The organism is Streptomyces sp. 7-21 (genome assembly GCF_016741785.1).
GTDB lineage: Bacteria > Actinomycetota > Actinomycetes > Streptomycetales > Streptomycetaceae > Streptomyces.
In genome coordinates this window covers 1-57,401 of the sequence record NZ_JAERRL010000003.1, presented here as the reverse complement: position 1 = coordinate 57,401, position 57,401 = coordinate 1, and the positions used below count along the sequence as shown (strand labels likewise).

General features: G+C 73.5%; 48 protein-coding genes, 2 tRNA genes, 1 CRISPR repeat array and 1 riboswitch (1 of these 52 running past the window's edge). Of the genes, 24 read left to right on the top strand and 26 right to left on the bottom strand.

Features of this window, described 5'->3' with window-relative positions:
• The 3 genes from JK356_RS04340 to JK356_RS04330 form a co-directional block, all read right to left on the bottom strand.
• Window positions 1-761, bottom strand: the start of a protein-coding gene (locus JK356_RS04340) for a tetratricopeptide repeat protein (RefSeq protein WP_201866181.1). 1,282 nt of this gene lie to the left of the window's left edge; the window shows 761 of its 2,043 coding nt (coding positions 1-761); its start codon is at window positions 759-761; its stop codon lies off the left edge, out of view.
• Complete coding sequence (locus JK356_RS04335; RefSeq protein ID WP_201866180.1) at window positions 736-1,116, bottom strand: hypothetical protein; 381 nt, start codon at window positions 1,114-1,116, stop codon at window positions 736-738. The genes JK356_RS04340 and JK356_RS04335 overlap by 26 nt, the downstream gene beginning before the upstream one ends.
• Before the next feature lie 69 nt (window positions 1,117-1,185).
• Window positions 1,186-1,698, bottom strand: coding sequence for a GNAT family N-acetyltransferase (locus JK356_RS04330; protein WP_201866179.1), 513 nt, complete (start codon window positions 1,696-1,698; stop codon window positions 1,186-1,188).
• 161 nt (window positions 1,699-1,859) lie between these two features.
• On the opposite strand from JK356_RS04330, the gene JK356_RS04325 reads away from it, so the two are divergent.
• A complete protein-coding gene (locus tag JK356_RS04325) occupies window positions 1,860-2,555 on the top strand; it encodes an NADPH-dependent F420 reductase (protein ID WP_201866178.1) in 696 nt (231 codons plus the stop codon).
• Between the two features lie 26 nt (window positions 2,556-2,581).
• On the opposite strand, the gene JK356_RS04320 is transcribed toward JK356_RS04325, so the two are convergent.
• The 6 genes from JK356_RS04320 to JK356_RS04295 form a co-directional block, all read right to left on the bottom strand.
• A complete protein-coding gene (locus JK356_RS04320; protein ID WP_201866177.1) occupies window positions 2,582-3,190 on the bottom strand; it encodes an alpha/beta hydrolase in 609 nt (202 codons plus the stop codon).
• 78 nt (window positions 3,191-3,268) lie between these two features.
• Window positions 3,269-5,548: an alpha-glucuronidase family glycosyl hydrolase gene (locus JK356_RS04315; protein ID WP_236670757.1), complete on the bottom strand. Its 2,280-nt coding sequence runs from the start codon at window positions 5,546-5,548 to the stop codon at window positions 3,269-3,271.
• Between the two features lie 457 nt (window positions 5,549-6,005).
• Window positions 6,006-6,593: a hypothetical protein gene (locus JK356_RS21650; RefSeq protein ID WP_236670756.1), complete on the bottom strand. Its 588-nt coding sequence runs from the start codon at window positions 6,591-6,593 to the stop codon at window positions 6,006-6,008.
• Window positions 6,594-6,689: 96 nt separating this feature from the next.
• Window positions 6,690-7,871 (bottom strand): helix-turn-helix domain-containing protein, encoded by a 1,182-nt coding sequence (locus JK356_RS04305; protein ID WP_201866175.1) that lies wholly within the window; start codon window positions 7,869-7,871, stop codon window positions 6,690-6,692.
• Window positions 7,872-7,944: 73 nt separating this feature from the next.
• Window positions 7,945-8,699: direct repeats of the CRISPR family, unit length 28 nt; unit sequence GGATCACCCCCGCGTGTGCGGGGACCAG.
• A gap of 370 nt (window positions 8,700-9,069) precedes the next feature.
• A tRNA-Glu gene (locus JK356_RS04300) sits at window positions 9,070-9,142 on the bottom strand.
• A 126-nt stretch (window positions 9,143-9,268) separates the two neighbouring features.
• The gene (locus JK356_RS04295) at window positions 9,269-9,619 is read right to left on the bottom strand and encodes a metallopeptidase family protein (RefSeq protein ID WP_201866174.1); all 351 of its coding nucleotides are present in this window, start codon (window positions 9,617-9,619) and stop codon (window positions 9,269-9,271) included.
• A gap of 118 nt (window positions 9,620-9,737) precedes the next feature.
• Between JK356_RS04295 and JK356_RS04290 the strand changes: the two genes are divergently transcribed.
• From JK356_RS04290 to JK356_RS04280, 3 genes are all read left to right on the top strand, one after another.
• Window positions 9,738-10,358: a hypothetical protein gene (locus tag JK356_RS04290; protein WP_201866173.1), complete on the top strand. Its 621-nt coding sequence runs from the start codon at window positions 9,738-9,740 to the stop codon at window positions 10,356-10,358.
• 245 nt (window positions 10,359-10,603) lie between these two features.
• Window positions 10,604-12,403, top strand: a complete 1,800-nt coding sequence (locus JK356_RS04285; RefSeq protein ID WP_201866172.1) for a DEAD/DEAH box helicase — start codon at window positions 10,604-10,606, stop codon at window positions 12,401-12,403.
• 105 nt (window positions 12,404-12,508) lie between these two features.
• Window positions 12,509-12,581 (top strand) — tRNA-Lys (locus JK356_RS04280).
• An 86-nt stretch (window positions 12,582-12,667) separates the two neighbouring features.
• Here JK356_RS04280 and JK356_RS04275 read toward each other — a convergent pair.
• Window positions 12,668-13,852, bottom strand: a complete 1,185-nt coding sequence (locus tag JK356_RS04275; RefSeq protein ID WP_201866171.1) for a helix-turn-helix domain-containing protein — start codon at window positions 13,850-13,852, stop codon at window positions 12,668-12,670.
• A gap of 1,352 nt (window positions 13,853-15,204) precedes the next feature.
• Between JK356_RS04275 and JK356_RS04270 the strand changes: the two genes are divergently transcribed.
• Entirely contained in the window at window positions 15,205-15,693 is a 489-nt protein-coding gene (locus JK356_RS04270; protein WP_201866170.1) for a universal stress protein, read from the top strand.
• Here the strand turns inward: JK356_RS04270 and JK356_RS04265 are convergent.
• Window positions 15,690-16,436 (bottom strand): hypothetical protein, encoded by a 747-nt coding sequence (locus JK356_RS04265; protein WP_201866431.1) that lies wholly within the window; start codon window positions 16,434-16,436, stop codon window positions 15,690-15,692. The genes JK356_RS04270 and JK356_RS04265 overlap by 4 nt on opposite strands.
• A 237-nt stretch (window positions 16,437-16,673) precedes the next feature.
• Between JK356_RS04265 and JK356_RS04260 the strand changes: the two genes are divergently transcribed.
• From JK356_RS04260 to JK356_RS04245, 4 genes are read left to right on the top strand one after another with little or no spacing between them, the layout of a single operon-like run.
• A complete protein-coding gene (locus JK356_RS04260) occupies window positions 16,674-17,741 on the top strand; it encodes an iron-siderophore ABC transporter substrate-binding protein (RefSeq protein ID WP_201866169.1) in 1,068 nt (355 codons plus the stop codon).
• A 17-nt stretch (window positions 17,742-17,758) separates the two neighbouring features.
• Window positions 17,759-18,802 carry an iron ABC transporter permease gene (locus JK356_RS04255; protein WP_201866168.1) on the top strand — a complete coding sequence of 348 codons (1,044 nt, stop codon included), beginning with the start codon at window positions 17,759-17,761 and terminating at the stop codon, window positions 18,800-18,802.
• Window positions 18,799-19,881 (top strand): iron chelate uptake ABC transporter family permease subunit, encoded by a 1,083-nt coding sequence (locus JK356_RS04250; protein ID WP_201866167.1) that lies wholly within the window; start codon window positions 18,799-18,801, stop codon window positions 19,879-19,881. Before JK356_RS04255 ends, JK356_RS04250 begins: the two co-directional genes overlap by 4 nt.
• Window positions 19,860-20,732, top strand: a complete 873-nt coding sequence (locus JK356_RS04245; protein WP_201866166.1) for an ABC transporter ATP-binding protein — start codon at window positions 19,860-19,862, stop codon at window positions 20,730-20,732. Before JK356_RS04250 ends, JK356_RS04245 begins: the two co-directional genes overlap by 22 nt.
• Window positions 20,733-20,757: 25 nt before the next feature.
• Here JK356_RS04245 and JK356_RS04240 read toward each other — a convergent pair whose 3' ends face one another.
• The 4 genes from JK356_RS04240 to JK356_RS04225 all read right to left on the bottom strand — a co-directional run bounded on the left by JK356_RS04240 (window position 20,758) and on the right by JK356_RS04225 (window position 25,310).
• Window positions 20,758-21,315, bottom strand: coding sequence for a glycoside hydrolase family 25 protein (locus JK356_RS04240; RefSeq protein ID WP_201866165.1), 558 nt, complete (start codon window positions 21,313-21,315; stop codon window positions 20,758-20,760).
• A 224-nt stretch (window positions 21,316-21,539) separates the two neighbouring features.
• Entirely contained in the window at window positions 21,540-22,352 is an 813-nt protein-coding gene (locus tag JK356_RS04235; protein ID WP_201866164.1) for an SAM-dependent methyltransferase, read from the bottom strand.
• A gap of 288 nt (window positions 22,353-22,640) precedes the next feature.
• A complete protein-coding gene (locus JK356_RS04230; protein ID WP_201866163.1) occupies window positions 22,641-23,744 on the bottom strand; it encodes an NADH:flavin oxidoreductase/NADH oxidase in 1,104 nt (367 codons plus the stop codon).
• A gap of 765 nt (window positions 23,745-24,509) precedes the next feature.
• On the bottom strand, window positions 24,510-25,310 hold the full coding sequence (locus tag JK356_RS04225) for an SAM-dependent methyltransferase (RefSeq protein WP_201866162.1): 801 nt from the start codon (window positions 25,308-25,310) through the stop codon (window positions 24,510-24,512).
• A 368-nt stretch (window positions 25,311-25,678) separates the two neighbouring features.
• Between JK356_RS04225 and JK356_RS04220 the strand changes: the two genes are divergently transcribed.
• The 9 genes from JK356_RS04220 to JK356_RS04180 all read left to right on the top strand — a co-directional run bounded on the left by JK356_RS04220 (window position 25,679) and on the right by JK356_RS04180 (window position 35,190).
• Window positions 25,679-26,080 carry a hypothetical protein gene (locus JK356_RS04220; RefSeq protein ID WP_201866161.1) on the top strand — a complete coding sequence of 134 codons (402 nt, stop codon included), beginning with the start codon at window positions 25,679-25,681 and terminating at the stop codon, window positions 26,078-26,080.
• Window positions 26,081-26,086: 6 nt separating this feature from the next.
• Window positions 26,087-28,684: a caspase family protein gene (locus JK356_RS04215; RefSeq protein WP_201866160.1), complete on the top strand. Its 2,598-nt coding sequence runs from the start codon at window positions 26,087-26,089 to the stop codon at window positions 28,682-28,684.
• Window positions 28,681-30,042: an extracellular solute-binding protein gene (locus tag JK356_RS04210; RefSeq protein ID WP_201866159.1), complete on the top strand. Its 1,362-nt coding sequence runs from the start codon at window positions 28,681-28,683 to the stop codon at window positions 30,040-30,042. Before JK356_RS04215 ends, JK356_RS04210 begins: the two co-directional genes overlap by 4 nt.
• A gap of 222 nt (window positions 30,043-30,264) precedes the next feature.
• A riboswitch (cyclic di-AMP (ydaO/yuaA leader) is annotated at window positions 30,265-30,441 on the top strand.
• Between the two features lie 7 nt (window positions 30,442-30,448).
• Window positions 30,449-31,609, top strand: coding sequence for a M23 family metallopeptidase (locus JK356_RS22300; RefSeq protein WP_201866158.1), 1,161 nt, complete (start codon window positions 30,449-30,451; stop codon window positions 31,607-31,609).
• A 157-nt stretch (window positions 31,610-31,766) separates the two neighbouring features.
• Complete coding sequence (locus tag JK356_RS04200) at window positions 31,767-32,729, top strand: aldo/keto reductase (RefSeq protein WP_201866157.1); 963 nt, start codon at window positions 31,767-31,769, stop codon at window positions 32,727-32,729.
• Between the two features lie 65 nt (window positions 32,730-32,794).
• Window positions 32,795-33,286 (top strand): MarR family winged helix-turn-helix transcriptional regulator, encoded by a 492-nt coding sequence (locus JK356_RS04195; RefSeq protein ID WP_201866156.1) that lies wholly within the window; start codon window positions 32,795-32,797, stop codon window positions 33,284-33,286.
• A gap of 114 nt (window positions 33,287-33,400) precedes the next feature.
• Window positions 33,401-33,862, top strand: coding sequence for a TIGR03618 family F420-dependent PPOX class oxidoreductase (locus JK356_RS04190; RefSeq protein ID WP_201866155.1), 462 nt, complete (start codon window positions 33,401-33,403; stop codon window positions 33,860-33,862).
• Between the two features lie 135 nt (window positions 33,863-33,997).
• Complete coding sequence (locus JK356_RS04185; RefSeq protein WP_201866154.1) at window positions 33,998-34,498, top strand: GNAT family N-acetyltransferase; 501 nt, start codon at window positions 33,998-34,000, stop codon at window positions 34,496-34,498.
• 206 nt (window positions 34,499-34,704) lie between these two features.
• Window positions 34,705-35,190: an NUDIX hydrolase gene (locus JK356_RS04180; RefSeq protein WP_236670754.1), complete on the top strand. Its 486-nt coding sequence runs from the start codon at window positions 34,705-34,707 to the stop codon at window positions 35,188-35,190.
• 33 nt (window positions 35,191-35,223) lie between these two features.
• On the opposite strand, the gene JK356_RS04175 is transcribed toward JK356_RS04180, so the two are convergent.
• Together JK356_RS04175 and JK356_RS04170 are read right to left on the bottom strand one after the other, a co-directional pair.
• Window positions 35,224-35,427 carry a DUF397 domain-containing protein gene (locus JK356_RS04175; RefSeq protein ID WP_201866152.1) on the bottom strand — a complete coding sequence of 68 codons (204 nt, stop codon included), beginning with the start codon at window positions 35,425-35,427 and terminating at the stop codon, window positions 35,224-35,226.
• 11 nt (window positions 35,428-35,438) lie between these two features.
• Entirely contained in the window at window positions 35,439-36,332 is an 894-nt protein-coding gene (locus JK356_RS04170) for a helix-turn-helix transcriptional regulator (RefSeq protein WP_201866151.1), read from the bottom strand.
• A 150-nt stretch (window positions 36,333-36,482) separates the two neighbouring features.
• Between JK356_RS04170 and JK356_RS04165 the strand changes: the two genes are divergently transcribed.
• On the top strand, window positions 36,483-37,010 hold the full coding sequence (locus JK356_RS04165; protein WP_374100604.1) for an ATP-binding protein: 528 nt from the start codon (window positions 36,483-36,485) through the stop codon (window positions 37,008-37,010).
• Between the two features lie 12 nt (window positions 37,011-37,022).
• The gene (locus JK356_RS04160; RefSeq protein ID WP_201866149.1) at window positions 37,023-38,150 is read left to right on the top strand and encodes an MrcB family domain-containing protein; all 1,128 of its coding nucleotides are present in this window, start codon (window positions 37,023-37,025) and stop codon (window positions 38,148-38,150) included.
• Between the two features lie 59 nt (window positions 38,151-38,209).
• Here JK356_RS04160 and JK356_RS04155 read toward each other — a convergent pair whose 3' ends face one another.
• The 5 genes from JK356_RS04155 to trmB all read right to left on the bottom strand — a co-directional run bounded on the left by JK356_RS04155 (window position 38,210) and on the right by trmB (window position 43,876).
• Complete coding sequence (locus tag JK356_RS04155; protein WP_201866148.1) at window positions 38,210-39,445, bottom strand: MFS transporter; 1,236 nt, start codon at window positions 39,443-39,445, stop codon at window positions 38,210-38,212.
• Between the two features lie 36 nt (window positions 39,446-39,481).
• Window positions 39,482-39,868: a MerR family transcriptional regulator gene (locus JK356_RS04150; RefSeq protein WP_201866147.1), complete on the bottom strand. Its 387-nt coding sequence runs from the start codon at window positions 39,866-39,868 to the stop codon at window positions 39,482-39,484.
• A 10-nt stretch (window positions 39,869-39,878) separates the two neighbouring features.
• Window positions 39,879-40,361 (bottom strand): hypothetical protein, encoded by a 483-nt coding sequence (locus JK356_RS04145; RefSeq protein ID WP_307815395.1) that lies wholly within the window; start codon window positions 40,359-40,361, stop codon window positions 39,879-39,881.
• 1,237 nt (window positions 40,362-41,598) lie between these two features.
• Window positions 41,599-43,062 (bottom strand): PrsW family intramembrane metalloprotease, encoded by a 1,464-nt coding sequence (locus JK356_RS22295; RefSeq protein ID WP_201866145.1) that lies wholly within the window; start codon window positions 43,060-43,062, stop codon window positions 41,599-41,601.
• 55 nt (window positions 43,063-43,117) lie between these two features.
• Window positions 43,118-43,876 (bottom strand): tRNA (guanosine(46)-N7)-methyltransferase TrmB, encoded by a 759-nt coding sequence (trmB, locus tag JK356_RS04135; protein WP_236670771.1) that lies wholly within the window; start codon window positions 43,874-43,876, stop codon window positions 43,118-43,120.
• 191 nt (window positions 43,877-44,067) lie between these two features.
• On the opposite strand from trmB, the gene JK356_RS04130 reads away from it, so the two are divergent.
• Entirely contained in the window at window positions 44,068-45,591 is a 1,524-nt protein-coding gene (locus tag JK356_RS04130) for a PQQ-binding-like beta-propeller repeat protein (protein WP_201866143.1), read from the top strand.
• 19 nt (window positions 45,592-45,610) lie between these two features.
• Here JK356_RS04130 and lhgO read toward each other — a convergent pair whose 3' ends face one another.
• Complete coding sequence (lhgO, locus tag JK356_RS04125; RefSeq protein WP_201866142.1) at window positions 45,611-46,909, bottom strand: L-2-hydroxyglutarate oxidase; 1,299 nt, start codon at window positions 46,907-46,909, stop codon at window positions 45,611-45,613.
• 8 nt (window positions 46,910-46,917) lie between these two features.
• Entirely contained in the window at window positions 46,918-48,327 is a 1,410-nt protein-coding gene (locus tag JK356_RS04120) for an MFS transporter (protein ID WP_201866141.1), read from the bottom strand.
• 656 nt (window positions 48,328-48,983) lie between these two features.
• Between JK356_RS04120 and JK356_RS04115 the strand changes: the two genes are divergently transcribed.
• Entirely contained in the window at window positions 48,984-51,047 is a 2,064-nt protein-coding gene (locus tag JK356_RS04115; RefSeq protein WP_201866140.1) for an asparagine synthase-related protein, read from the top strand.
• 21 nt (window positions 51,048-51,068) lie between these two features.
• Here JK356_RS04115 and JK356_RS04110 read toward each other — a convergent pair whose 3' ends face one another.
• Window positions 51,069-52,967 (bottom strand): sigma-70 family RNA polymerase sigma factor, encoded by a 1,899-nt coding sequence (locus JK356_RS04110; RefSeq protein WP_201866139.1) that lies wholly within the window; start codon window positions 52,965-52,967, stop codon window positions 51,069-51,071.
• Between the two features lie 153 nt (window positions 52,968-53,120).
• Window positions 53,121-53,747: a TetR/AcrR family transcriptional regulator gene (locus JK356_RS04105; protein ID WP_374100603.1), complete on the bottom strand. Its 627-nt coding sequence runs from the start codon at window positions 53,745-53,747 to the stop codon at window positions 53,121-53,123.
• A 382-nt stretch (window positions 53,748-54,129) separates the two neighbouring features.
• On the opposite strand from JK356_RS04105, the gene JK356_RS04100 reads away from it, so the two are divergent.
• Both JK356_RS04100 and JK356_RS04095 read left to right on the top strand, forming a co-directional pair.
• On the top strand, window positions 54,130-55,524 hold the full coding sequence (locus JK356_RS04100; RefSeq protein ID WP_307815394.1) for an NAD(P)/FAD-dependent oxidoreductase: 1,395 nt from the start codon (window positions 54,130-54,132) through the stop codon (window positions 55,522-55,524).
• A gap of 90 nt (window positions 55,525-55,614) precedes the next feature.
• Window positions 55,615-57,306, top strand: a complete 1,692-nt coding sequence (locus tag JK356_RS04095) for a SpoIIE family protein phosphatase (protein WP_201866137.1) — start codon at window positions 55,615-55,617, stop codon at window positions 57,304-57,306.
• Window positions 57,307-57,401 lie beyond the last annotated feature (95 nt).

Here is a 57,401-nt window from a genome sequence, read left to right as displayed (position 1 = left end):
CGGCCCTCGGCGCCGAACAGCCAGCGCTGTGGCGTCTGCCCGCTGCCGTGCGCCTGGACGTGCGCGTACGCGTGCTCGTAGGCGTCCTCCACCGAGATCAGGCCGTCGCCGTCCCGGTCGGCCTCGCCCGTGCGCAGCCCGTGCACCAGCCCCGCCGTGAACACCGAGGGCTTCGGCACCCCAGCGTCCGGCAGCGGCTCTCCCTCGAACGAGTACTCGTGCGCCCGCGACGCCGTCAGCACCACGCGTCCCCGGCCCGGCGAGTCCAGCCGCCGCCCCAGATCGAGGCCGCCGTCTCCGCCCGCGCCCTTCGCGCCGCGCGCGAACGCCCCGCTGAAGCAGCAGTCCAGGATGAGGATCTGGCTGCGCGCCCGGCAGTCGTCCAGCTGCTCCAGCAGCCAGCCGGACTCCACACCCGTGGCCGCCAGCAGGTCCTTGCGGGTATCGGTGGCGGCGAAGTACAGGCGGTTGCGCCGGTCCAGCACGCCGTGGCAGGACAGGTACACCAGCAGCAGCTCGGCGGGCTTCCGGCCGGCCAGGAAGTCCGCCAGACAGATGCGCAGTTCCTGCGCCGTCGGGTCGGACAGCGTGGTGACGTCGAAGCCGCCGATGCCCGGATCACCGAGCACTCCGGCCAGTTCCCGGCCGTCCCGGGCCGGCGACCGCAGCCGGGCCAGGGAACCGTCGGCGTACTCCGAGGTGGCGATGATCAGCGCCGAGCGCGGGCCGGGGAGTTCAGCCCCGCGACCGGTGCCGCTCAAGCCACACCTCGATCAGCTCCTCCTGCCGCTCCTCGGAGATGCCGGTCACCTTCAGCACATCGTCGCCGAACTGGATCTCCACCGAGCGCGCCGCGTCCCGCGCCGCCCACCGCCGCACGGCCGCCACCAGCGCCCGCAGCCCCGTGGTCACGCCCAGCCGCACCAGCAGCGAACCCGCCACCGCCCCCAGGCCCTTAGCCCCGGCCGGCCCGTCCGCCGCCCGCAGCGGATCGACGGACTCCACCTCCAGCTGAAGCAGCTCCGCGCGCAACGCCTGGGCCAGCTCGGCCCGTTCCTCGTCGTCGCTGTGCTCGTCCCCGAGAACCCGCACCACCACGCTGGCCACGTCGCCCACCGGCCGCTTCCCCCTTCTCCCGTCCCCACCGACGCGTCGGCCCCCATTATCCCCGCGGGCCCGGCGGCCTCAGATGCCGAACGCCGCCGGATAGCGGATCGTCCCGGCCGGCACCGGCCGGTCCGGGGCCAGGGCCATCGCCATCAGCGCCTCGTCGGGCACCTCGATCGGCGCGCGGATGCCGAAGCCGGACGCCCGGCTGAAGCCGAACCGCGGGTAGTACTCCGGGTGCCCGAGCACGACGACGAGGTTCTCGCCCCTGGCGCGGGCCGCGTCCAGCACGGCGCGGATGGCGGCGGACCCGGCGCCCGACCGCTGCACCCGCGGCAGCACCGCGCACGGCCCCAGCGTCAGCGCCGGCTCGCCGCCGACGTGGCAGCGGGTGAGGAGCGCGTGGCCGACAGGCGTGCCACCGGCGTCGGTGGCGAGCATGGACAGCCCGTCGAGCCACGCACCCGGGTCGGCGCGCAGCTCATCCACGATGCGCGCCTCCTCGCCGGTGGGGAAGGCGGCCAGGTTGATCTCGCGGACGGCGGCGACGTCGCCGGGCGTCTCCGGACGCGTGGCCCAGGCACTGCTCACGGTGGCTCCTTGCTGGCCGGAATCGCTGGCCGGAATCGCTGGCCGGAACGACGGGGCGGCACACCCCGCCCGAACCAGTCTCAGTAACGCACTGCCACCCTAAGCGGCACAGCCGTGGGAAATGCGGCGGGTGCTGATGAGGCCAGCGGTACGTTGCAAGGATGCCAAAACCCGGACTCATCGGAAGCGGGCTCATCGGCAGCACCATCGCCCGGCAAGCGGCCGCGGCCGGCATCGACGTGGTGCTCAGCAACCCGCGCGGCCCGCACACCCTCAGCGGCCTCGTCGCCGGACTCGGCGACCGGGCACGCGCGGCCACCGCCCAGGAAGCCGCCGAGACCAGCGACCTCGTCGTGGTCTCCGTCCCGGTGGCAGCCTACCGGAACCTGCCGGCCGGGCCACTGGCCGGCAAGACCGTCCTGGACACCCTCAACTACTACCCGCTCCGCGACGGCCGCATCCCCGCACTCGACTCGGGCTCCCTCACCAGCAGCGAGCTGGTGCAGCGGCACCTGGCCGGATCGCGCGTGGCGAAGGCGTGCAACACCATCTACTACCAGCACCTGCGCGACCTGGCCCGCCCCGCCGGTGCGCCCGACCGCAGCGCCCTGCCGGTCGCCGGCGACGACCCGGCCGCCCGCCAGGAGGCCACGCGGCTGCTGGACCAGCTGGGCTGGGACACCGTCGACGCGGGCCCGCTGCCGGAGAGCTGGCGCTTCCAGCCGGACACCCCGGCGTACGGCCTGCCGTACATGGCGCACCCGGACGGCGAGGGCGACCTGGTGGCGCGCATCGCCGAGGACCCGGGCGCGCCCGCCCCGGCCGAGCGCATCCGCGCCGCGCTCGCCGCGGCGTAGGGGGCGGCGGGCGGCGCGGCGCCCGCTCAGGCCGCCCCGGGCGACCCGGCCGGGCTGACGGCCTCCACCGCCTCGAGCACCTCGGGCAGCGAGGTCACCCCGTCGGAGGCGAGGAAGTGGCCGGCGCCGGGGACCACCCGCGCGGTCGTGCCGAGCAGCCCGGCGAGCCGGTCGGTGTGCGCCGTCGGCACGAACGGGTCCGCGTCGGACCGCAGCACGGCCAGCCGGCCGACGCGCCCGGCGATCCCCGTCACGTCGCAGCCGTCGCCGATGTAGGAGTCCAGCTGGGGCAGCGCCGGCAGCCGGTCGAGGAACCCGGCGACCAGCACCAGCGCGCCGAGACGCCACGGCCCCGGCAGGGACCGCAGCTGGCGCAGCACGGTCAGGCAGCCCAGGCTGTGCGCGACGACGACCGTGCCCGCGTCCGGCGTTCCCAGCTCCGCCCGCACGGCCCCGGCCCACCTCGCCGGGTCCGGGTCGTGCGGCTCCGGCAGGGCCGGGACCGCGGCCGCCGCGCCGCGGGCCGTGAACTGCCCGGCGAGCCAGCCGAACCAGTGGTCCGCGGGCGTCGCCCCGTAGCCGTGGATGATCAGGGCGCGCTGCGGCCCTTCTCCTCCGCTCGTGATCTCGCTCATGCGGCCGGAGGCTATGCCTTCACACCAGTGTCAAGGTCAAGCCTCCGGCCGCGCGAGCGGTGCGGGAGGGCGTGGCGGTCAGGGCGTCTCGCGGATCTCCCGGCCGCTGAAGGTCTGGAAGTACCCCACGCAGGTGTCGCGCCAGTCGGCCGCGTCCACCTCGTGCAGCGCGAGCTTCTCCTTGACCTCGGCGAAGCGGCGGGCGTCGATCTCGCCCTCCAGCGAGTCCCAGGTGCGCCGCATCTCGCTGACGTAGCGCACGCCGGAGTAGTAGTGGTGCACCAGCTCGTCCCAGAAGATCCTGCCGCTGCGCATCGGCCGGTCCCACGGCACGTGGTGGAACCACATCAGCAGGTTCTCGGGGCAGGTGTCGATATTGCCGTACCGCTCCGCCAGGACCGGGAAGTACTGGGCGGTGAGGTCGCTGCCGGTGGGGGAGCGGTCGTAGCCCAGGCCGACGCTGTCCGCCTGGTTGTAGTAGGTCGGGTTCCAGTCCTCGCGCGGCAGGTCCGACTCCGAGGGGCCCGGACCGTAGTGCACGTCGGCGGTGAACTGGTGCCCGAGCCCCAGCGGCGTCTGGTAGCTGACCAGCGCCTCCCACGAGCCCATCATCATCGGCACCAGCGTGCCGACGATCCGCTCGCTGTTGCTCCAGGTCATGCGCACCCAGTCGTCGGCGATGTCCTCCGCCGCCAGGCTCCAGTCCCACGCCTGGCGGCCGAAGGCGTAGAGGTTCGCCTGGGAGAAGTGGTGCCCGGTGAGGTTGTCCGCGTTGCCGAAGTTGGCGACGCCGACGATGGCGGTGTCCGAGTGGTGCTGCGCCGTGCCGTCCACGATGTGGCCGACGAGCCGGTGTTCGAGCAGGCGGCCCTGCTCGTCCGTGGCGTAGGTGTCGGTCTTGAGGATCTCCTCCCACATCGGGGCGAGGAAGCAGAGCATCCGGTTCTGCCCGGTGTACTCCTGGGTGATCTGGAGCTCCAGCGCCTGGTTGGTGTTCTCCATCCGCCCGAACATCGGGTGGATCGGCTCCCTGGCCTGGAAGTCCAGGGGCCCGTTCTTGGTCTGGAGGAACACGCTGTCGTGGAACCGGCCGCGGCTGCCGTCCGGCTGCGGCTCGTCGTCGATGGGGCCGAACTCCAGGTAGGCCCGCTTCAGCCGGTCGCGGTCGACGTCGGGGTTGTAGACGAACGTGCGCCAGAAGATCTTCATGCCCAGCGGCTCGACCGCGGCCGCCATGCCGTTGGCGCCGTCGCCGTGGTCGTAGCCGAAGTCCTGCGGGCCCGGCTGGCCTTCGGAGTTGGCCTTGACGGTGAAGCCGATGAAGTCCGGTATGGCCTCCTGTATCTGGGCGGCCTTCCGCCGCCACCACGCCTGGAACTCCTCGTTGGAGGGCGCCATCTGCTCGTCGGTGAGCGTGTCCGGCGCGAACCGCTCGTCCGTCGGCGCCGCGTAGTTGATGGACAGGGCGAGCCGGATGCCGTAGGGGCGCAGCGCGTCGGCCAGCGCGGCCTCCTGGGCGATGTACTCGTCCGTCAGGTAGGCGTTGTCGGCGTTGACGTTGTTGATGGTGATTCCGGTGATGCCGACCGAAGCCATCGCCCGCGCGGCCACGATGTAGCGGTCGAGGATGACCGGCAGGTTGAGCGAGGCGCTGGGGCCCGTCGCCGCGAAGTTGAAGATCGCGCCATTCTCGCCGTTCAGTCCGCCCGTGCCGGATTCGTCATTGCCCGCGTAAAGGCGCTCCGTCTCCCAGTAGTTCAGGTGGCGGTGGGCGACCCGGGGGCTGTCGGCGATGTCCAGATCAGCGACCGGCTTGTGCGTCTGCACGCGGCGGAGGAACGCGAACGTGCCGTACAGCGCACCGACGTCGGTGTTTCCCGCGATGACGGTGAACTCGCGCCGCCCCTGGGCAACCGACCGGATGAGGAACCCGTCCCGGCCCAGCGGCTCCAGGTCCCGGGCGGGAACGAGCCGGCGCACAGCCGGGGAACTCTCACGCGTGCCCACGATGACGGCGCCGTCCGGGAGGCCGCTGGCGCCCCTCGGCCCGCCGAGCGCGGGCACCGGCCGGTCCAGCAGGCCGCTCAGGCCACGGACCAGCTCCTCCCGGGCGGCCTCCAGGGTGGACTCCACCAGCCGCTCCGAGGAACCCGGCGCCATCCGCAAGTCGGCGGTGTGGCGGTACGACTTGTTCCGTCCGGCATTCTCCACGACGACCGCCGTGAGCTGCCGCCGGTAGCGCCGCAGCAGGTCCGGATCGCTCACCGGAACGTAGCGCAGCCACAGGTCGGAACCGTCGTACTCGTCGTCCCGCCACTCCCGGCCCGGACCGGGGGACGCACCGGCGACTCCGCCCATGTGCGTGCTCAGCGCAACTGAGGCCCCTACCGCGCCCATAAATACCCGTCGGCTCACAGACATGAGGACGTCGTACCAGAAATCTCCCCACTCTGTCAGCATGTAGAACACAGTTCATGTCTATGAACGTGTTCGGCGGTGTCCGACGCTGTCCTCCCCCCATGGGATCCACCGCACGGCGAAACCGGACACACCAATCGGGTCTGACAGTCAGTGACGTGTGATGCCGGTGTGATCAGACTTCCCGGAACGGCGCCGCGCGTAACGGCCGAAGCGGCCGGGCGGCCGCACGTGAGTTCGGCTGGTCCGAGCCGAGCCGAGCCGAGCCGGGTCGGGGAGCGGTCGCTGTCGCTGGCGGCGGGGCAGCGGGGCCATGCTTGTGGTGGCGGTCATCGCGTGGCCTCGCTGTTCTGCTTGGTGTGGCAGGGGCAGGGGCAGGTGGTGGCTGCGGAGTCAGTCACGGGTGGCGGCCTCTGCTTCTGCGGCGGCGCGGGCGACGATGTCCACAGCGGTGTGGACGAGGGCGCGCAGGCTGTCGCGGGTGCATCGTCGGCGGTTGCGTACGGTCACGGGGCACCGCCCAGAGGTGTCCGGCGCGGTGGCGTACGGCGTCGCGCAGCAGCAGCGGGTCGGTCAGGCAGTCGCCGCGCGGGGGTACGACCCACCAGGGGCGGCGTCCGCGGTGCCCGTCCAGCGCGTCGGCCGGGGGCACCAGGATCAGGCCCTCGCTGACACCGAGGCCGCTGCCGCACGGCACCAGCCACATCAGCGCCGTCGCACCGGCGTCAGCGATCACCGGGCCGGTGCGGTTACCGAGGAAGGGGAAGAGCGTGGCGCCCTGGTAGAAGCCGAACACGACCACGTCGAACCACCGCCCGGCAGCGACGCGTTCGGGCTCGCCACCCACAGGCGGCAGCCACGGCGGCAAGGCGGGATCGTGCCACAACGGGCAGCGTCCGGCGGCGTCGGCGAGGCGCTGGCGACGCGCACGCTGCGCGTCCGTCCGGCTGGGCATCGGCGTTTCGTGTGACATGGTCGGCTCCATGCACAGGCAGTGGGGTGACCGTCACATACTCGCCCTGTAGAGAGGTCCCAACTATCAGTAATGGCTGATAATTGGGGCCATAGTTTCACGATCCGCTTACATCCCGAGCCAAGCGCCGAAAGCGGCGAATGACTCGGGCACGCGGCGGCGCGCGGCGTCCAGGCCCGCGTATGTCTCGCGGACCATCGGGTGGTACTTGGTCTGCTGGGGCCCGGCCTTCTTCGCCTTCAACAGGCTGCGGAAGGCCGCGTCCGGTTGTCCGGTCCACAACTGTGCGCGCGCCACCTCGGCGTGGTGGTGTGCGGTGCGTGAGCGCGGCCAGTCGGGCGGGAGCGTGAGGTCCTCAGCCGCGCGCACCGCCTCGTCGTACAGGTCGCGCTCCGCAAGTGTCGCCACCCGGTGCACGCCAACGTTCGTCGGTCCGGACGCGAGCCAATGCGTCCTTTCTGCTGGCCCGGTGCGCTCTGCCAGCCTCTGTGCCTCCGCCAGGTGTCCCTCGGAGGCATCCCCGTCCTGTGCCCGCGCGCACAGCACGGAAGCTCCGAGGTGTAGCTGGCCCGTTGCGACATCCCGCTCGTGGCCTTGTTCAGCCTGCTCCAGGATCGAGAGACCTACGCGCACGAGACGCTGACCGGTGCGGTAGTCGGCGGCGCGCAGGTGAACCAGGGCACGCAGGTACTGCCGTACGCCAGAGAGCACCGGGTCCGATGCCCGCTGGGCCGCCCATTCCATGCGGTTTAGGGCCACCATGCACAGGTCCTGGTAGCCCAGTTTCGTCGTCACGTCGTAGGCGGTGCGGTAGGCGCTGGCAAGGATCTGCCATGCCTCTCGGCTGGGTGTGTGGTACGCAGATGTGGTTAATTCTGTGATCAAGCCGGGCAGTTCGGCCGCAGCCTTCTTCAGATGGGTAGCACGCACGAGTGCGCACAATTGCTCAGCGTGCTGGTGCAGCTCGGGCAGTGGTCGGGGGGTGATGTCGGGATCGGCGCCGAGGTCATAGACGTCCAGTGCCTCGCGGATCGGCTGGATCAGCCCATCGAGCTGGTCACGCTTCAGGTCGTCGAGGTACGGCTGCCCGGTCAGCTCCGTCACCGGGATGGAGAGGGCGCGGGCAATGGCGCCAATCACCGAGGGAGAGGCAGAGATGACGCCCTGCTCGACTTTCGTGATCGTGGAGTACGAGACGGGTGACAGGACCGCCAGCTCGCGCTGCGTCAGGTTTCTCGTCCGCCGTGCGCGAGCAATCCGTGCCCCCGTGCTCTCAGTGCTATAGGGCATGCCGAACTCCGTTCTGGGTGACATTGGGACCGTACCCACGGCACGGGTGGCGGAGTACATCAAGGCCACCAGCAGAGGCACCCCGCGTGTGCGGGGACAGGGTCATCACCGGACGGGGTGCTCAGTGGAGGATCACCCCCGCGTGTGCGGGGACCAGGCGGGTGGTGGAGTACGTGCTGCTCGCCAAGCAGGATCACCCCCGCGTGTGCGGGGACCAGGTCTTCTCGATGGTGCCGGTGCTGACCCCCCACGGATCACCCCCGCGTGTGCGGGGACCAGGCCCCCATTCCGCGCCGGTCGAGGCGGTCCAGTGGATCACCCCCGCGTGTGCGGGGACCAGGTGTCAAAAATCCGGAGAGCCATTCGAGCGTCCGGATCACCCCCGCGTGTGCGGGGACCAGGCGACCGCCGCCTGGCGCCACTCGGTGCCGACAGGATCACCCCCGCGTGTGCGGGGACCAGCCACGTTGGCTCGGGGAACTCGATGGTCATGAGGGATCACCCCCGCGTGTGCGGGGACCAGACGCCGTCAACTCCGAGATGCCATGGGAACGCAGGATCACCCCCGCGTGTGCGGGGACCAGCGGCGGGCCGCTTGGCGGAGCAGCACTCTGCGGGGATCACCCCCGCGTGTGCGGGGACCAGGCCACCGCACGGAGGGCGGCGGTCGTCAGCGCGGGATCACCCCCGCGTGTGCGGGGACCAGGTCATCGACGGCCGGGACGCCGCGGTAACGCACGGATCACCCCCGCGTGTGCGGGGACCAGATCACGGTCCAAGAGGGCGCCGTGCTCCAGTCGGGATCACCCCCGCGTGTGCGGGGACCAGGCTTGTTGACCTGCGGTTTTGCTGTGAGGTGCCGCTGTTTTCATTGAGCAGATCGGCGCTGACAGGCAGCTTAGTCCGTCGGGGGCTGAAGGTGGTGTGGTCCGCTGATGGGGTGCGGTGCTCCCTGGGCGGTTGTGAGCAAGGCAGCGGGGGCAGTGCGGCAACGGTGCAGCGGAGGGCGTGTGCGCGCCTTGAGCTGTCAACCAGTCTCGGTACGTGCGAGTCAGCGAGTGGGAAGAGGCGCGGGTCGGCGTGCGCTGCAACTGCCCGCACAAGAGGAGTGGGTGCTTGGGCGAAGAGGAAAGAGGAGCCGGGCGCGTCAGTGATGTCGCGGGAGGCACACAGGAAACGACTGTCCGAAGAATGTGTGTGCCCCCGACGGGATTCGAACCCGCGCTACCGCCTTGAAAGGGCGGCGTCCTGGGCCGCTAGACGACGGGGGCCGCTGGCCCGCCTGGGCACCGCGCGGTGCCACCGGGGACCACAGCAGCATATGGGATGCCCGGGGAGATCACCAAAACGGTTCCCCGCCCCGGACCGGGCGGGACAGGCCGGAAACGGCGCGGACGTCAGCCCCAGCCCAGCTCGTGGAGGCGGGCGTCGTCGATGCCGAAGTGGTGGGCAACCTCGTGAACGACGGTCGTCGCGACCTCCTCGACCACCTCCTCCGCCGTCTCGCACATGCGCAGCGTCGGCCCCATGAACACGATGATCCGGTCCGGCAGCGCCCCCGCGTACCACTCGCCGCGCTCCGTCAGCGGCGTGCCCTCGTACAGCCCGAGCAGGTCGGGCTCCTCCGGCGGTGGCTCGTCCTCGACGAAGACCGCCACGTTGTCCATCAGCCGTGTCAGCTCCACCGGAATCAGGTCCAGCGCCTCACTGACGTGCTCCTCGAAAGCCTCGCGCGTCATCTCCAGCACCCCCCCATTCTCGCGTCGCCGGGGGGACGCCAGCCGGTGGGCGGCCGGTGACGGCCGTGTCCTTGCCGGGCTGCGGCAGTTGATCCAGGGAAGAGTCCCGCGTCCCGGAGGTGCCGCCGTGCGACGGATCCGCCGCAGTCGTGTCCTTCCCGCTCTCGCCCTGTCGCTGGCGCTGGGCGGCTGCATGAGCGTCGGCGGGGAGAGCGCTGATGAGAAGACGGGCGACGACTCGGCGAACGTCAGCGAGGTCGGGGAGATGCCCCAGGGAGGCGTCACCGAGGAGACCGTGACGGTCCCCCCGGCGGCCGACGACGCAGGCGAGGGGCAGGAGAACGAGGAGAACGACCGCAGCGGCGAGAACGGGAAGGAAGACGGCAGCGGAGGCGGCGGGTCCGGCTCCGGTGCGCAGGACACCCCGGGGTCCGGGGACAAGGAGTCCGCGCGGTCCTCCCAGCCGGGCGCCGGGACGGACAGCACCTCGTCCGGGAAGAACCCGCCGGACGACGGCGGCGGCCAGTCGCGCCCCTCGGACCCGCGGCCGCCCTCCTCGGGAGGCTCGCCGAGCGGGCCCTCGTCCCCGCCGCAGCAGCCGTCGCCGCAGGACCCGCCGACGTCCGAGCCCGATCCCGGACCCGAGCCGGACCCGGAGCCAGAGCCGGATCCCGATCCCGAGCCGGACCCGGAGCCGTCGCCGGAGGACCCGGGCGGCGAGCCCGCCCCCGGCCGGCGCGCCCGCTGAAACCGCCGCCCTCACCGGATGGCCGGGCGGCGGGGCAGGTCAGGCGGGGGCGGAAGTCGTTTGCACTGCGCGCGATCGTCTGCGTATGCTTACAGATCGTTTGATCCCACTTGCCCGGCGCCCATGTACTGCGCCGTGTGGCGCGTTCCTCACTACGCCGTGGCTGGCCGCATACAGGCGGTCATGAAGACCTACGGAGCCAGGGCGCGTGCCGCGCCATCATCCGGAAGGTTTCTTCTTTGCTTATGTCTTCCCCATCCGTCACGACGCCGGACGTTCTCCCGCTGGACGACGAGCCCACCACCACGTTCGCGGATCTGGGGCTGCCCAGCGTGATCGTGCGCAAGCTCGCGGAGAACGGCGTCACCACCCCGTTCCCGATCCAGGCCGCCACCATCCCCGACGCCCTCGCCGGGCGTGACATCCTCGGCCGCGGCCGCACCGGCTCCGGTAAGACCCTCAGCTTCGGTCTGCCCGTCCTCGCCCGCCTCGCCGGCGGCAGGACGGCCCCGCGCCACCCCCGCGCCGTGATCCTGGCGCCGACGCGCGAGCTGGCCATGCAGGTCTCGTCCGCTCTGGAGCCCTACGGCGACCTCGTCGGCCTGCGGATGAAGGTCGTCTGCGGCGGCACGTCCATGGGCAACCAGATCGCCGCCCTGGAGCGCGGCGTGGACATCCTGGTCGCCACCCCCGGCCGGCTGCGCGACGTCATCAAGCGCGGCGCCTGCTCGCTGGACGACGTCGAGATCGCCGTGCTCGACGAGGCCGACCAGATGGCCGACCTGGGCTTCCTGCCCGAGGTCACGGAGATCCTCGACCTGGTGCCGCCGGGCGGGCAGCGCATGCTGTTCTCGGCGACGATGGAGCGCGAGATCGACACGCTCGTCAAGCGCTACCTGGTCGACCCGGTGAGCCACCAGGTCGACGCCGCGCAGGGCGCCGTGTCCACGATGTCGCACCACGTGCTCATCGTGAAGCCGCGCGACAAGGCCATGCTCACGGCCGCCATCGCCGCCCGCGAGGGCCGCACGATCGTCTTCGTCCGCACCCAGATGGGCGCCGACCGGGTCGCCGAGCAGCTGCGGGAGGCGGGCGTGCGCGCCGACGCGCTGCACGGCGGCATGAACCAGGCGGCCCGCACCCGCACCCTGGCGGACTTCAAGGACGGCCGGGCCAGCGTGCTGGTCGCCACGGACGTCGCCGCGCGCGGCATCCACGTGGACGACATCGACCTCGTGCTGAACGTCGACCCGGCCGCCGACCACAAGGACTACCTGCACCGTTCCGGGCGCACGGCGCGCGCGGGGCGCTCGGGCACGGTGGTGTCCCTGGCGCTGCCGCACCAGCGGCGCACGGTCTTCCAACTGATGGAGGACGCGGGCGTGCGCGCCGGGCGGCACATCATCGGCAAGGGCGACCTGTTCGACGACGACGTCGTCGAGATCGTCGGGGCACGTTCGCTGACGGAGGTGCTGGCCGAGGGCGCGGCGCGCGCGGCGCGGCAGGCGGAGCGCCAGGTCGCGAAGCTCACCCGTGAGCTGGAGCGCAAGCGGGAGCGCGCGGCGGCGCTGCGCGAGGAGGCGGAGCGGCTGGCCGGCCGTGCCGCCCGCGAGCGGGGCGAGGACCCGGCCGCGGCGATTGCCGAGGCGGCGCGCCGGGCGCGGGAAGAGCGCGAGGAGGCGGAGCGCGAGGCCGAGCGGGAGGACGCCGAGCGGCGTGCCGAGGAAGCACGCGCCGAGGCGGCGGCCCGCGCGGAACGCGCCGAGCAGCAGCGCGAGCGGCGCGGCTTCGGCAACGGCGGCGGCCGCCGCGGCGGCTTCCGTGACCGGGACCGCCGCCCGTACGGTCACGGCGGTCACGGCCGCCGGGACGACCGCGGGTTCCGGCGCGATGACCGGGACCGTGGCTTCCGGCGGGACGACCGCGGGTTCCGGCGGGATGACCGGGACCGCGACCGCGGCGGGCGCGGCTTCCGCCGGGATGAGCGGCGGGACGACCGGCGCAATGACCGCCGGGACGACCGCTCCCGTTTCGGCCGGGGCTGACCAGGCTCGACGTCCCCGGCGGGGTGTACGCCACGCCGGGGACCGGGCCCGCCAGGCGTAATGGCCTCGGATCCCCGGGGAGGCGGGGACTATGCTGCTGCCCACGGGCCGTTAGCTCAATTGGCAGAGCAGAGGACTTTTAATCCTTGGGTTCCGGGTTCGAGTCCCGGACGGCCTACCGCGAAGCCCCAGTTCGGAGGAGGTCCGGGCCGGGGCTTTCCGGCGTTCGGGCGCGGCCGGCGGCCACCGCGCGCCGCGCCGCGGTCATATCCCGAGCCAGTCCCCGAAGGCGGCGAAGGAGCCGGGCACCTGGCGGCGCGCGGCGTCCAGGCCCGCGTACGTCTCGCGGACCAGCGGGTGGTAGCGCATCTGCTCCGGCCCCGCCTTCTTCGCGCGCAGCAGGCTGCGGAACGCGGCGTCCGTCTGCCCGGTCCACAGCTGCGCCCGTGCCACCTCGGCGTGGTGGCGGGCGGTGCGTGAGCGCGGCCAGCCGGCCGGGAGCGTGAGGCTGTCGGCGGCGCGCACGGCCTCGTCGTACCGCTCGCGCTCGGCCAGCGCCGCGACCCGGTGCACGTCCACGTTGGCCGGGCCGAACGACAGCCAGTGCACCTGTTCCGCCGGCCCGGTGCGCTGGGCGAGGCGCTGGGCCTCCGCCAGGTGGTCCTCGCAGGCGGCTCCGTCGCCCAGCCGCGCGTACAGCACGGCGGCGCCCAGGTGCAGCTGCCCCGTCGCGGCGTCGCGTTCGCGGCCCAGCTCGGCCTGCTGGAGCGTGGCGAGGCCAGCGCGGACGACGCGCTGCCCGGTGCGGTAGTCGGCGGCCCGCAGGCAGTGCAGCGCCCGCAGATACTGCCGCACCCCGGCCAGCACCGCGTCCGACGCCCGCTGGGCAGCCCACTCCATGCGGTCCAGGGCCACGGCGCACAGGTCCTGGTAGCCGAGCTTCGCGGTGATGTCGCAGGCGGTGCGGTAGGCGCTGGCGAGGGTCTGCCATGCCTGGCGGGTGGGCATCAGATGCGCGGAGGCGGTGGTCTCGGTGATCAGGCCGGGCAGCAGGCCCGCCGCCTTCGTCAGCTGGGCGGCCCGCACCAGGGCGCACAACTGGTCCGCGTGGACGCGCAGTTCGGGCCGCGGCCGGGGGGTGACGCCGGGATCGGCGCCGAGGTCGTAGCCGTCGAGCGCCTCGCGGACCGGCTGGATCAGCCCGTCCAGCTGGTCGCGGCGCAGATCGTCCAGGTACGGCTGCCCGGTCAGCTCGGTGACCGGCACCGACAGGGCGCGGGCGAGGGCGCCGGTCACGGCGGGGGAGACGGGCATGAGACCCCGCTCGATCCGGGTGACCGTGCTGTGCGGGACGGCGGCGAGACCGGCCAGCTCGCGCTGGGTGAGGTGACGCGCCGCCCGCGCGCGTGCGATCCGTGCCCCGGTGCGCTCGTCACTGCGGTGCGGCATGGTTGAACTCCGTTCTGGGGGCCATCGACGCGCGCCCTCTGTTCCGTTGTCTGCGGGAGTACTCCAACGGGCCGCCTGGCGTGTGTGTCCGGGGGACGGTAGACCAGCGGCCAGGAAGTGTGATCCGTCTCGGCGCGGCGAGGTTTGCGTGAGGCCGGAATCCAGAGCCGCACCCTGTGAGGGCGGGCGAGTCACCACCCGCGCTAACCTCTTCCCCGGCGCAGACACCGAGAGCAGTCGTCCGATCACAAATCTTGAAACAAAGCGAACTGCTTCGTTCGCCTTCAGGGCGGCAGTTGATCGAAGTGACAGGGTGTGCGTAAGATCATCTCCGGCAGAAATGTAAATTTACCACATTTGGACTGTTGCGTTTTTGTTCATTTTCATGTTGTAGTGGGTGTTTTGTGCACCTTTAGACCTTGAACGGCGTTGGTCCGCGCGGACGGACCGACGCCGTTCAACGTTCAAGCGGATCATGGATCCCCTCTGTTCCTTAGGCGTGATACGTGCCACAGTCATGGAAGAGGCGGGGACAGGCTGAACACCGACGAGTGCGTAGCGGACGACCGGCTGGGGGCGCTGGTGGAGTTCCGGATCCTAGGCCCGCTCGAACTGTGGGCGGATGGTCGAGTGCACCCGCTCCCGCCTCATCGGTTCCCACGAGGGTGCAGATGTGCGGTTCGTCGCCCAGGCTCCGCAGTGCGCACGCGACGTTGTAGGCACCGCCGACGACAGCGCAGCTCATCCAGGCGGGCCACCGGTACGGACGGAAGGGAACGGGAAACTCCTCCACCGGCATGGTCATGGACAGTCTCGTCGTTCCGACGATGACGATACGAGACATGATCTGTCCCCCCGAATTAGATGCCTCGACGATGTGGCCTGAGGCCGATACTGACGGAGGGCGCCGTATGAAACGCTTGCAAGGCGCATGCGAAAAGAAGGACGGCCGCCATGTCGCGCCTGTCTTGGTGCGGTGTGCTTAGCCTCCCGGGCTGTACCGCAAACCCCGACGTCCGATGTGCGCCCGCGGCATATGCACTCTCACGTACAGTCAGTTTCTGTGCGCGTATGGCGATCGATCGCTGAAGCCAGTCAGTCATGTTTGTCCGCCGCGCAGCCTTCTGCTGCCCGCCCTGCGGCGCGCGGTTGCGCGGCATGGTCCTGCTGTCCCTCCACGACGAGGTGCAAGGGGAGGAGAGAGAAAGAGAAGGAACGCGTCACCGCCCGCGTCGGCGCCGTCCGTGCCGTCACGCTGGTGCCGCGGCGGACGCCGCTCGCTGGCCTGATCTCGCCCCCGTGGACCTGGCGGCGGCGTGCGGGGCCGCCCCCGCGGCGGCACAGTGGGGTGCATGACGACGCTTATCGCCTACGACGGCTCCGAGGACTCCCAGCGCGCCATCACCGTCGCCGCCCGCCTGCTCACCGCCGCCCCCACCTGCGTCGTGACCGTGTGGGAGCCGCTCATCACCCAGATCAGCAGCCAGCCGATGAGCGTCGCCACCGGGGACGACGCGGAGGTGATCGACGAGCGGATGCGGGCGGACGCCGAGCGCCGGGCGGCGGAGGGCGCGGAGCTGGCGCGCCAGGCGGGGCTCGGCGACGTCACGTACCGGGCCGCCGCCGACCCGGGCACGATCTGGGACGCGCTGATCGCGGCCGCCGACGAGCTGGACGCCGACGTCCTCGTGACCGGCTCGCGCGGGCTCGGCGGGCTGAAGTCGCTGCTGCTCGGCAGCGTCTCGCGCAACCTGCTCCAGCACGCCGCCCGCCCTGTCCTCGTCGTGCCGCCGCAGGCCAGTGCCGTGATCGGCTCGGCGGACCGCGCGGGTCAGTCCTAGTCCCGGCCCTGGTCCGGCGTGCCGCCGAGGAGGTGGTCCACGCGCCGCTCCAGCGCGCCCCAGCGGGCGTCGTGGCGGCGGGCGCGGCGCTCGGCGCGGGCGGCGGTGCGCGGCCGGCGGCGGTAGGCCAGGCGGGCCCACGGGGAGCCGGGGCGGGCCAGGCGCACGGCGCCCGCCAGCGCGACGGCGGGGATGAGGACGCCGAGCACGGCGGTGCGGTACTTGCCCTTGGCGACGGCGGTGAGCACCAGCAGGAAGTTGACAACGAGGGTGGCCAGGACGGTCAGCCGCCGGTTCAGCTCGTCGTCGCCGACGCCGTTGACGCCCAGCGGCGAGAACCCGGCGAGCAGCGCCACCAGCAGCGCGGCCGTCAGCATCACGGCCTCGACGCTGCGCTGCCCCTGCTCGGACCAGTAGACGTCCTGGAGGTAGAGGATCAGGGCGAACTCGTCCATCACCAGCCCGGCGCCGGTGCCGAAGACGACCGCCGTCAGCCCCGCCAGCCAGCCGCGGCCGCCGGCGGCGACGCCGCCGAAGCCGCCGACGCACATCAGCACGACGCCGGGGACCGCGTGGTGCAGGTGGTGCCCGCCCACGGAGACGTCGCGGAACGGTCCCTTGCCGGCGCGGATGAGCCGCGTCACGGTCCGCGTCACCAGGAAGGTCACCAGGAACGCCGTGACGGCGAGCAGCAGCGGCAGCTTTCCCGGCTCGACGATCTCGCGGTACCACCAGTGCTCCACGGCCTCCACGGCGCTGTCACCTCCGGCGTCCGGTGCGGCGCCACGATAGGAGCGGCGGCGCCGCGGGGCCGGTGCACCCGCCGCCGGGAGCGGGGCGCGTCACGCGAACAGCTGCGCCGCGTGTCCGTGCGGTGACGGAAGGGGCGTTCAGCTCGGAAAGAAGAACCGCTAAGGTGAGCTTAGGCTTACCTAAGCTCACCTGATCTACGGAAGATCTCCACGACCAGAGGACCATCCATGCCGTCCAGCCACACCCGTTCGCGCCGCCGGATGCTCTCCCTGTCGGCCGCCGCGGCCGTCACCGCGCTGCTCGTGGGCGCCTGTTCGTCCAGCGAGGACGGGGACGGGGGACAGCAGGGGAGCGGGGAGCCGCAGGTGCCCCCCGCCGAGGAGGGGGCCTACCCGGTCAGCATCGACAGCGCCCTCGGCACCGCCGAGATCGAGGAGGTGCCCGAGCGCGTCGTCACCCTCGGGCAGGGCTCTGCCGAGACAGCGATCGCGCTGGGGCACACGCCCGTCGGCATCGAGGAGTACGAGTGGGGCAGCGACGACACCGGCTACCTGCCGTGGATCCACGAGGCGGTGACCGAGGCCGGGGACGAGCTGCCCGAGCAGTTCACCGGCGGTGAGGACATCGACTTCGAGGCGATCATCGAGCTTGAGCCCGATGTGATCCTCGCCCCCTGGTCGGGTATCACGCAGGAGCAGTACGACATCCTCTCCGACATCGCGCCCACGGTCGCCTACCCGGACCTGCCCTGGAGCACCGACTGGGACGAGCAGATCGAGATCATCGCCCGGGCGCTCGGCAAGCCCAGCGAGGGCGAGCAGCTGATCGCCGGCATCGAGGAGCAGCTCGCCGAGGCGGCGGCCAGCCGGCCTGAGTACGAGGGCGTGACGTTCTCGTACATCTACACCACCGGGCCAGGCACGCTCGGCGTCTTCATGCCCGATGAGCAGCGGGTCGCGATGGTGTCCGCGCTGGGGCTGACGGTCGACCCGGTCGTCACCACCTTCGAGGAGACCGAGGGCACCGACTCGGCCCTCATCGGCCTGGAGAACGCCGACCAGCTCGCCGGCAGCGACCTGATCTTCACCTTCTACACGGACGACGAGACCCGCCGTGAGATCGAGGCGCAGCCGCTGTACGCGTCCATCCCGGCCATCGAGCGCGGTTCCGTCGTCGCCAGCGACGACAACTCGTTCGTCACCGCGTCGTCCATCATCAACCCGCTCACGGTGCCCTGGGTCATCGACCGGTACCTGCCGCTGATCGACGAGGCCGTCGCCGCGCTCGACAGCTGAGACGGGACCGCGACCACGTGACCGCCACCGTTTCCCGTGCCCGTCCGGGCGGCGCCGCCGCGCCGCCGCGTACCGGTCTCGTCCGGGCGGCGGCCGCGCTGCTGGCCGGGCTGGCCGTGCTGGTGCTCGCGGTGTTCGCGAGCGTCATGTTCGGCAGCAGGAACACCTCGCTGGCCGAGGTACTCGACGTGTTCGCGGGCGAGGCCGACGCCTACACCACCACCGTCGTCGAGAGCCGCTACCCGCGGACCGCGCTCGGCGTGCTGGCGGGGCTGTGCCTGGCCGTGGGCGGCACGCTGATGCAGGGCATCACCCGCAATCCGCTGGCCGATCCGGGGCTGCTGGGCCTGAACGCGGGCGCGTCCGCCTCCGTCGTGTTCGCGACCGCGTTCCTCGGCGCGTCGGGCCAGTCGGCGACCGTGTGGTGGGCGCTGCCTGGCGCGCTGGGCGCCGGGGTGCTCGTCTACGCCATCGGCGCCGCCGGTGCCGCCTCGGGGCTGGTGCGGCTGGTGCTGGCGGGCGCGGTCGTCTCGGCGGTGCTGTCGGCGTTCACGCAGGCCATCACCCTCAGCCACCCGGATGTCTTCGACAGCTACCGGTACTGGGTGGTGGGCGCGCTGGGCGGCCGGAACTGGGACGTGTTCTGGTCGGTGCTGCCGTTCGCCGTGGCCGGTTTCCTGCTGGCGCTGCTGCTGGGGCCGGGCCTGAACACGCTGGCGCTGGGCGACGAGTCGGCGTCCTCGCTGGGCGCCAGCCCGATGCTGCTGCGCTCCGGCGGGCTGCTGGCGGCGACGCTGCTGAGCGCCGCCGCGACGGCGGCGGTCGGGCCGATCGCCTTCGTGGGCCTGGCGGTGCCGCACGTGGTGCGGGCGCTGGTGGGCGTCGACTTCCGCATGCAGATCGCGTTCTCGGCGCTGGCCGGGCCGGCGCTGCTGCTGCTGGCCGACGTGGTGGGGCGGGTGGTGGTGCGCCCGCAGGAGCTGATGGTCGGGGTGGTGACGGCGTTCATCGGGGCGCCCGTGCTGCTGCTGGCCGTGCGCAGGATGAGGGGGACGGCATGACCCGCGTCGAGAACCCGGCGCCGTCCCAGGCGGGCGGCCGGCCCGCCGCGCCGCGCGGCGTTCTCACGCTGGGGCGGGCGGTCGCGCTGCCGGTCTCGCGCGCCCACCTGGTGGCCGGGGCCGTGCTGGTGCTGCTGCTGGTGGCGGCGTCGGCGGCGACGCTGACGCTGGGCTCGCTCGGCATCCCGCTGGGCGACCTGCCCCGCGCGCTGACGGGCGGCGCGGACGGCACCGACGCCTTCGTGCTTGAGCGGCTGCGCGGGCCGCGGCTGGCCGTTGCCGCCGGAACGGGCGCCGCGCTGGGCCTGTCCGGCGCGCTGTTCCAGTCGGTGACCCGCAATCCGCTGGGCAGCCCCGACGTGATCGGGCTGGCGGCGGGCGCCGGGGCGGGCGCGGCAGTCGTCGCGCTGTGGCTGCCGGGCGGGGTGCCGGTGTGGCTGGGCGCGCTGGGCGGGGCGGCGGGGGCCATGGCGCTGGTGTACGTCTCGACCGGCACCGGTTTCCGCGATCCGGGGCGGCTGATCGTCGCCGGGATCGGCGTGGCCGCGATGGGGACGGCGTTCACGCAGTACGTGGTCTACGTGGTGGAGCGGGACGCGGCGACCGTGCTGACCGCGTACATCAACGGCAGCCTGGCGGCGCGCTCATGGGACCACGCCGCCACGATCGGGGTCGTGCTGCTGGTCACCGCGCCGCTGGCGGCGCTGCTCGCGCGGCGCCTGGAGACCGCCGAGATGGGTGACGAGCTGGCGGCCGCGCTGGGCGCCGAGCCCAAGCAGACGCGGGTGGCCGCCGTGCTGCTGTCGATCGTGCTGTCGGCGGGCGCGGTCAGTGTGGCGGGCCCGATTGCGTTCATCGCGCTGACGTCCCCGCAGATCGCGCGGCGGCTCACCGGCGGCACCGGCGCGCACCTGACGCTGGCGGCGCTGACCGGCGCCCTGCTGCTGGTGCTGGCCGATCTGGCCGCCGCCCAGCTTCCCTTCTCGGATGGTCTGCCGGTCGGCATCTACACGATGGCGATCGGGGGCATCTACCTCGGGTACCTGCTGGTCCGCGAATGGCGAAAGGGACGACTGTGAGCACCGAAGCGGGGGAACGGCTTGAGGGGCTGCGCGCCGAGGGTGTGACGCTCTCCTACGGCGGCGCGCCCGTGGTGCGTGACCTCAGCATCCGCATCCCGCCCGGCTCCCTGACGATGGTCATCGGGCCCAATGGCAGCGGGAAGTCGACGCTGGTGAAGTCGTTCGCGCGGGTGGTGAAGCCGGAGGAGGGCCGCATCCTGCTGGACGGGAAGGACCTGCACTCCTACCGGGGCAAGGAGGTAGCGCGGCGTGTGGCGCTGCTGCCGCAGAGCCCGGTGGCCCCGGAGGGGATCAGCGTGCGGGGCCTGGTGCGGCGCGGCCGGTACCCGTACCACACGCTGCTGCGGCAGTGGTCGCCCGAGGACGACGCGGCGATCGCCTCGGCCCTGGCGCGCACCGGCCTGACCGAGCTGGCCGACGCGCGGGCGGGCGAGCTGTCGGGCGGGCAGCGGCAGCGGGCGTGGATCGCGATGGTGCTGGCGCAGCAGACGGGGCTGCTGCTGCTCGACGAGCCCACGACGTACCTCGACATCGCCCACCAGTACGAGCTGCTGGAGCTGTGCGGGGAGCTGCACCGGGAGGGCAGGACGATCGTCGCGGTGCTGCACGACCTCAACCAGGCGGCACGGTTCGCCACGCACCTGGTCGTGATGGACCAGGGGAGGGTGGTCGCCGAGGGGCCGCCTGGTGAGGTGCTGACGGCGGAGCTGGTCGCGGAGGTCTTCCAGCTGGGCTGCGACATCGTGCCCGATCCGCGGACCGGCACGCCGATGGTCGTTCCGCACTCCCGTCACGCGGAGCCGCGGGAGCAGCGGCCCGCGCTGTCGCGGCCCGCCGAGGCGGGCTGACCGCGCGGCGGGCGCGGGCGCGGTGTCATGCCGTGCCGTCGGCCCACTCGGCCATCTCGGCGCGGCTGCCGAAGGCCGCGACGCTGGTGTCGACCGGGTCCGAGGTGTACTGGTGCAGCAGCCACTCGGAGGTGATGCCGGGCTCTCCGGGCTTGCCGTTGTAGTGGGCGATCCACAGGCCGTCGCCGCGCTTCGGTGACGTGTTGCGGTTCTTCCAGAAGTCGACGTTGCAGTAGAGCAGGATCCGGTGGCCGCTGGCCTGTTCCTTCAGGCGGTTGATGGCCTCGTCCTTGTCGTCGCTGGTGACGCCCGGGTCCTCCCAGTCCAGGGCGAGCAGTTCGCCGCGGCGTGCGTCGATGTGGTCGAGGAAGTAGGTGATCTGGCTGGCGATGCCGCTGCCTGAGCTGAGGTAGTGGTAGTGGCCCACCACGCGGTTGTGTTCCCGGGCGCGGGCGATCTGCGCGCTGTGCTTGGGGTTGCGGTAGCTGGTGCCCTCGGTTGCCTTGACGATGACGAAGTCGACGCCGTCGAGCGCGTAGGTGGATGACTGGTAGCTGGAGACGTCGATGCCCCGGATTGCCATGGGGTCCCCCTGCTGTGTCGTGACTGTTGGTATGCGTCTGCCTGCGGACGGGGACCGGCATGCATCGTGGGTTCAGTTTCCGGCCACTTCTGGGGAGTTGGTGGCCTGGTATCCGGTTTCTCCGGCTTCCCTGGCGTTGCGGGGCTCCGGCGGCGCCGCCGCCGGGTGGTCGCCGGGTGAGCAGAACGGCCCGGTCTCTCCTCACCCGGCGGCCCGTCCGGTGCTTACGCGGGGTCCGGCTTGCGGCCGATCGCGCCGAAGTTGTCGATCACGTCCGGCTCGCCGAACGGCATGGCCTCCGGCCGCCACTGGGTGATGGGCACCAGGCCGGGCTCGACCAGCTCCAGGCCGGCGAAGAAGCGGCGCAGCTGCTCGGGGCTGCGGTTGACGCGCGGGTTGTCGCCCGCCGAGTTCCACTGCCGCACCAGCTCCCGCCTGCCCTCCGGGTTGAACACCTCGGTGCCGTCACACAGCATCAGGTAGCTGCCGGGGGCGAGCGCCGCCAGCAGGTGGTCGGTGATGGCGTAGGCGGTGTCGTCGTCGGTGATGTGGGCGGTGATGCCGAGCAGCAGCAGCGCCACCGGGCGGTCGAAGTCGAGGGTGCTGGTGGCCGCGGCGAGGATGGCGTCCGGTTCGCGCAGGTCGGCGTCCACGTAGTCGGTGACGCCCTCGCCGGTGCTGGTGAGCAGCGCCCGCGCGTGGGCCAGGACGAGCGGGTCGTGGTCGACGTACACGATCCGGGAGTCGGGCGCGACGCGCTGCGCGATCTCGTGCGTGTTGTCGACCGTGGGCAGGCCGGTGCCGACGTCGAGGAACTGGCGGATTCCCGCCTCCCCGGCGAGCCACCGCACCCCCCGGCACAGGAACGCCCGCTGGGCGCGCGCGGTCTCGACGATCTCGGGGTAGGCCTCGGCGATCTGGCGGCCGACGCGCTTGTCGGCCTCGTAGTGGTCCTTGCCGCCGAGCCAGTAGTCCCAGATACGGGCGGAGTGCGGCACCGTGGTGTCGATCTCTAAGCGCGTGCGGTCCTGAGTCATGGGAGCAATCTAGAAGCCCGGTACCCGCCGGCACAGGGGGCGGACCGGCCGGAGAATGTGCCTGGCCCGGCCGGGCGTTCGGCCGCGCTTCGCGCCACGGTAAGGAATGCGGAAAAGCCGCTCATGGCAGCGCGGTGGTGGCCAGAATCTCCGTCATGGCCCCTTTTCGCAGTGTCCGGAATTCCGCGCCCGGCACCGGCAGGAGCTTCGCCGGGCGCCCCCGTCCGGGGGAGGAAACGGCGGCTCGCGGTGCGGCGGGCGGGCCGGGAGCCGCCGGTCGCGCCGGGCTCAGGCGCGGTGGTACTGGACAGGGCCGCTGACCTCGGCGCCGAGGACGGCGGCGGCCTGCCGGGGCCAGTACGGGTTGCGCAGCAGCTCGCGGCCGAGGAGGACGGCGTCGGCCTGGCCCGCGTCGAGGATGTCCTGGGCCTGCCGCGCCTCGGTGATCAGGCCGACGGCCGCGACGGGGATGCCCGCCTGCTCCCGGACGGCCGCGGCGAACGGCACCTGGTAGCCGGGGCCGGAGGTGATCCTGGCGTCCGGGGCGATGCCGCCCGAGGAGACGTCGATCAGGTCCACGCCGCGCGCCTGGAGCTCCTTGGCCAGCCGCACGGTGTCGGCCAGCGTCCAGCCCTCGCGGTCGTCGTCCGGGTTCTCCTCGAACCAGTCGGTCGCCGAGACGCGGAAGAGCACGGGCAGGTCCTCGGGCCACACCGCGCGGACGGCCTCGGTGACCTCCAGGGCGAAGCGCGCCCGGTTCTCGAAGGGGCCGCCGTAGGCGTCGGTGCGGTGGTTGCTGTGCGGGGAGAGGAACTGGTGGATCAGGTAGCCGTGGGCGCCGTGGATCTCGGCGGCCTGGAACCCGGCGTCGAGCGCGCGCCGGGCGGCGTCCGCGAAGCTCTGGACCAGCCCGCGGATCTGCTCGGTGCTCAGCTCCTCCGGCCGGGTCGAGCGGGCGGAGAAGGCCAGCGGGCTGGGGCCGACCGGTGTCCAGCCGTGCTCCTCGCCGGGGGCGATCTGGCGGCCCCGGTCGACCCAGGTCCGCTCGGTGGACGCCTTGCGTCCCGCGTGGGCCAGCTGGATGGCGGGGACGCTGCCCTGCGACGTCAGGAACGACGTGATCCGCCGGAACCCTTCGACCTGGGCGTCGTTCCAGATGCCGAGGTCGTAGGGGCTGATGCGGCCCTCGGGGGTCACGGCGGTGGCCTCCGTGATGATCAGCCCGGCGCCGCCCGTGGCCCGGGCGCCGAGGTGGACGACGTGCCAGTCCGTGGGGACACCGGCCGCCTCGCCGTCCGGTGCGGCGCTGTACTGGCACATCGGCGCCATCCAGACGCGATTGGGGATGGTCAGCGACCGGAGGGTGTAGGGAGCGAACAAGCTGGTGCTCAACGTCGGACTCTCCTGAACGGTGGTGTGAGACGACACGGTGGGCCGCAGCGGTCCGCCGCGGTTCCGCGCATCCGAGAGTAGTTGCAAGGGCTGTTACTTGCAAGCGCTGGATATTGCGCGTGAGGGTGACTTCGGGTGGCGTCTGGTTGTCACGTCAGAGGGCGCGGAGGGGCGAGGACGGTGCGGCCGCGCGGGGCCGCGGCGGGCGTGAGGACACGGAACCGCCCGGCGGCACCGGCCGGTGAGGCGGCTGGTGCGCAGCGGGCGGTGAGGCGCTGGGCAGCGGGGCGGTGCGGCGGCTCGCGGTCCAGCTGGCGCCGGCTCCGGGGAGGCGGCGGAGGCGCTCAAGAGAAGCCAGAGAAAGCCAGAGAAGAGAGCCGGAGAAGAGAGGAAAAAGAGGGGGAGGACGGCCGTGGGGGGATAGGGGGTGGACGCCACGGCCATCCGTGGTTCCCAGGCTGTCCTGGCGGGCCGACGTCCGCATGACGCGGGCGTGACGTGGCCTCGCCGGACGGCCTCGCGGCCAGCAGCGGCCCGGCAGCTGCCCGTCTCGTCGCCGTGCACCGCCGCCGCCCCGCCCCGGCGCGGGCCCGGGGCGTCACCGAGTGCGCCGGAGTGCGCGCCGGAAGGCGAGAGAAGCCGCAACTGCCTGGCGCAGTACGCGGGATGACCGCATGACGTTCGGCTGACAGGGCCCGGCGGCCCCGGGGCTCCCGCGCGGCCGCACGTGAGCCCCGGGTGCCGGACGGACGGGGAAGGCAGGGGTCAGACGACGCGGCCGATGCCGCCGTACCAGGAGACGTCGGCGTGGCTGGGGCGCTGGTCCGCAGGCTCCTCGGCGCGCCAGTCGGACACCACCTGCACGCCGGGGTCGATGAGTTCGGTCCCGGCGAAGAACTCCGTGAAGCGTTCCTTGCTGCGCAGCGTCAGCGGCACGCCCTGCACGCGGTAGGCCTCCTGCACGCCGAGCGCCGCCTCGGGGGCCAGGTCGGCGGTGGCGTGCGACAGGATGAGATGGCTGCCGGGGCACACCGCCTCGCGCAGCGTCCGCACGATGCCGTCCGGGTCCTCGTCGTCGCCGACGAAGTGCAGCACGGCGACGGCCAGCACGGCGACCGGCTCGTCGAAGTCGATCAGGCCCTGCGTCTCGGGGTGCTCCAGGACGGCGCGGGGCTCGCGGATGTCGCCCTGGACGACGCAGGTGCTGGCGTCGCGTGCCAGCAGGGCGTTGCCGTGCACCAGCACGATCGGGTCGTTGTCGACGTACACCACCCGCGCGTCGGGGATGACGCGCTGTGCGACCTGGTGCACGTTCTCGGCCGTCGGCAGGCCGGAGCCGAGATCGAGGAACTGCCTTATCCCGGCTTCCTTGGCCAGGTAACGGACGGCCCGGCCAAGGAACTTGCGGTTTTCCCGGGCGGCGGTGCGCAGCATCGGGAAAACCTGAAGGGCTTTTTCGGCGGCCTCGGCGTCGACCGTGTAGTGCTCCTTGCCGCCGAGTAGGTAGTCGTACATCCGGGCCGAATGGGGCCGGTCGGTCCGCAGATCGAGTGGCTGGTCCGGCATGGGGCCTCCGCTCCGAGTGGTCCGCGCAACTGTGCGGCAGCAACCGCGTGCTGATCGTATCCTTACCGGCCGCTTGCGGTTAACTGCCGCTCACTCGCCGCCTCGTGCGCCGCCGTATCCACACCCTGGGGACAACGGCTGTGCAGGCAGGGGACGTTGCGGTGCCTTTGGCCGGCCCTGGGGCCGGGCCGGCCGCTCTCTGGTGCTCCCGGCGGCGACGCGGGCCGCGGAATGCCGGTGAACGCTCGAGGGCAGCGGGCCCGGCCTGCCCTGTGGCGCACGGCAGTTGAGTTGCCAGGAAACGCACACGAGAATGGCGGCGGAAAACGGGGGAGACCACTGCCGCCAGGGGAAGGGACGTCGCCGGCGTGGACGCACGGACGGAACTGCTCATCAGCGTGGACGGGGCGGAGGCCACGGATGAGGACGGCCAGCTGCTGGCGTCGTGGCTGCGCGAGGACCCGGAGCTCGCCGGCACCTGGCAGATCGGCACCCGGGCCCGGCCGGCGCCGGACGCCATGGGCGCGGCCGAGTTCATCACCGCCGTGCTCGTGCAGGCGACCGCCGAGATCGGCGTCTACGCCCTGCTGCGCTCCGCCTACGATTACCTCCGCAACCGTTCGCACCGTCGCCTCGCCGTCACCGTCCAGGTCGACGAGACCACGCGGCTGACCCTCGACAGCTCCGCTGACCTGACCCGGCAGCAGCTGACCGAACTCGCGGAACGGGCCCGCGACGCCCTCCGCGATGGCCGGGACGAACTGGGGTAAGGGCGCATGCCCTTCCTGGTCACGGGCCGGGACTGCCGTGCCCTCCTCGTCGGCGTCTCGGAGTACGACGACGACGGGCACCCCGGCATACCCGCCGCCAAACGCGCCCTCAGCTCGCTGCACGAGCTTTTCACCCGCAAACGCGGCCTCAACCTGCCGGCGTCCGTCGTCACGGTGTCCGACTCCCCGGACGGGCAGGACCTGTTCGACGACGCCCGGCAGGCCGCCGCCGAGGCCGGGAAGCTGCTGCTGTTCTACTTCTGCGGCCACGGCTACCTGCACCAGGAGCCCAGCCGGCCGCCCCAGCTGTACCTGCTGCCCTCGAACGCCCCGCACGCCCGGCCGTGGCAGAACGGCGTCCGCTACGAGGACCTGCTCCACGTCCTGGCCAGCGGCCGCGCCGAGCGCCTCGTCGTCATCCTCGACTGCTGCTACTCCGGCAACGCCAAGCACGTCCCCGCGCCCGAGGGCAAGGGCTACACCCTCATCACCTCCTCGCGCGAGCAGGCCCGCCACAGCCAGGGCGACGGGGACGGCCCCCCGCCGTTCACCCGGGCGCTGCTCGACGTGCTGAGCGCCGGGACCGACCCCGGCGAACCCGTCACCGTCGGCTCTCTCTACGCCCCCCTGCGCCGCCGCGCCGAGGCGGACCGGGACCGCGCACAGAACAGCAAGGACACCAGCCACCCGGGCGACTGGTGGCCGGCCGTGTCGACCTACAACTGCGAGTCCGACACCGTGCTGTCCCTCGCCCGCGCCCCCGCCCGGCGCCGCGGCGAGCGCCCTGCTCCGCCGCCTGAGCCGCCGCCCTCCTTCCCGCCGGACTGGCCCGACATCCGCGACTGGCTGCGGGCGCAGGCCAAAGGGCCGCTGTGGCGGCGGCTGCTGGGCGCCGCGCTCAGCCTCGTCCTCGTCGCGGTCGCCGCCGGCGTCACCGCGGCCGGCCTGGTGACCGCCGCCGGGTCGCTCGTCCCGCCGCCCGGCTGCGGCCAGCCGCTCCAGCTGCGCGTGCTGACCGCCCCCGAGTACGAGCAGGCGCTCGGCGAGGTCATCGAGCGGTTCGAGGTGTCCGCCGCCGCCCGGGAACCGCTGGGCGGCCAGCCCGCGGGCTGCCAGCAGATCGACGCGTTCGTCTACTCGGCGCCCACCGGCACGGTCGTGGACGCCTTCGCCGCCACCGCCGCCTGGTCCGAGCCGGAACGCGCCTGTCCCGACCCCGGCGAACGGCGCGAGTGCGCCCGCCCGCTGCGGGACGTCGGCCCCCGCCCGGACGTGTGGATCCCCGCCTCCGGCATGCCGGTCGAGCCCGTCGCCGACAGCACCCGCCGCGCCGAGAGCACCGCCTACCTCGGCACCGGGACCCGCCTCGCGCTCAGCCCCGCCGTCCTCGCCGTCCCCGGCACCCTGCCCGGCGTGGAGCGGACCGGCGAGACCCTGGAGGCGCTGCTGGCCGCCGCCGGTGAGGCCGGACTGACCGTCAGCAGCGCCGACCCCGCCTCCTCCGACGCCGCCCTGGCACACGGCTTCGCCGCGCCCGGCGCCATCGGGGACGGCGGCATCGCGCCGCCCGACGACCGGGAACTGCTGTGCTCACTGCCCGGCCCCGGCGAGGAGGCGCCGCCCGCCCTGCTGATCGGCGAGCGGACCGTCGTCGACCTCATCGCCGAGGAGGCCCCCGCCTGCCTGCCCCACGGCACCGCGCACCGGGCCGCGGACCCCTCGCAGGGCCGCTACACCGCGTACTACCCGGCGGACGTGGCGCCGCTGGACCTCACGTTCGTGCCCGTGCACTGGGAGGACGCCTGGCAGGACGCCGGGGAGCGGACCGAGGCGACCAACCGGCTGCGGGAGTGGCTCACCGGGAAGGAGGGCAGCTACGCCCTGGCCGGTGCCGGGTTCCGGGTCGGCGGCTGGGAGCCCGGCGAGGCCGTGCCCGCCGTGAGCGCCCAGAACCGGGTGCCGCTCAACGACGGGGCGTTCGTGACGTCCCGGGTGCCCGCGGGCGACCCGCCGGACTCCGGCGACACCGCCGCCTATCTCGGCGACCGGGAGGAGAGCCGCTCCCCGCGCGACGTCGTGTTCGTGCTGGACGTCTCCACCGGCTTCTACACCGAGGCGCGTCAGGAGGAGATCACCGGCGTGCTGGAGGCGGGCACCGGGGCCCTGTCGCCCGGCACCGACCGCTTCAGTCTGCTCACCGCGCCCGCCGCCCAGGGCAGCGGCACCGCCTGGCAGCAGCGGCTGGGGGACGCCAGCCCGGCGGCGGTCGCGGACGTGCTCGGCGGCCTGGCCGCGGTCGACGCCGACGCGCCGGTCACCGAGGCGCTCGCCGAGGCGGCGGACGCCCTCGCGGGCAGCGCCTCGGCCGGGCGTGCCCCGCTGCTGGTGCTGGTGACGGACGGCGAGGACTCCCCGGCCGGCGGGGCGCCGTCGCTGGGGGTGCCGGTCGCCGTCGTGGCGCTGGGCGAGCCGGGCTGCGGCGAGGCGTTCCACCGGGAGCTCGCCGCGGGCGACGACAGCCTGTGCATCGACGGCACCACCCGGGATCCGGCGACGCGCCTGCACGACGCCGTGGCGGGGCTGACGGGGGAGAACGGGTCATGAGCCGGGCCGCTGGCAGACGCCTTGCCGCGCTGCTCGCCGCCGCCGTGCTGCTGCCCGCCTGCGTGGCGGACGACGGCGGCGGCCCGGCCGGGCGGCCCGACGGCGACCGGCCGCTGGTGCTGGTCAGCGGCGCGGATCTCACCGGGCCCGACGGGCAGGGCGTGCGGCAGGAACTGATCGACCAGTGGAACGCCGAGCACCCGGAGACGCCCGTGGAGCTCGTCGAGCTGCCCCCGGCCGAGGACGGCCAGCGCAGCGAGCTGATCGCCTCGCTCCAGTCGGGCTCGGCCGACTACGACGTCATCAACCTCGACACCACCTGGGTGCCGGAGTTCGCCGAGGCCGGGCTGATCGAGCCGCTGGACGGCGGCCTGGCGTACCTGGCGCGGGCGGACTTCCTGCCGCAGGCGCTGGCGGCCGGGGAGTGGGAGGGCAAGCGGTACGCGGTGCCGTTCAACACCGACGTCGGGCTGCTGTACTACGACCCGGAGCTGCTGGCGGAGCAGAACCAGGCGGAGAGCGACGTCCTCGGCGCCGACAGCCTCGCCGCGCTGCTGGAGAACTGGCCGACCGGCTACCAGCCGCCCGCCTATACCACGCAGCTGCGCCCGTACGAGGGCCTGACCGTCAACGTCCTGGAGGCGCTGTGGAGCGCGGGCATCGGCCTCGTCAGCGGCGACGGCCGCTACCAGGAGCCCGACGAGGAGCTGCTGGCCAGGGCGCTGGGCTTCTTCGAGCGGGCGCAGCCGACGGGCGAGCAGATCAGCCCCGTCAGCTACGAGGCGGATGAGACGGCGGCGCTCGGCGCGTTCACCTCGGGCGCGTCGGTGATGATGCGCGGCTGGCCCTACGCCTACGCCTCGCTGCCCGCCGGATACGCCGTCACCACCCTGCCGGGGCAGGCCGCGCTGGGCGGGCAGAGCCTGGCCATCTCGGCGACGAGCGCCCGGGAGCGGGACGCCGCCGCGCTGATCGAGTTCCTCACGCACGAGACGGGCAGCCAGCGCAGCCTGCTGGACGCCGGGTTCGCGCCCGCGCTGCGGACCGCCTACGGCCTGCCGGAGGAGCCGTCCTGCGAGGAGGGCGCGGCCCAGCGCCGCCCGGCGCCCGACGGGGAGCGGCCGCCGCCGGTCAGCGCGCAGCCGGAGTACGTCGAACTGCTGTGGTGTGCGCTGCGCGACGCCCATCCCCGGCCCCGGACGCCGTACTACACGCAGTTCTCGCAGACGCTCCAGCGGATCGTGGCGCGCATGCTCGCCGACGACGCCTACGGGGCGGCGGAGGCGGCGCGTGACCTCAACGAGGCGCTGCCCAGGGCGCTTGAGGGCCGCCTGCCGGAGCCGGACCACGGTGAGTGACGGACGCGCGGCGCTCGATAACAACTGACACACCGTCAGAATGAGGCGTCGGCCACACGGACCGTCAGATCGGCCCATGTGGTGTCCGGTTTGGCGGACTTGGTCACCGATAGTCCCGCCGGGGTCCGGGTTTTATTCCCGGAGGCACTTGGAATCTGCCGAGCCCCTCTATTAACGTTCGATAACGCAGCGCGGTCGTCACCGCCGTCGCAAGGACGGCGCCGTGCTCTGTCGCCGAATCTGGCGCGTGCGATGAACAACTGCATGCGAAGGAACCGGGGAACCACCACCTGGGGTGAATCGGGTCGCTGGACGCCACCACTGACCAGCGCCTCCGTAGGAGACCTTCCTGCTCCGAACCCGTCAGCTAACCCGGTAGGCGAAGGAAGGAAAGGAGAGCGCCTCCGTGGCGTCGAACCGGTATGCCGCCCCGCAGGACACGTACGGCGACACGCTCGCCGCACCGCACCTCACCGGCTTTGACGGGTACGACAGGTACGCCGACGGCGGTACCGCCACCGCCACCGCTTCCGCTACGGCCCCCGCGCAGGCCGCCTTCGGCCCCGAACCGGCCGACGACGCCCCGCGTGTGGAGTGGAACCCCAGCGCTGACACCGTCCGCCCGGTCCGCGGCAGGCACCGGGTCGCCCGCCCGCGCGGCGGCACGATGGCCCGCAGCCGGGCCGTGCTCGGCGTCGGCGTGATGGCGGCTGTGGGCGCGGGCGGCATGGCCTCGGCGAACGAGAGCGGCGCCGGGGCCCTGCCCGGCATGGACGCCGCTTCCGCGAAGATCCGCTCCATACCCAGTCACCTTCCCCTGGTCGGCGGCCTGATGTCCGACGGGTCCGGCAGCGAGCAGACCACCACCGCCCAGGTGCTGGCGGCGGCCCCGCTGACGACGGCGGGCATGACCGAGGCGGATCTCGCCGCCGGGCAGTCCGACGCGGGCGAGGCGCTGCGCGCCCGCATCCTCCAGCAGGCCGACCAGCAGGTGTTCAGCGCCGAGTCGCGGGCCCGCGAGGCCGCCGTCACCCAGGCCCGGGAGGCCGCCATCCAGGAGGCGGCCGAGCAGGCCGAGCAGGAGCGCCGCGAGGAAGAGGAGCGCCGCCGCCGCGAGGAGGAGGAACGGCGCCGCCGCGAGGAGGAGGAGCGGCTCGCCCGGCTCCGCGCCAGCTACACGCTCCCGCTGTCCGACTACACCCTCTCCTCCAGCTTCGGCGCCAGCGGCTCGATGTGGTCCTCGACCCACACCGGGCAGGACTTCGCCGCCCCCACCGGCACGCCCGTGAAGAACGTGCACACCGGCACCGTCACCGAGGCGGCCTGGGCCGGGTCCTACGGCTACCGCATCATCGTGCAGCTGGAGGACGGCACCGAGCTGTGGTACTGCCACCTGTCCTCGATGAACGTCGTGGCCGGGCAGGAGGTCAGCACCGGTGACGTCATCGGCCAGGTCGGCTCCACCGGCAACTCCACTGGCCCGCACCTGCACCTGGAGGTCCTGCCGGGCGGCGGCTCCGCCGTGGACCCGCTGGCCTGGCTGCGGGACAAGGGCCTGAGCGTCTGATCCGCCGCGCGCTGGGTTCTCCGGGTTCTGCGCGTTCTCCGGGTTCTCCGGCGGCCGCGTCCGGCCCGGCCGCTGCCGCAAGCCACCGGCGGTCCTGGTGCTTTCCCCCGACACCAGGACCGCCGGTTCCCTCTTCCTGGCGCATAGACTGCCCGCCATGACGGATGCGGCGACCTCACGGACGGTGGGCAGTCTGCGGGTTTCCCCGCTGTGCCTGGGCGGGAACGTCTTCGGCTGGACGGCGGACGAGGCGGCCTCCTTCGCGGTCCTCGACGCCTTCGAGGCGGCCGGGGGCACGTTCGTCGACACCGCGGACGCCTACTCGGCCTGGGCCGAGGGCAACACGGGCGGCGAGTCGGAGACGATCATCGGCCGCTGGCTCAAGCGCGGCGGGCCCTCCCGCCGCGGCGAGATGGTCATCGCGACGAAGGCCGGGGCGCACCCGGACTACCGGGGGCTGTCGGCGGACACCATCAAGCGGGCCTGTGAGGCGTCGCTGCGCCGCCTGGACACCGACTACATCGACCTGTACTACACGCACGTCGACGACGAGTCGGTCGAGGTCTCCGAGATCATCGCGGCGCTGGACGAGCTGGTCGCCGAGGGCAAGGTCCGCGAGATCGGCGTCTCCAACATCTCGCCCGCCCGCCTCGCGGCGTCGCTGGAGTTCTCCGAGGCCGAGTCCAAGGCCCGGTACGTGGCGATCCAGCCGAAGTACCACCTGCTCTCCCGCGAGACCTACGAGGGGGAGCTGGCCGCGCTCGCCGCCCGCTACGGCCTGGCGGCCATGCCGTACTCGGCGCTGGCGTCCGGCTTCCTGACCGGCAAGTACCGGCCCGGCCAGCGGGTGGACAGCCCGCGCGCGGACCGGGCCAGCCAGTACCTGGAGACCGAGCGGGGGCAGCGCGTGCTCGCGGCGCTGGACGACGTGGCGTCGGCGCGGGGCGCCGAGATGGCGGCCGTGGCGCTGGCCTGGCTCGCCGCGCAGCCCACCGTTGCGGCGCCGATCGCCAGCGCCCGCACCCCGGAGCAGCTTCCGCCGCTGCTGGCCGCGGCCGGGCTCACGCTGACGGCCGAGGAACTGGCGCTGCTGACGGAGGCGTCCCAGCCCGCCGGCTGAAGCCGGGCGCTGCGGGCCGTCCGCGCCGGGGCCAGGGCCGTCCGGCGCTGGCCTACGCTGGCGGCATGACCGCCCTGTCCGCCCCCGCCGCCGACCAGCCCGACCTGTCGTTCCTGCTCGACCGCACCAGCCACGTGCTGCGCACGAAGGTGGCCGCGGCGCTGGCCGAGATCGGGATGACCGCGCGCATGCACTGCGTCCTGGTGCACGCGCTGGAGCAGGAGCGCACCCAGATGCAGCTCGCCCAGCTCGGCGACATGGACAAGACGACGATGGTGGCGACCGTGGACGCGCTGGAGCGGGCGGGGCTCGCCGAGCGGCGGCCGTCGTCGCGGGACCGGCGGGCGCGCGTCATCGTGGTCACCGAGAAGGGGGCGCGGACGGCGGCCCGGAGCCAGGAGATCGTGGACCGGGTGCACCGCGAGGCGCTGTCGGACCTCACGGACGGGGAGCGCGAGGTGCTGCTGCGGGCGCTGCGCCGCATGGCCGAGGGCCAGCTGGCCGTCCCCGCTGCTCCTCCGGCCCCGGTGCGCCGCGCCCGGCAGCGCACGGCCTAGCCCGTTCACCTCCCAAAAACGTCTGCAACAAAACTATCTGCTACGGTCTTACTTGCTCGTCCCTCCGGACGGGCCCGCCCCCTGCTGTCCGGCGACGATTCCCGGGAGACCGACATGACCGCCGCCCCATCCGCAGAGCCCGTCCCGCGCACGCTCACCGACGGCGAACTCTCCGCGGTGCTGTCCGCCCACCGCTTCGGCGTGCTCGCGGCAGTGCGCCGCACCGGCCACCCGCACCTGTCGACCGTCGTCTACCAGTGGGACCCGGCCGCCCGGCTGCTCCGCGTCTCCAGCACGGCCAGCCGCGTGAAGACCCGGCTGCTGCGCCGCGACCCGCACGCCGCCCTGCACGTGGCCGCCGCCGACCACATGACGTTCGCCGTCGCCGAGGGCCTCGCCGAGGTCTCCCCGCCCACGACCACGCCCGGCGACGCCACCGGGCGCGAACTCCTGCCGCTGCTCGGCCTGTCCGGCGACCCGGACGAGGAAGCCGCCGCCCTGGAGAAGCTGGTCGCGGAGGAACGCGTCGTGCTGCGCCTGCGCGTCGACCGGCTGTACGGCATGACCCTCTCGTAGCGTCGCGCAGCGCGCGCCAGCCCGGGGCATCACACGGCGCCCGCTCGCGGGCACCCGCCGCCACGCACGCGAGGCCGCGTGGTGAAGAATCTGGCCACGCGACTCGACGTGCGCCGTGGCGGAAGGAGACAGACCGTGCGGATACGAGCGGGCGACCACCGGGACTCCGGCATTCTGCTGGACCTGCTGGACGAGGCCGTGGCCTGGCTGGCGCGCCAGGGCCGCACCGGCCAGTGGGGCACGCGCCCCTGGTCCCAGCGGCCCGAGGCCGCCGCACGGATCCGCGGCATGGCCGAGCGCGAGGAACCGTGGATCGCCGAGGCCGACGGCGTCCCGGCGGGCGGCCTGGTGCTGTCCGGACAGCCCCCCGCCTACGTCGCGCCCGCCGGTGAGCCCGAGGTGTACGTCCAGCTGCTGGTCACCTCCCGGGCCCACGCCGGGCAGGGCATCGGCCGCGCCCTGCTGGACCACGCCCGCGACCGGGCCCGCGCCCGCGGCGTCGGCCTGCTGCGCGTCGACTGCTACCGGGGCGGGGACGGCAAGCTCGTCGACTACTACACCCGCGCCGGATTCACCCCCACCGAAGCCTTCGAGCACAACGGCTGGCCCGGCCAGGTGCTCGCGCAGCGCCTGTGACGCGGCCCGCCCGGCGCAGGCCGCTGACTTCGATGATCGCCATGCCTGCGAGCCTGCCGCGCCGGGGCGGGCCCGGGCATCGGCCAACGCGCTCGACATGCCCTCAGCCGATCAAGTTGATGCCGGGCTACGACTTCCCGCTCCCGGCGAGCCCGCCCCGCCACTACCGGTTTTCCGGTGGCAGCGGCCCGGTTAGCGTGGGCGGCATGTTCTTCCGACCACGCCCGCGCCGCGCCGCCCGCGTCGTCATCCTCGACCCGCAGGGCGCCGTCTTCCTGTTCCGCTACGACGCCGAGGGCGTCGGCGTGCACTGGACGACGCCCGGCGGCGGCCTTGAGGGCAGGGAGTCCCACCGCGAGGCGGCCGTGCGCGAACTGCGCGAGGAGACCGGCTGGACCGACCTCACGCCGGGCCCGCTGCTGCTGACGTGGGAGCACGACTACTTCCGGAACGGGAAACGGCGGCGCCAGCACGAGCACCTGTTCCTGGCGCACAGCCCGCGCCGCGACCCCGTGGGCGACCTGACCGCCGCGCACGCCGCCGACGGCATCCTCGCCTGGCGGTGGTGGTCCCCGGCCGACCTCCGCTCGCCCGCCGAGCCGGTCTGGCCGCCGCAGCTGCCCGCCCTGCTCGCCGACCCCCCGGACGAGCCGGTCCACCTGGGCCTGGTCCCGGTCGGCCCCCAGCTGTGACGGGAGCCGCACCGGGTTATGCGACAGGGGGTTTCAGCGTTCCGTGAGTCTGGTGAACCGCCCGGCCTTCGCGGCCCGCAGCAGCCCGCGTACTCGGGCGCGCCGTGCGAGGAGGACTGCGGTGGGGGCCTCACTCTCGCGGATGGCCACGTACTCCCTGGCGGCGGCGAGTTCGAGGCACTCGCCGTTGCCGTCGATGCTGCTGAAGCTTGACTTCTGCCAGGTGAGCCGAGTCATCGGCCTCCCCTTCACAGCTCGTACATCAGGTGCTGAATCAGCCCCAGAGAATCTCTCCGCAAAGGCATGCTACCCGTGACGTCGAGCCGGATCGGGGGAAGTGCGACCGCGCTGAGCTTGCTGAAGGCGTCCGAGAACTCCGCCAGGTTCGCTTGATCGGTGACGAACGGCGAGTTCGTGGGGTGCTCGACGTAGACCGTGCTGAGTTCCGGTACCTCGGCGTCGTAGCAGACGAACGGACAACCGGTGCGGACGGGATACGTCTCCGCCTTGAACGGCAGAATCTGGATCCGGACGTGCGGCAGACGAGCCATCTCGAGCAGGTGATCGATCTGTCGCCGCATCACCGCTCGGCCGACGAACTCCATGCGGAGCGCCGCCTCGTGGATCACCGCTTCGAATGTCGGTGGGCGAGGGCCGGTGAGGACACGCTGTCGGCGAAGTCGGAAGTCAACGAAGCGTTCGTGCGTCTCCGCTGGCGCGTCCGGATGCCCGACCTTGAAGAGCGCCCGCATGTAGTCGGCCGTCTGCAACATTCCCGGGACCTGCACCCATTGGAACGCCCGGTAGCGCACCGACATGCTCTCCAACTCGGCGAGATCGCGCGCTTGATCGTTGTGGGGCGGGTAGCGGTACTCCGACCACCATCCCCGGCCGTTCCCGTGGCTCATGGCGATCAACGCCTCGATCAGCCGTTCATTGTTGCAACCGTAGAGTTCGGCGAGGGCCCGGATCTTGTGCGCCGGGATGGCCGTTCGCCCGGCCTCGATGTGGTTGAGATGGGCGGGACTGAAGCCGGAGGCGGCGGCTGCCTTCGTCGCCGTCCACCCGCTCTGTTCTCGCAATCGACGCAGTTCAATGCCCAAACGTCGTTGCCGCTGGCTGGGTTTGACTCGTAGCCCCACGTAACCTCCCGTAGCTCCCGCACCAGTCTGGGTGCATCCGCGTCGACGTTCCAGGCCGCGTCACTCACAGGGATGAAGTTCTCTTCCCTGATTGCAGGCTTGCCGAAAAGACATTTATGTTGAACCCGTTCGGCCCGACGAAAGACCGAAGTGCACCCGCTGTCACGGCGATTGGGCAGTGGGCGAGCCACGGCAGAGGTCGAAACACAGTTCGCACTCCGACGAGAGGCCGCTCCTTTGAACCCTCTTCCTCGTCGTTACCGCTTCACCACCCCTAACGTCCCAGACACCGCCAAGATCGCGCGGGATCACGTGGCCCTGCTCCTTGCTCACACGCGGTGTCCCGTCGAGGCCGACACCGCTCGGTTGCTGGTCTCCGAGGTCGTCACGAACACGCATCAGCACACGAACTCGCCGATCGTCTCCGTTCTCACCACCATCTCTTCGACCGGTCTACGCGTCGCCGTGTACGACACCAGTGCCGTCCCGCTCCCCGCGGCGGACGATCCCGAGCCGCTGGCCGAGCATGGCAGAGGCGTGCTGCTGCTCCGTTCTCTCGCGACCCGCTGGGGATGGAACCTCAACGGCAGCGGCCACGGCCCCTTCGGCAAGACCGTGTGGTTCGAACTGGCGCCCCGCGATGAGGCATCCAAGTCACCGCCGTCAACTTGGAGTTGACACCATGGCCGCATGGCGGACAAGGAGATGGGCCTGCGCTACGTGCTGGCGCAGGTGGCGGTTACCTACGACAAAGAAGCGGGCACACACATCGGCGTCCCCGGACAAGACGTCCTGCGCTCCATAGCGCACTTGGACCTGCCCATACCAGCGGGCTTCATCGCCAAAGGGCGCGGGGGCCAGAGCGGCAAGGCCACGAACACGCCCTGGATCGGCGTGCACGACCCGGACATCAACGAAAACGCCAAAGAGGGCCTCTACCTGGCCTACATCTTCGCCGCGGATCTGCGCTCGGTCTGGCTCACGCTTCAGCAAGGCATCGAAGGGCTGTTGCGTCAGTACAAGAAAGGTAAGCGGCTGCGCGATGAGTTGCAGGATCGGGTTAATCGCCTGCGGAGCTTCCCTCCGCTGGAACACAAGCTCGACGGCTGGCTCGAGCCTGCCATGAGCCTCAACACCGACACGTGGCGTGCCGCCGCCTACGAGGCGGCGAGCGTCGCGGCGCGGCGATACGACACCGGCAATCTGCCCACGGAGGCTGACCTCCGCGCGGATCTGTGGCATGCCGCGGAACTCTTGCAAGAGGCTGCCCGCGCCGAGCGACTCCTGATCAGCCGCGGCGAGCCCAACCCTGGGCGACTGGTGGTGGAGTACCAAACCAAGCCAGAGCACCACATGGACGCGACCCCGAACGAGCACCTGGCGCGCTTCCAACCCAAGGACGACAGTGACTACCTCGCGCATATCGCGGCCCACACGCAGCGGAAGCAGCGCAGACACGAGCGGTTGATCCGGGAGTTCGGTGAGTACGCGCAAGAGCGCGGACTGGCGCCCAACACCAACGTGCACCCACGGGACCTGACGCTGGCTTTGCCCGACGCTGAGTGTCTGGTCGAGGCGAAGGTCGTGCGGAGCACGACAACCGCCGTGCGGGAAGCGGTCGGGCAACTCCTCGAGTACCGGCACTTCCTCTACAAGGACTGCCCGCCGCCGCGCCTGCTCGCGCTGTTCACCGACGACATCCAGGTCTACGTCCCATACCTGGAATCCCTTGGCATCGCGTCCGTATGGAAGACGCCGGACGGGTGGGCCGGTTCGCCATCGGCGTGTGCCTGGGGGCTAATCGACCCACCGCGCTGACCACTCGCCGTCGCCGGGCACGGGTAAGTCCGCTGCCCGTGCCCGGGCGATGACACGACTCACCCCACCCGGTCCGCCGACGGCGCCGTCTGCCCGTCCGCTGCCCCGTCCGCGCCCGGGGCCGGGGGCGTGGGGTAGCGGCGGGTGGTGAGGTACATCAGGAGCAGGGAGGTCACGCCCAGGGCGGCGGCGGTGAAGGTGACCCCGGGCCCGTCGTAGGCGGTGAGCGCGGCGCCGCCGAGGGCCCCGCCGAGGGCGATGCCCGTGTACAGGCCGCTGGTGTTGAGGGCGACGGCCTCCGTGCCCGCGTCGCCAGCGAGGCCGAGGATCCGGGCGTTCATCGGCGGGTTGAAGCCCCAGGCGCCGAAGCCCCACACGGCCAGCGCGGCGGCCACTGGCCAGACCGGGACGTCGCTGTCGGTGAGCACGCCCACCACCCCCAGCAGCGCGGTCACCGAGACGACCAGGCCGAACATCCCCAGCAGCGCCCGGTCCGGGCCCCAGCGGTCGGTCAGCCTGCCACCGGCGAACGTGCCGACCGCGCCGAAGACGCCGATCACCGCGATCGACAGGGCGAGCACGGGGCCGCCACGGCCGGTCAGGTCCTCGGTGACCGGGCCGAGGTACGTGAAGACCATCAGCCCGCAGCTGGCGCCGACGACGGTGCCCAGCACGCACGTCAGCACCGACGGGCGCGACAGGACGCGCAGTTGTGCGCGCACGCCGAGCGCGGGCGCGCCCGGCGCGTTCGGCAGCAGCGCGGCGCTGGCGAGGGTCACCGCGCAGCTGAACGCGCCCACGCCCACGAACGTCGCGCGCCACCCGAACGACGAGGCCAGCAGCGAGCCGAGCGGCACGCCGACGAACAGCGAGACCGTCAGCCCTGCCGCGACCACGCCGATCGCCCGGCCGACCCGCTCGGGCTCTGCCAGCCGCCCCGCCAGCCCGAACGCCGCCGGGGTCAGGACCGCCGCCAGCAGGGCGGCGGCGACGCGCGCCACCAGCAGCGCGCCGTAGCCGGGGGCCAGCGCGGTCAGCAGGTTGACGGCGGCGAACGCCGCCAGGCCGCCCACCAGCAGCGTCTTGCGCGGCAGCCGGGCCGTGGCCACCGCCAGCGGCGGCGCGGCGAGCGCGTACGTCACGGAGAAGGCGGTCACCAGCTGGCCAGCCGCCGCCTCGCTCACCGACAGGTCATCGGCGATCTCCGGCAGCACACCGGCGATCACGAAGTCGTCCGTTCCGACAGCAAATGTCGCGAGTAGAAGGCAAATGAGCCATGTGTGTGTCCGCAGCATGGCCCGGACGGTAGGACCCTGACGCTAGCGTCAAGGTCAAGCCGCGGACCCCTCCGGCGCCGCCAGCTCCCGCTCGACCTCGGCGCTGTGGCGGGCGAGCAGCTCCCGCTGGCGCAGCAGCCGTTCGATCCGCTCGTCGAGCCCTGCGAGTCGCCGCTGCACGGTGTGCAGCTCCGGCGCGCACCGGGGCGTCTCCTCCAGCGGCTTGTCCAGGCAGCCCCGCTCCAGGTGCTCCCGCACGTCCTCGGTGGTCAGCCCGACCGCCAGCATCCGCTTGATGTTGCGTGCCAGGACCAGGGCGTGGTCGTCGTAGACCCGGTAGCCGTTGGCGTCCCGTGACGGCGACAGCAGGCCCTGCTGTTCGTAGTAGCGCAGCGCTCTCGGGGAGACCCCCGCGCGCTCGGCCAGCTCTCCGATTCTCACTCCTCCCAGGCTACGCACGGGTGTACAGCAGCAGAACGCCTGCGGTGGCGATGGCCAAAGTCAGGCCGGAGGGGGAGAAGCCGCAGGTGCGCAGGGCGGCGTGGGTCGTCTCGTGCACCAGCCACCAGTCGCGGCCCGCCGGGCCGTGGTAGAGGCCGCCGTCCGTGCTCAGCAGCACCCGCTGGTGCGGCCACTGCGGGCTGACCACGTCGATCGTCCAGCCGTCCCGCGTCGTGGCGTGCAGCCCGCCGCCGTGGAGACCGGCGATGCGGACCTCCGTGCCCGCCAGCGGGCCCAGGCCGGGGCAGGTGAGGCTGGCGCCGGAGGGCTCGGCGACGTCCCGGTCCGGATCGCGGTCGCGGGCCAGGACGGCGCCCGTCACGCTGTCGAACACCCCGTGCCCGCCCTGGGAGACGGCCATGACCAGATCGTGCCCCGTGCCCGGGTCGGCCGCGAAGCCGATGCCCAGCAGGCCGCCGATCGGCCTGGCCACGCTGGGGCGCCACGGCGGCGGCGGAGGGCTCAGCGGAGCGGCGGAAAACCGTTCACGAAGCTGCTGTTCGTGCGCGGTGAACATGCTCACCGACGCTACGGTCCGGCCGCTCCCCGCGCCAGAGGTGAAACGGACGGACGGCTATCGTCCAAGACACGTCAGGAAGCGTTCACTCCGAGTGCGTCTACGGGTCACGTACTGACCTGTTGGGCGCGGAATGGTCGAGAACATGAGAAAGTCCTGGGCGGGACTGGCCAGGCTGCGGCCGGGCAGCGTGGCGCGGGCCGAAGATCTCCTCACCGCATGCGTCCGAGAGTGCGCCTCCTACACGGCCGGACTCACCAAGCCGCCAGGCCCCAAGCGCACGAAGCTCGTCACCGCCATCGCGGCCCTCGTCGTCGAGCACACCGCGAGCGAACCCTCCCAGGCCCGCACCTTCGAGGCGCTGCTGCGCGTCGGCGACGCCGCCGTGGCCGCCGAGGAGACCCGCCTGGCCCGACGCGTCGCCGACACCGCGATCGCCCTGCGCGCCAGGTCCCGCGGCGCCTGGCGGCTGCGCGGCCAGACCGCCGAGTCCGAGGGCCGCGACAAGGACGCCATCGACGCCTACGAGCGCTACCAGGCGCTCGCGGGCGGCCCCGGCAAGGGCATACCCGAGATACGCGAGCGCCTCAGCCTGCTGCGGGAGAAGTGGGCCGCCCTCGCCGAGGCCAGCCGCATCCTCCCCGAGGAGCGCCTCACCGAGCAGCTCGCCCACGACGTCCCCGCGATCCTCGCCCGCGCCGTCGAACGCCGCCTCGCCGCGGGCTCCGCCGCCGACCCCGACAGCCAGCGCCTGGCCGCCGCCTACGCCACCTACTGCCGCCTGGCGGACTCCGGCCGCACCGACGACCCGCTCCTGGGCGGCGCCGAGCCCATCGGCGTCGGCGCCCTGCGCACCCGCCTGAAGGGCCGCGGCGTCTGCGTCGTCGCCAACGCCGAGGACATACGCGGCAGCGACCTGGGCGAGGAGATCGACTCCTACGACCTCGTCGTCCGCGTCGACTCCTTCCGCCTCGACCACGCCAGCACCGGCACCCGCCTGGACCTGCACGCCGTCTCGCACCGCACCGAGTCGCCCGGCTGCTGGCGCCGCAAGGCCGACATCCGCCTCGTCTTCGGCGACAAGCCCGCGCAGTGGCGCCAGGCCATCCGCCACCGGCTCGTGCCCGGCGCCCAGAAGTGCGTCGGCGACCGCTCACTGAGCCGGCCGGTCCGCGACCCCGCGCTCATCGGCGAGCCCCGCTGGGCCGCCGACGCCTCCACCGGCTTCACGGTCGCCCGGCTGCTCGACTTCCTCGACGTCAGCCCCCGCATCGACCTGATCGGCTTCAACCTCCCCGGCCAGCTCCGCCCCGAGGAGCGGCAGTGGCTGCTCGCCCACGCCCGCCGCAACGAAGGGCTCCGCATCGCGCTGCGCTGACGCCGCCGCACGCGCCCGCCCGGCCGGCCGCGCGGCGGGCCCGCCGCCGGGGCCCGCCCCCCAGCGCGCCGCCTCGGCCGTCGCCGGGCCCGCCAGCGCGCGGTGGCGCCACAGCCGCGCCAGCAGCTCGCGTTCCCGCGCGGCGAAGTCCGGCACGTGCCCGTGGCTGGCCCGCCACCGCAGCACCGCCACGCTTCCGGCCGCCGCCTGGTAGCCCACGGCCGCCCGCAGCCCGGCCAGCCCGTGCTGCTGCCGTGCCAGCCGCCGCGCCAGCGCCCGCCCGCGCGGCGAGCCGAGCGCGCGCGGCTCGTCCGGCGCCAGCCAGCCCGCACGCGCGTACGCGGGCAGCACGCGCCGCACCACCCGCAGCTCGCGCTGGCGCGACCAGGCCGCCAGCCACGCCAGCGACGCGAACACGGGCAGCATCAGCAGCGCGTAGACGGCCGCGAACCCCCACAGGCTCAGCGCAGTCGAGGCGTTCCACGCCGAGTGCAGCCCCATCGCCCCCGCCAGCCCCAGCGGCGGCAGCAGCGCCCTGCCCCACCGCCCGGCCCGGCCGCGCGGCCGCCACGAGGCGGCCAGGCCGATCGCCACGCCCGTCACCGCCGTGAACATCGGGTGCGCGAACGGCGCCAGCACCACCCGCACGAAGAACGCGGCCAGCGTCGCCCCGCCGTCCAGCCCCAGCCGCTCGTAGGACACGTCGTAGGCCACGGCGCTCCCCAGGTACAGCACGTTCTCCGTGAACGCGAAGCCCGTGGCCGTGACGCCCGCCGCCGTGACGCCCGCCAGCACGCCGTCAAACCACGGCCGCGCGCACAGGAACAGCAGCGCCACGGCGACCGCCTTCGCCGACTCCTCCACGACCGGCGCGATGACCGTCAGCTCCAGGGTGTCCAGCGCGTCCGCGCCCAGCGGCGCGAGCTGCGCCTCCCGCCCGGTCAGCGCGCCCACCAGCAGGCCGTTGCACAGCAGCGACAGCAGCGTGGCCGCGCCCGCGCCCCACGCGAAGGAGAACGCCAGCGTCCGCCACGGCTTGCGCGTCACGCCGTCGAGCCAGGCGAAGACGCCCAGCAGGAACGGCACGGGCAGCGCCGCCAGGCCGAGCCCGGCCGCGAACCCGTCGCCGCCAGTCTCACGGCGCACCAGAACCAGCACGACCAGTGCGCAGGCCACCAGCGGCGCGCCGATGGCCAGGGTCCGCCGCGGTCGGCCACCGGCGAGGGGAGGGGACGGCACTTACCTGACTTTACGGCCTGCCTCCGGCCGCCGACAGGCGTGCCGGGGCGGGCGCTCAGCCGTCCGCGCCGTCTTCGGCCGGCCGGTGCACACGGCGGAACAGCAGGTCACGGACGACGTGCCCCTTGGCGAGGCCCTGCCGCTCGAACCGGGTCATGGGCCGGTCCGCCGGGCGGGGCGCGTAGCCGCCGCCGGGCACGGTGTTCTCCAGCGACGGGCTCGCGGAGAGCACCTGGAGCATCTGCTCCGCGTACGGCTCCCAGTCCGTGGCGCAGTGCAGCAGCGCGCCCGGCCGCATGCGCGAGGCGGCCAGCTCGACGAACTCCGGCTGGATCAGCCGCCGCTTGTGGTGCCGCTTCTTCGGCCACGGGTCGGGGAAGAACACCCGCACGCCCGCCAGCGAGGCGGGCGGCAGCATCTCGCGCAGCAGCAGCACGGCGTCGCCGTTGGCGACCCGCACGTTCGTCAGCCCGCGCTGCTCCGCCAGCCGCAGCAGGTTGCCCTGGCCGGGGGTGTGCACGTCCGAGGCGAGGATGCCGGTGTGCGGGTCGGCCGCGGCCATCTCGGCGGTGGCCTCGCCCATGCCGAAGCCGATCTCCAGCACGACGGGCAGGCCGCCGAACAGCTCGTCGAGGTCCAGCCGCGTCCGGCCGTCGATCTCCAGGCCCCACACCGGCCACAGCCGCAGCAGCGCGCGCCGCTGGGCGGTGGTGACCCGGCTGCGCCGGGGCTCGAAGGTGCGGACACGCCCGCGGAACGCCTCACGCGCGTCCCCCGCGGGCCTGGCCGAAGGACCGGCTCCTGGCGGGAACATCGTGGGCCGTCCGTCCGCATCCACGACGTTCGATACGTTCTCAGTCACAGCGTCCCCCATGGTACGTGCGCCGTGCACGGAACCAGCGGCCGCCGTGGGGGCGTCGAAGACCGAAAGAACGGACGAAGCGACGGACACGGCGCGCAGGCGCGGCGTGGGGCCAAGCGCCACGGGGGACGTGGGGAGTCGGCATGGCGAGGGGAGAGGACCGCATAGCCTTCTGGGCCATCGGGTGCGTGGGCCTGCTGGCGCTGCTGACCGCGGGGGTCGTGGTCTCGGTGCGCGAGGACGCGGGCGCCAGCGACGCGGTTCCGGCGGCGGGCGCCTCGCGGGCGGCGTCCGGGACGCCGGAGGAGCTGGCCGAAGCCTGGCGCGTGCCCGACGTCGACGGCGGCCTGGACGAGGCGGCGGCCATGCCGCGGCTGTGGGTGGGGGAGAACGCGGTGACGCGGGTGTCCGCGGCGGGCGTCACCGGCTACGACGCCACGGACGGCACCGAACTGTGGCAGGTCGAGCCGCCCGAGGGCGCGGGCGCGCCGTGCGCGGCGAGCGAGGCCGTCAGTGACGAGGGCATCGGGGCGGTGCTGTACGGCGGCAGCGGCGGCTGCACGCTGCTGGCGGCGGTGGACACGCGGGCCGGGGTGGTGTGGTGGTGGACCGACCTGGCCGCGGCGGGCACAGCAGACCCAGAAGACACAGAAGGCCCAGCAGACCCGGAGGGCCAGGAAGACGGCGGGGACGCGGACCGCAACGAGCACTCCGGCGCGAACCGGGACCAGCAGCAGGACCAGGACGAGGGGGAGACCGTCGCGCCCGCCGACGTGACCGTGACCGTCGGCGCCGGGACCGTCTCCGTCAGCCTCGACGCCGCGGGCGCGGTCGGGGCGTTCCACCGCTTCGCCACCGGGACCGGCGAGGCGCTGGGCCCGCCCCCGCCGCCGGCCGGTGGCCTGCCGGGCTGCGGGGAGGACGCCGTGCCGCGCTTGATGACCGTCAGCCCGCGGGTGCCGCGCCTGATCGGCGTGGCCGAGTGCGGCGGGACGGCGGACGACGGCGAGGACAGGGCCGGGGACGGGGACACGGACAGGGACACAGACAGGGACACAGACAGGGACGAAGCCGGGGGCGGGGTGCTCCAGCTCACCGCCTACGACGCCGACACCGGCGAGGCGCAGTGGCACCACGCGCTCGACGGCGCCGCCGGCCTGCCGGAGCTGCGCGTGGTCGCCGCCAATCCGGTCGTGCTGCTGCTGGACGGCGACCTGGTGGCGTTCTCCGAGAACGGGGAGGAGATGTGGCGGCTGCCCGGCACCGAGCCGGACGCGACCGCGCTGGCCGGTGACGCGCTGGTCGTCGCCGAGCCCGGCGAACGGCCCGACGGGCAGCGCGCGTTCACCGCCTACCGCCTCACCGACGGCGAGCCGGTGTGGCAGACGCTGCTGCCCGGCTCCAGCCAGCTGTTCGGCATGGACGCCAACGGCATGCCGCTCGTCGGCCAGGCCGAGGACAACCGGCTCCACCTGTCGTGGCTCGACCCGGACGACGGCACGGAACTGCCCGCGGGCTCGGTGCCGCTGCCGCGCGGACGGTCCACCTCGGCCGCCGTGGTGGCCTCGGACACGCACCAGCTGTACCTGCTCACGCAGGCGCCCGCGCCGGAGCGTGAACAGGAGGCGGACGGCGCCCGGTTGCGGCTGCGCGCCTTCGAACGCTGACGGCCGCCCGCGCGCGGCCTCAGCCCACGCCCCCGACCGTGAGCGCCCGGCGCGCGATCTCCTCGCCGATCGGCAGGCACGCGGTGGCGGCCGGGGAGGGAGCGTTCAGCACGTGCACCGTGTGCGGGGCCGTGGCGAAGCGGAAGTCGTCCACGAGCCTGCCGTCGGGCGTCACCGCCTGCGCCCGCACCCCGGCGGGCGAGGGCAGCAGGTCCGCCTCGGTCACGTCCGGCAGCAGCCGCCGCACGGCCCGGGCGAAGGCGCGCCGCGACAGCGAACGGCGCAGCTCGCCCGCGCCCGCCCGCCAGTGGCGCGCGGCCAGGCGCCACACCCCCGGGTACGCCAGCGTGTGCGCCAGCTCACCGGGCCGCACCGTGCGCCAGTCGTAGCCCTCGCGCGCCAGCGCGAGCACCGCGTTGGGCCCCAGGTGCACCTCGCCGTCGAGCCCGGTTGTGGCGTGCACCCCCAGGAACGGGAACGCCGGGTCGGGCACCGGGTACACCGGGCCGCGCACCAGCCCGGACGCCAGCGGCCGCAGCCGGTAGAACTCGCCCCGGAACGGCACGATCCGCAGCCGCGGCTCGTCACCGGCCAGCCGCGCGATCCGGTCGGCGTGCAGCCCGGCGCAGTTCACCAGCACGCGCGCCCGCACGGTCCGCCCGTCGGGCGCCGTGCGCACCGCGACCCCCAGCCCCGGCCGCCGGTCCACGGCCACCACCTCGGCGCCGTACCGGACGTGCGCGCCGCTCGCGCGCGCCAGCGCCCGCGCCACGCCGGGGAAGTCGGCCACACCCGTCGTCTCCACCAGCAGCCCGGCACGCGCGCGGCGCACGCCCGGCTCGCGCCGCTCGATCTGCGCCGGACCGACCTCCGTGACGGGCACCCCGTTGCTCCGGCCCCGCCGGGCCAGTTCGGCGAGCACCGGCAGCTCCGCCGCGGCCGTCGCCACGATCAGCTTGCCGGTCACGGCGTGCTGGACGCCGTGCTCCGCGCAGAACCTCTTCAGCGCCTCCTGCCCGCGCACCGCGAACCGTGCCTTGAGCGAGCCGGGGCGGTAGTACACGCCGCTGTGGATGACCCCGCTGTTCCGGCCGCTCTGGTGGCGCGCCAGTCCGGGCTCCTTCTCCAGCACGAGCACCTCCGCGCCGGGGCGCGCGGCCCGCAGCGCGTGCGCCGTCGCGAGGCCGACGAGGCCGCCCCCCACGATCAGCACGTCGCAGTCGTACCGGCGGCGTCCCGGCTTCGCTGTTCCGCCGGTGCCGCCCGCTGGTGCGTGCTCTCCGTCGTCCGCCTGTTCGCCAGACCGTGCCGCTGTCATGTGCGACATCATGCGGGAGCGGCCAGGAGGCTGCGAGCCTGCTCCCGCAGCTGGATGACCGGCGGTTCGTTGCGGTAGGGCTCGAGCCGGTGGAAGAGGTCGCGGACATAGTCCGTGGTGCGCGCGGAGGATATTCGCCCCGCGACCTCCAGCGCCCGCGCGCCGACCTCGCACGCGGCGTCCAGGTTCCCCGACTCCAGCTCGGCGACGGCCGCGACCACCAGCCGCAGCCCGTGCGAGCGGACGTACTCCTCGGTCGGCTCCGACAGCGCCTGCTCGGTGAACCGCCGCACCTGGCCGGGCACCTTCAGGTCCATGTAGCACTCGGCGGCGTCCGCGGCCAGGCGGTTGGGGGTGTAGAAGTCGAGCCAGCTGGGGTCGCCGTCGCCGTCCCGGGAGCGCTCCAGCCAGCTCTCGGCGGCGGACAGCGCGGCGGCGCAGCCGGACGCGTCGTTCGCCTTGGCCAGGGCGCGGGCCTCCACGAGCCGGAAGAAGCTCATCGTGCGGGCGGTCGCCAGCGAGCGGTTGCGCTCCAGCGCCGCCTGCGCCAGGTCCACGCCCTCGTCGGCGAAGCCGCGGTAGGTCGCCTGGAGCGACATCGACGCCAGCACGTACCCGCCCAGCGGCACGTCGGCGGCGGCCCGGGCCAGGCGCAGCGCCTGGATGTAGTACCGCTGGGCCGCCTCCTGCTGGCCGGTGTCGAAGGCCATCCAGCCCGCCAGCCGCGTCAGTTCGGCGGTGGCACGGAACAGCGAGCGGCCCACGTCGTCGCTGTAGCTGCCGCGCAGCAGCGGCGCCGCGTCGGTGCGCAGGCACTCCGGCACCATCGACGAACGCCAGTCGCCGCCGCCGTACTTGGAGTCCCAGCGCCGCGCCTCCTCCGCCGCCTCGCGCAGCTTGGAGACGTCCGAGTGCCCCACGCGCGGGGAGGAGCCGGAGGCGGTGCTCCGCTCCTCGCGGGCGACCGAGGCGTCGGCGGGGCTGATGAGCCAGCGGGCCGTCGGCGTGGCGTAGGCGCTGATGGCGAACGAGCCCGCGAGGGTCTGCCAGATGCCCTTGCCCGGGGCAGTGTCCAGGCGGTACAGCTCCGTCGCCGCGTCGACGGCTGCCTCGACATCGCGCGGGAACGACAGGCCGACCTCGGGTGCGGGGTCGGTGTCGGCCAGGCCGATCTCGTGCAGCGGGACGGGGCGGCCGAGCTTGCTGCTGATCGCGGCGGCGATCAGGTGCGGGGCGGCGCCCTGGGGGATCATGCCCTTCGTCACCCACCGCGCCACCGACGTCTTGTCATATCGCAGTGTCAAACCCCGCTGCGCGCCGAGGTCGTTGACGCGCCGCGCGAGTCCGGCGTTGCTGATTCCCGCAAGGGCGAGAACCGCGCCCAGCTTCTCGTTCGGCCCGCGTCGCTCCCTGGCCATGCGTGCACCCCTAGACACACCAACGGCCGCCCCGTGACCAGCACGGGGCGTTCCGGTATCTACGCCCCACCCAGCGTAGTTCGGCGCCTCCTGACCGTTAAGGGGGTGCGTTTCGGATGGCGGATTTTTGTCCGTACATGCGTGCGAGCGCTTCCCCTCTTGGTGATTGTGCTCCGGGCATGTGGCCGTGCGCCCTTCTGTGCGCTCTCCTCACTCCGGGTCGACGCGGCTTGGATGAGACCCGCGTGGGTCGGCCCGCCGCCCTGATGGGCGAGGCGGGCCGGGGGAAGCCGCCGTCTCCATCCCCGCGGACGGCGGCCGGGTCCGGGAGGCGGCCAGCGCCTCCCGGGCCCCAGTGCCCGTTCCCGCCACTGACAAGCCTCAGCTCCCGTGTAAATGCGGGAAGTTGGCCGAAAAACGCCGGTTTTCCCGCCGGGTGCGGGAACCGGAGCGACACGCCAGGCCGTCCGCGGCCGCGCACGCGGCTGACCAGCGAACGGCCGCCCCGTCATGCTCCAAGATGCCCTCACCCGTGGCAGCATGGGCCTGAAGCACTCGCGTGATGATCCGGGACGGCCACGGCCCCAAGGCGGCGCATAAACGATCGCCCTCCGCCCGAAGCCGCCCGAAATCCTTCAGTGGGGGAGGCTCCAGCGATGCGATGGTTGGTTGGGTGGTGCGGAGCCGCTGCCAGCGCTGCCCGCGACATCCAGCCCCTCGGCGCCCTGCCCCTGTGGGAGGGCCCCGATCCGCTGTGGGCCGTGGGCGACTGGCGCCCCGACGAGATCCGCCTGGTCCACGCCGACGGCGACACCCGCCTCGCCATCTTCGGCTACTGCGGCGCCGACGACGCCCAGGTCCGCCGCTCCCTGGTCTCCGCCCGCGCCGGGGCGCTCCGCCAGCTCACCACCTGGCCCGGCAGCTACACCGTGGTCGCCCGCTTCGGCCGCCGCACCGTCGTCCCCACCGACCTCGCGGGCACCCGCCCCGTCTTCCACACCCCCTGGGCGGGCGGCACCGCCTACGCCACCGCCGCCCTGCCGCTGGCCGACCTCACCGAGGCCCAGCTCGACATCGACCACCTCGCCTCGCTCCTGGCCTGCCCCGACGCCCCCGAGGCCACCGGCACCGGCACCCCGTACCGGGGCGTCAGCCGCGTCCCCCCGGGCCACGCCCTGATGCTGCGCCAGGACAGCCGCACCACCGTGGACTACGAACCCCCCGTTCCCACGGTCGTCGCCGCCCCGCCGGTCGAACGGGAAGAGGCCATCGCGGGCGTGCGCGAGGCCCTCGTCGAAGCCGTCCGCACCCGCCTCGCCGCCCCGCGCCACGCCCCCGAGCGCGACCCCGGGCCCGTCCCCGGCATGGGCCCCGCCGACCGCCGCGCCGCCCGCGGCGAGCCCGCCCCCGGCGTCGGCGCCGACCTGTCAGGCGGCAGCGCCTCCGCGACCCTCGCCCTCCTCGCCGCCGGGCTCCCCGGCATGCCCGGCACCGTCTACGGCACCGGCGCCACCGCCGCAGGCGAGCGCCTCCTCGCCGTCACGTTCAACGACCTCACCGCCGACCGCCCGCCCGCCAGCCTCATCCGCGCCGCCGAGATGGAGCGCGCCCGCGCCATCGCGGAGAACCCGCGGCTGCACCACGTCGTCGTCACCGGAGCCGAGGAGGCCCTGCCCTACGCCGGGCTCGACACCGGCGTCCTCACCGACGAGCCGGGCCCCTCCCTCGTCCTCGCCGCCCGCCACCGCCACCGGCTCAGCGCGGGCAGCGCCGACCACCTCACCGGGCACGGCGCCCGCCAGGTCCTCGACGCGCACCCCGCGCGCCTCGCCGACCTGCTGCTCGACCGGCGCCGCCGCCACCTCGTCCGCCCCGTCACCGCGCTCGCCAAGGCCAGCCGCGGCGGCGGCCGTTCCGCGCTGACCGTGCCGTTCACCGTCTACCGCGCGGCCCGGCGCCTCGCCCGCACCCCCTACCCCGAGGGCATCTCCGCCGCCGCCACGCTGCTGCGCCAGACCGCCGACACCCCCGTGAACGGCGGCGCGCTCGGCGCCTCGCTCGCCGCCCTCACCTGGCTCAGGCCCGGGCCCGCCGCCCGCTGGCTGACCGGCGAAACCCTCGCCGGTGTCTCCCTCCGCCTCGAAGCCGTCGCCGCGCGCCCCCGCTCGGGGCCCGCCGCCGGGCGCCCCGGCGAACAGCGGGCCCGCGCCGTCCTGGCCCGCCACGCCGCCGACTACCGCGTCTTCGAACAGGCCGTCGAGGTACGGCACCAGCGGCTCCACGCCCCCTTCTACGACAACCAGGTCGTCCGGGCCTGCCAGGCGCTGCCCGAATCGCTCCGCGTACAACCCGGGGCGCGCGCCGAGGTGCTGCGCGCCGTCCTGACCGGCGCCGGAGTCCGGGAACTCCCGCCCGGCTGGGGCGCCACCAGCCAGGTCGCCCACGCCGAAGCCGTCCGCTCCGGCCTGCGCGCCCACCTCGGCGACCTCCTCGACCTCTTCGACGCCCCCCTGCTCGCCGACGCCGGGCTCATCGAGGCCCGCACCGTCCGCAAGGCGCTGCGCTCCGCCGCCCACGGCGAGCCGCTGCCGCTCGACGGCCTCGCCGAACTCGTCTCCACCGAGGTCTGGCTCCGCCGCCTGCTCACCCGCCGCGGCTCCTGCTGGACCGCCGAAGGCCACCGCGACCCCCGCGCCGTCACCAGCGGCGTCAGCCCCTGACCCGCCCGCCCCCGCCCCGGGTCAGCACACGATCTCCGACTCCGCCCAGTCCGCGAGCACCGCCTGCCGCGGCACCGCCGACGGCTCCACCTCCAGCCGCAGCCGCTCCACCCCCGCCAGGTCCACGGACACCGCCACCGGCGCCGCCCCGGCCACCGGCGCATCCGACCGCCACAGCAGCTCGCCGTCCCCGTACACCCGGAACGTCGCGGCCGCCTCCGGCAGCGGCGTCAGATCGTCGATCCCCGCCAGCGCCCGGTAGGTGCGGCACTCCCGGTTCAGCACGACCGTCACGGACGACGGGCCCGGCACGGAGATCCCGTGCGCGTACCTCCCGCCGCCGATCGCCAGCCCGGCCCGGTCCCCGGGGGCCAGCGGGACCCAGGGGGCCCGGGAGTCCTGCGCGCCCCCGCCGCGCTGCCACACCACGGTGCTGTCCGCCAGCACCAGTGCGGGCCGGGAGCCGTCGTCCCGGAGGTCCCAGTCCAGCTCCGCCAGGCGGTAGGGCACACCAGGCTCCGGTGGCTCCGGCTGATGCGGCGGGAGGGACGGCACGGCCGGCTCCGGCGACGCGGGCGGCCCCGGCTGCTCCGGAGGCGGGGACTGCTCCGGCCCCGGCTCCCCGCCGGACGGCCCGGCACCATCCGGCGGCGCCAGCGCGGCATCTGGCCCCGGCGCAGGCCCCCGCTCCGGTTCCGGCTCCGGCGACGGCGGTGGCGGTGGCGAGAGCGACGACGGCGGCGAGGAGGGCGGCTCGGACTCGGGCCCCGGGGCCGCCACCTCCGGCTCCCGCCCCCGCTCGTCGTCCCGCTCCGTGCCGGGCGCGGGCTGCGTCGCGCCACCGCCCAGCAGCACCAGCGCCAGCACCGCCGCCACCGCCGACGTCACCACGCCCGTGGCCACCCCCGCGGCCAGGTGCGATCTGACCGTGGCGCCCTTCCCCGCGCCCTTTTCCGCGCTCTTTCCCGCGCCCTTCCCGGCCCGCTGCCCGGCCAGGCCGGCCGCGCCCGCACCGGACGTGCCCCCGGCGCCACCCGCCCCCAGCACCAGCCAGCCGCCCCGCGCCGCGCCGTCCGCCGCGAACCAGCCCAGCACCGCCACCGGCAGCACGAGCCGGAACCGCTCGTTGAGGTCCCGCAGCTCCAAGGCAGCGCGCGCACACCGCACGCACTCCTTCAAGTGCTTCGTGAGCGCCCGCTCGGCCCGCACCCGCAAGCCACCCCGCGCGTACGCCCCCAGGCGCCCCGCGTACCGCGCGCACTCCCCACCCGCCGCGAGCGCCTCGCTGACGTGCGCCTGGAGATACGCCCGCCGCAGCCCCTCCCGCGCCCGGTGCGCCAGCACCGCCGTCGCGTTCGGCGTCAGCCCCAGCAGCGGCGCCACCTCCTGCGGCGAGGACTCCTCCACCGCCGTGTGCCACAGCACCGCCTGCCACCGTTCCGGCAGGCTGCGGAACGCCCGCACCATGAGCGAACGTTCCGCCTCCCGCATCGCGCGCACGTCCGCGCCCTGCTCGACGGTGTCCGCCCCCGCTGCCACGCCGGCCGCCGACACCGCGAACACCGCGAAGTCCTCGACCAGCCGCTCCCGCCGGGCCGTCCGGGCCCACCGCGCCGCCACCCGCCGCACCGACGCGAGCAGGTACGGCCGCACCGCCGCCCCGGGGCCCGCGCCGTTGCGCACCGCCTGAAGCGTCGCCGCGAACACCTCGTGCACCAGGTCGTTGGCGGTGTCCTCGTCACGGCAGCACGTCCGGGCGTACCGGCGCACCGCGTCCGCGTGCCGCCGGTACAGCTCGTCGTACGCCTCCGGCATCCCGCGGCGGATCCGCTCCAGCAGGGCCAGGTCGTCCAGCGCCGCCGCGTCCCGGTACACCCGCTGCCGCGGCACACCCGGCCCGTTGGCACCCTCAACGCTCATGGCGGCACGCCCCTGTCGACACCCGTACGATCCGTAGCGACGTGATCACATCGCAACGCCCGCGTCAGGGTGCCACACGAACGGGCCGCCACCCGCCGAGTGACGGGATAACCACTCTTCCGGGGGTCCCCGGGGACCCGGCGTCCCGGCGGCTCAGCCGGACTGCCGCTCCTCCCCGGCGTCGTCGTCCCCGGTCGCCCGCAGCCCTTGCAGCAGAATCTCCAGCAGCCGGCGGCCCGCCGCCGCACGCCGCGCCGGATCATCCATGCGCGGCGGCGTCGTGGCGATCACCAGCATCAGATCGGCGACCGTCACGTCCGACCGCAGCTGCCCCGCCGCCCGCGTCCGCTCCACCAGCTGCCCCACGGCGGACAGCAGCTCCCGGGCGTCCTCCCGGCCGTTCTCCTCCGAGGGCGAACGCTGCGGCGGCACCCGCTCGGCGCTTGACTGCTGCGAACCGCCGAACCCCGACGTCAGCAGGTCCGGCGGCAGCAGCCGGCCCGTGCCCGCCGCGGCCGAGCGCTGCACAAAAGCCTCCAGCGCCCCCCACGGCTCGTCGTCCCGCGCCAGCGCCTCGCGTGCCCTGTCCGTCAGACGCTGCGTCTCCTCCTCCGCGATATGCCGCACCAGCGCCTCCTTGTTGGGAAAGCGGCGGTAGACGGTTCCCACGCCCACGCGGGCCCGCCGCGCCACCTCTTCCATGGGTGCGCCGTACCCCTGTTCGCCGAAGACGTCGCGGGCGGCGCTGAGTACCAGACGCAGGTTCCGCTGGGCGTCCACCCGCAGCGGAGTCCCGTGGCCGGAACCGTTTCCGGCGCTCTTCCCCGCTTTCTCCCCGTCGGTCGTGCGGCCCTGTTCGCCAGCCGGCGACGCCTCCCGGACTCCCCTCGTGTCCCGGCTGGCCTCGGTCCCCTCTATGCGCATATTCATGTCCCCCGGTGGCGCGGAAAACGCCCCCCTAAGACGGCCCCGCGCCGTTCAGTCGTTTGGGCGGGATGACCGCCCAGGTTAGGAGTACGAACATAGTTCAGGCCGCTACGCCTGAGAAGCGCCGACGTGAGCCGTTCGGCCACGATCCGGCGCGTGCGCCGCGCCGCACGAACGGAGCACCACCGCGCACGACCTGTAGACAAACGCGCGCTCCCGGGTGCCTCATGGATGGGTGACGAAGCACCCCACGCGCATCCTCGTGATCGGCGGCGGCTGCGTTGGCCTCTACGCCGCGCACCGTCTCCAGCGGCGGCTCCGCCGGGAGCTCAAGCGCGGCGACGTCACCGTCACGGTGGTCGACCCCGACCCCTACATGACCTACCAGCCGTTCCTGCCCGAGGCGGCCGCGGGCAGCATCTCCCCGCGCCACGTCGTCATCCCGCTGCGGCGGATCCTGCCGCGCTGCCGGTTCATCCCCGGCGAGGCCACGGCGGTCGACCCGGAAGCGCGTACCGTCACCGTGCGCACCCTCGCCACCGAGGAGGCGGGCGCCGAGCCGCTCTCGCTCGGCTACGACCACCTCGTGCTCGCCCCCGGTTCCGTCTCGCGCACGCTGCCCATCCCCGGGCTGGCCGAGCACGGCATCGGCTTCAAGACCATCGAAGAGGCCATCGGCCTGCGCAACCACGTCCTGGAACAGCTCGATATCGCCTCCTCCACCCGCGACCCGGCCATCCGCGACGCCGCCCTCACCTTCGTCTTCGTGGGCGGCGGCTACGCGGGCGTCGAGGCGCTCGCCGAACTGGAGGACATGGGACGGTACGCGTGCCGTTACTACCGCAACATCCGCCCGGAGGAGCAGAAGTGGATCCTGGTCGAGGCGACCGACCGGATCCTGCCCGAGGTGGGTGAGCAGATGGGCCAGTACGCCGTGCGGCAGCTGCGGGGCCGCAACATCGACGTGCGCCTGAACACGCTGCTGGAGTCGTGCGAGAACCGCACCGCCGTTCTCAGCGACGGCGCCCGCTATCCCACGCGCACCCTGGTGTGGACGGCCGGGGTGAAGGCCAGCCCCGCCCTGCGCGAGTGGGACAACCTCCCCCTCGACCGGCGCGGCCGGCTCCGCTGCACGGCCGACCTCCGCGTCACCGGGCACACCCGCATCTGGGCCGCGGGTGACGCCGCCGCCGTGCCCGACCTCACGGCGGCGGAGAACGGGAGCGGTCAGAGCACCGCAGGCGCGGAACCTGCGCTGTGCGCCCCCAACGCCCAGCACGCGCTGCGCCAGGGCCGGCACATCGCCGACAACATCGTCGCCGTCCTGCGCGGCGGCACCGTCACCGAGTACCGCCACCGCTACGCCGGATCCGTCGCCTCCCTCGGGCTCCACAAGGGCGTGGCCAGGATCTACGGCAGGAACCTCAAGGGCTACCCCGCCTGGCTGGTCCACCGCGCCTACCACCTCAGCAAGGTGCCCACGCTCAACCGCAAGGCGCGCGTCCTTGCGGAATGGGCCCTTGCGGGATTGTTCAAACGTGAGATCGTCTCTCTCGGATCCCTCGAGCACCCCCGCGCCGAGTTCGAACTCGCGGCGGGGGAAAACGGCAGACACCCCGAGTCCCACTGACCCAGACAGCCCCGCGGCGCGTCCTATGTGACGATGGGTGGGCCGCGGCTCAGCGAAGAGTTGTAACCAGGACGAATCGGATCAAAAGCTGTGAATTTGACGCGCTGGAGTATCCGGCTGCCCGGAACGCAGCGGCGCAACGCCGCCCAGGCCGGAGCGGAGTCCGGCGGGGTGCCCGCCGCGCGCGGGGAGCGCAAGGACCCAGCGGCCAGAACCCGGGCCGGCGGCCGCGGCGTGGCTCCCGACGCCGTCCACGAGCTGCTGGGCCAGGTCCCGGCGCCCGTCGCCGTCGTGCACGGCCCCGACCACCGCGTCGCCTACGTCAACCGCGCCTACGCCGAGCTCTTCGGCCCCCGTGAGCCCGGCGCCCCGGCCCGCGAGGCCCTCCCCGAACTCGTCGAGCTGGGGCTGCCCCAGCTGATGGACCAGGTCAGGCGCAGCGGCACGCCCCGCAGCCTGAAGTCGCGCCGCGTCACCCGCCGCGCGCCGGGCGCGGCCGGCGAGAACGGCGAGACGCGCGACTGCTACTACACCTTCACCTGCACCCCCGTCGAGCTCTCCCTGCCCGGCGCCGGCAGCCGCGCCTCGCGGGGCGTGCTCGTCTTCGCCGCGGACGTCACCGACCAGGTGGTCTCGGCCCGGCGGCTGCTGGAGAGCGAGAGCCAGCAGCGCGAGGCCGCCGTCACGCTCCAGCGCAGCCTGCTGCCGCAGCGCCTGGAGCAGCCCGACGACCTGCGCGTCGCCGCGACCTACCAGCCCGGCGGCACCGACGCGGCCGTCGGCGGCGACTGGTACGACGTGATCACCCTCGGCGCGGGCCGCACCGCCGTTGTGATCGGTGACGTCATGGGCCGGGGCGTGCGCGCCGCCGCGGTCATGGGCCAGCTGCGCACCGCTGTGCGCGCCTACGCGCGGCTCGACCTGCCGCCGCACGAGGTGCTGCAACTCCTCGACGGCCTCGCCGCCGACATCGACGCCAGCCAGATCGCCACCTGCGTCTACGCGGTGTACGACCCCAACGAGGGCAGCCTCACCTACGCCTCCGCCGGCCACCTGCCGATCCTGATCCGCGAGGCCGACGGGTCGGTGCACCGTGTCAGCGAGCCGACCGGACCGCCGCTGGGGACCGGCGCCTGGATCCACAGCTCCGGCACCGTCCCCTTCCGCCCCGGCGCCAGCGCCGTCCTCTACACCGACGGCCTGGTGGAGCGGCGCGACGCGGACATCGACGACGGCCTCGAACGGCTGGAGCGGGCGCTCGCCGGGGCCAGCGACAGCCCCCAGATCGTCTGCGACCGGCTGCTGCGGGCCCTGTCGATCACGGAGGAGCACGACGACGACGTCGCGGTGCTCGTCCTGTCCTGCCCGGAGCGCCACGGCGAGGAGGCCGACCTGTTCCGGGGCGCCGCCCTCGACCTGCTCGGCGGGGTGGAGGCCGCCCCGCGCGCCCGTGCCTTCGCCGACGGCGTGCTGGCCAGCTGGCGCTTCCCCGAGGAGCTGCGCGAGCTGGGCGTGCTGGCGGCCAGCGAGCTGGTGGCCAACTCCCTCAAGCACGGCCGCGCCCCGATGGGCCTGCGGCTGCGGCGCACGGACCGCCGCCTCATCGTCGAGGTGACCGACGGGGACGAGCACCTGCCCACCCGGCAGCAGGCCCAGCCGGCCGACGAGGCGGGGCGCGGCATCGCCGTCGTCGCGACCATCGCGGCCGAGTGGGGAGCCCGCCGCCTGCCCGAGGGCGGCAAGGCGGTGTGGGCGGAGTTCGCCCTTCCCCCCTCAAGTTGACGGGCAAGGGACCGCGGCGTAACGTAACTGGCGCGCTCGTGATGGAGCGCGAGTCCAGCCATGTCTTCACAGCATGGCACCCTCTTGTCTTGAGC

Coding starts and splice junctions, on each gene's coding strand:
- JK356_RS04120 (WP_201866141.1), bottom strand. CDS start 48,327: ATGGCCAGGGAGCGACGCGGGCCGAACGAGAAGCTGGGCGCGGTTCTC.
- JK356_RS04325 (WP_201866178.1), top strand. CDS start 1,860: ATGCCAAAACCCGGACTCATCGGAAGCGGGCTCATCGGCAGCACCATC.
- JK356_RS04215 (WP_201866160.1), top strand. CDS start 26,087: ATGCCCTTCCTGGTCACGGGCCGGGACTGCCGTGCCCTCCTCGTCGGC.
- trmB (WP_236670771.1), bottom strand. CDS start 43,876: ATGTTCCCGCCAGGAGCCGGTCCTTCGGCCAGGCCCGCGGGGGACGCG.
- lhgO (WP_201866142.1), bottom strand. CDS start 46,909: ATGACAGCGGCACGGTCTGGCGAACAGGCGGACGACGGAGAGCACGCA.
- JK356_RS04270 (WP_201866170.1), top strand. CDS start 15,205: ATGACGACGCTTATCGCCTACGACGGCTCCGAGGACTCCCAGCGCGCC.
- JK356_RS04175 (WP_201866152.1), bottom strand. CDS start 35,427: ATGACTCGGCTCACCTGGCAGAAGTCAAGCTTCAGCAGCATCGACGGC.
- JK356_RS04195 (WP_201866156.1), top strand. CDS start 32,795: ATGACCGCCCTGTCCGCCCCCGCCGCCGACCAGCCCGACCTGTCGTTC.
- JK356_RS04155 (WP_201866148.1), bottom strand. CDS start 39,445: ATGCTGCGGACACACACATGGCTCATTTGCCTTCTACTCGCGACATTT.
- JK356_RS04160 (WP_201866149.1), top strand. CDS start 37,023: ATGGCGGACAAGGAGATGGGCCTGCGCTACGTGCTGGCGCAGGTGGCG.
- JK356_RS04315 (WP_236670757.1), bottom strand. CDS start 5,548: ATGGGCGGAGTCGCCGGTGCGTCCCCCGGTCCGGGCCGGGAGTGGCGG.
- JK356_RS04130 (WP_201866143.1), top strand. CDS start 44,068: ATGGCGAGGGGAGAGGACCGCATAGCCTTCTGGGCCATCGGGTGCGTG.
- JK356_RS04115 (WP_201866140.1), top strand. CDS start 48,984: ATGCGATGGTTGGTTGGGTGGTGCGGAGCCGCTGCCAGCGCTGCCCGC.
- JK356_RS04245 (WP_201866166.1), top strand. CDS start 19,860: ATGGCGAAAGGGACGACTGTGAGCACCGAAGCGGGGGAACGGCTTGAG.
- JK356_RS04225 (WP_201866162.1), bottom strand. CDS start 25,310: ATGCCGGACCAGCCACTCGATCTGCGGACCGACCGGCCCCATTCGGCC.
- JK356_RS04240 (WP_201866165.1), bottom strand. CDS start 21,315: ATGGCAATCCGGGGCATCGACGTCTCCAGCTACCAGTCATCCACCTAC.
- JK356_RS04260 (WP_201866169.1), top strand. CDS start 16,674: ATGCCGTCCAGCCACACCCGTTCGCGCCGCCGGATGCTCTCCCTGTCG.
- JK356_RS21650 (WP_236670756.1), bottom strand. CDS start 6,593: ATGGAGCCGACCATGTCACACGAAACGCCGATGCCCAGCCGGACGGAC.
- JK356_RS04110 (WP_201866139.1), bottom strand. CDS start 52,967: ATGAGCGTTGAGGGTGCCAACGGGCCGGGTGTGCCGCGGCAGCGGGTG.
- JK356_RS04250 (WP_201866167.1), top strand. CDS start 18,799: ATGACCCGCGTCGAGAACCCGGCGCCGTCCCAGGCGGGCGGCCGGCCC.
- JK356_RS04180 (WP_236670754.1), top strand. CDS start 34,705: ATGTTCTTCCGACCACGCCCGCGCCGCGCCGCCCGCGTCGTCATCCTC.
- JK356_RS04275 (WP_201866171.1), bottom strand. CDS start 13,852: ATGCCGCACCGCAGTGACGAGCGCACCGGGGCACGGATCGCACGCGCG.
- JK356_RS04235 (WP_201866164.1), bottom strand. CDS start 22,352: ATGACTCAGGACCGCACGCGCTTAGAGATCGACACCACGGTGCCGCAC.
- JK356_RS04320 (WP_201866177.1), bottom strand. CDS start 3,190: ATGAGCGAGATCACGAGCGGAGGAGAAGGGCCGCAGCGCGCCCTGATC.
- JK356_RS04210 (WP_201866159.1), top strand. CDS start 28,681: ATGAGCCGGGCCGCTGGCAGACGCCTTGCCGCGCTGCTCGCCGCCGCC.
- JK356_RS04200 (WP_201866157.1), top strand. CDS start 31,767: ATGACGGATGCGGCGACCTCACGGACGGTGGGCAGTCTGCGGGTTTCC.
- JK356_RS04190 (WP_201866155.1), top strand. CDS start 33,401: ATGACCGCCGCCCCATCCGCAGAGCCCGTCCCGCGCACGCTCACCGAC.
- JK356_RS04285 (WP_201866172.1), top strand. CDS start 10,604: ATGTCTTCCCCATCCGTCACGACGCCGGACGTTCTCCCGCTGGACGAC.
- JK356_RS04305 (WP_201866175.1), bottom strand. CDS start 7,871: ATGCCCTATAGCACTGAGAGCACGGGGGCACGGATTGCTCGCGCACGG.